Source organism: Pseudomonas maioricensis, assembly GCF_022790535.1.
Classification (GTDB): Bacteria; Pseudomonadota; Gammaproteobacteria; order Pseudomonadales; family Pseudomonadaceae; genus Aquipseudomonas; species Aquipseudomonas maioricensis.
Genome location: NZ_LOHG01000011.1, coordinates 202,454 through 243,911, shown reverse-complemented (window position 1 = coordinate 243,911; position 41,458 = coordinate 202,454). Strand labels below are relative to the sequence as shown.

Annotated in this window: 34 protein-coding genes and 1 pseudogene (1 of these 35 only partly in view); 13 read left to right on the top strand and 22 right to left on the bottom strand. The window is 57.1% G+C overall.

The annotated features are described in order from the left end of the window. Nucleotides 1-383: 383 nt before the first annotated feature. A complete protein-coding gene (locus AUC61_RS18480) occupies nucleotides 384-1,427 on the top strand; it encodes an alpha/beta hydrolase family protein (protein WP_243247633.1) in 1,044 nt (347 codons plus the stop codon). Nucleotides 1,428-1,467: 40 nt separating this feature from the next. On the opposite strand, the gene AUC61_RS18475 is transcribed toward AUC61_RS18480, so the two are convergent. From AUC61_RS18475 to glgA, 10 genes are all read right to left on the bottom strand, one after another. Further along, nucleotides 1,468-2,130 (bottom strand): glycosyltransferase family 2 protein, encoded by a 663-nt coding sequence (locus AUC61_RS18475; protein ID WP_243247622.1) that lies wholly within the window; start codon nucleotides 2,128-2,130, stop codon nucleotides 1,468-1,470. Continuing rightward, the gene (locus AUC61_RS18470) at nucleotides 2,127-2,726 is read right to left on the bottom strand and encodes an SAM-dependent methyltransferase (protein ID WP_243247621.1); all 600 of its coding nucleotides are present in this window, start codon (nucleotides 2,724-2,726) and stop codon (nucleotides 2,127-2,129) included. The genes AUC61_RS18475 and AUC61_RS18470 overlap by 4 nt, the downstream gene beginning before the upstream one ends. Next, on the bottom strand, nucleotides 2,723-3,484 hold the full coding sequence (locus AUC61_RS18465) for a PIG-L deacetylase family protein (protein ID WP_243247620.1): 762 nt from the start codon (nucleotides 3,482-3,484) through the stop codon (nucleotides 2,723-2,725). The genes AUC61_RS18470 and AUC61_RS18465 overlap by 4 nt, the downstream gene beginning before the upstream one ends. Beyond that, nucleotides 3,481-4,500 carry an acyl-CoA dehydrogenase family protein gene (locus AUC61_RS18460; RefSeq protein ID WP_243247619.1) on the bottom strand — a complete coding sequence of 340 codons (1,020 nt, stop codon included), beginning with the start codon at nucleotides 4,498-4,500 and terminating at the stop codon, nucleotides 3,481-3,483. Before AUC61_RS18460 ends, AUC61_RS18465 begins: the two co-directional genes overlap by 4 nt. Continuing rightward, nucleotides 4,497-6,692, bottom strand: coding sequence for a glycogen debranching protein GlgX (gene glgX / locus AUC61_RS18455; RefSeq protein ID WP_243247618.1), 2,196 nt, complete (start codon nucleotides 6,690-6,692; stop codon nucleotides 4,497-4,499). Before glgX ends, AUC61_RS18460 begins: the two co-directional genes overlap by 4 nt. 160 nt (nucleotides 6,693-6,852) lie before the next feature. Continuing rightward, on the bottom strand, nucleotides 6,853-7,305 hold the full coding sequence (locus tag AUC61_RS18450; RefSeq protein WP_243247617.1) for a DUF2934 domain-containing protein: 453 nt from the start codon (nucleotides 7,303-7,305) through the stop codon (nucleotides 6,853-6,855). Between the two features lie 15 nt (nucleotides 7,306-7,320). After that, entirely contained in the window at nucleotides 7,321-10,101 is a 2,781-nt protein-coding gene (locus AUC61_RS18445) for a malto-oligosyltrehalose synthase (RefSeq protein WP_243247616.1), read from the bottom strand. After that, nucleotides 10,098-12,176, bottom strand: coding sequence for a 4-alpha-glucanotransferase (gene malQ / locus AUC61_RS18440; protein ID WP_243247615.1), 2,079 nt, complete (start codon nucleotides 12,174-12,176; stop codon nucleotides 10,098-10,100). Before malQ ends, AUC61_RS18445 begins: the two co-directional genes overlap by 4 nt. After that, nucleotides 12,166-13,980 (bottom strand): malto-oligosyltrehalose trehalohydrolase, encoded by a 1,815-nt coding sequence (gene treZ, locus AUC61_RS18435; protein ID WP_243247614.1) that lies wholly within the window; start codon nucleotides 13,978-13,980, stop codon nucleotides 12,166-12,168. The genes malQ and treZ overlap by 11 nt, the downstream gene beginning before the upstream one ends. Before the next feature lie 14 nt (nucleotides 13,981-13,994). Continuing rightward, nucleotides 13,995-15,584, bottom strand: coding sequence for a glycogen synthase GlgA (gene glgA, locus AUC61_RS18430; protein ID WP_243247613.1), 1,590 nt, complete (start codon nucleotides 15,582-15,584; stop codon nucleotides 13,995-13,997). A gap of 597 nt (nucleotides 15,585-16,181) precedes the next feature. Here glgA and AUC61_RS18425 point away from each other — a divergent pair. Further along, nucleotides 16,182-16,673 (top strand): GNAT family N-acetyltransferase, encoded by a 492-nt coding sequence (locus AUC61_RS18425; RefSeq protein WP_243247612.1) that lies wholly within the window; start codon nucleotides 16,182-16,184, stop codon nucleotides 16,671-16,673. A gap of 251 nt (nucleotides 16,674-16,924) precedes the next feature. Here AUC61_RS18425 and AUC61_RS18420 read toward each other — a convergent pair whose 3' ends face one another. Next, on the bottom strand, nucleotides 16,925-17,098 hold the full coding sequence (locus tag AUC61_RS18420) for a DUF6026 family protein (protein WP_243247611.1): 174 nt from the start codon (nucleotides 17,096-17,098) through the stop codon (nucleotides 16,925-16,927). 332 nt (nucleotides 17,099-17,430) lie between these two features. On the opposite strand from AUC61_RS18420, the gene gnd reads away from it, so the two are divergent. From gnd to AUC61_RS18400, 4 genes are read left to right on the top strand one after another with little or no spacing between them, the layout of a single operon-like run. Continuing rightward, entirely contained in the window at nucleotides 17,431-18,408 is a 978-nt protein-coding gene (gene gnd, locus AUC61_RS18415) for a phosphogluconate dehydrogenase (NAD(+)-dependent, decarboxylating) (RefSeq protein ID WP_243247610.1), read from the top strand. After that, nucleotides 18,408-19,940, top strand: coding sequence for a glucose-6-phosphate dehydrogenase (gene zwf / locus AUC61_RS18410; RefSeq protein WP_243247609.1), 1,533 nt, complete (start codon nucleotides 18,408-18,410; stop codon nucleotides 19,938-19,940). The genes gnd and zwf overlap by 1 nt, the downstream gene beginning before the upstream one ends. Further along, a complete protein-coding gene (locus AUC61_RS18405) occupies nucleotides 19,933-20,751 on the top strand; it encodes an HAD family hydrolase (RefSeq protein ID WP_243247608.1) in 819 nt (272 codons plus the stop codon). The genes zwf and AUC61_RS18405 overlap by 8 nt, the downstream gene beginning before the upstream one ends. Nucleotides 20,752-20,789: 38 nt before the next feature. Beyond that, complete coding sequence (locus tag AUC61_RS18400) at nucleotides 20,790-22,610, top strand: glycoside hydrolase family 15 protein (RefSeq protein ID WP_243247607.1); 1,821 nt, start codon at nucleotides 20,790-20,792, stop codon at nucleotides 22,608-22,610. Here AUC61_RS18400 and alkB read toward each other — a convergent pair. From alkB to AUC61_RS18385, 3 genes are all read right to left on the bottom strand, one after another. Then, nucleotides 22,594-23,271, bottom strand: coding sequence for a DNA oxidative demethylase AlkB (gene alkB, locus AUC61_RS18395; protein ID WP_243247606.1), 678 nt, complete (start codon nucleotides 23,269-23,271; stop codon nucleotides 22,594-22,596). The genes AUC61_RS18400 and alkB overlap by 17 nt on opposite strands. Before the next feature lie 261 nt (nucleotides 23,272-23,532). Continuing rightward, nucleotides 23,533-23,715: a hypothetical protein gene (locus AUC61_RS18390; RefSeq protein ID WP_243247605.1), complete on the bottom strand. Its 183-nt coding sequence runs from the start codon at nucleotides 23,713-23,715 to the stop codon at nucleotides 23,533-23,535. Between the two features lie 25 nt (nucleotides 23,716-23,740). Continuing rightward, complete coding sequence (locus AUC61_RS18385) at nucleotides 23,741-24,046, bottom strand: DUF1883 domain-containing protein (RefSeq protein ID WP_243247604.1); 306 nt, start codon at nucleotides 24,044-24,046, stop codon at nucleotides 23,741-23,743. Between the two features lie 167 nt (nucleotides 24,047-24,213). On the opposite strand from AUC61_RS18385, the gene AUC61_RS18380 reads away from it, so the two are divergent. Beyond that, nucleotides 24,214-24,564, top strand: a complete 351-nt coding sequence (locus AUC61_RS18380) for a hypothetical protein (RefSeq protein WP_243247603.1) — start codon at nucleotides 24,214-24,216, stop codon at nucleotides 24,562-24,564. Between the two features lie 6 nt (nucleotides 24,565-24,570). On the opposite strand, the gene AUC61_RS18375 is transcribed toward AUC61_RS18380, so the two are convergent. Continuing rightward, complete coding sequence (locus tag AUC61_RS18375; protein ID WP_243247602.1) at nucleotides 24,571-24,852, bottom strand: hypothetical protein; 282 nt, start codon at nucleotides 24,850-24,852, stop codon at nucleotides 24,571-24,573. A gap of 108 nt (nucleotides 24,853-24,960) precedes the next feature. After that, a complete protein-coding gene (locus AUC61_RS18370) occupies nucleotides 24,961-25,149 on the bottom strand; it encodes a hypothetical protein (RefSeq protein WP_243247601.1) in 189 nt (62 codons plus the stop codon). A 405-nt stretch (nucleotides 25,150-25,554) separates the two neighbouring features. Here AUC61_RS18370 and galU point away from each other — a divergent pair, with 405 nt between their 5' ends. The 3 genes and pseudogenes from galU to AUC61_RS18355 form a co-directional block, all read left to right on the top strand. Beyond that, nucleotides 25,555-26,388 (top strand): UTP--glucose-1-phosphate uridylyltransferase GalU, encoded by an 834-nt coding sequence (gene galU / locus AUC61_RS18365; RefSeq protein WP_087264076.1) that lies wholly within the window; start codon nucleotides 25,555-25,557, stop codon nucleotides 26,386-26,388. 100 nt (nucleotides 26,389-26,488) lie between these two features. Further along, nucleotides 26,489-27,847, top strand: coding sequence for a glutathione-disulfide reductase (gene gorA / locus AUC61_RS18360; RefSeq protein WP_243247600.1), 1,359 nt, complete (start codon nucleotides 26,489-26,491; stop codon nucleotides 27,845-27,847). A gap of 145 nt (nucleotides 27,848-27,992) precedes the next feature. Next, a pseudogene (locus tag AUC61_RS18355) lies at nucleotides 27,993-29,651 on the top strand (hybrid sensor histidine kinase/response regulator); the annotation flags it as partial. Here the strand turns inward: AUC61_RS18355 and AUC61_RS18350 are convergent. Beyond that, complete coding sequence (locus tag AUC61_RS18350) at nucleotides 29,648-30,631, bottom strand: DNA-binding protein (RefSeq protein ID WP_243247599.1); 984 nt, start codon at nucleotides 30,629-30,631, stop codon at nucleotides 29,648-29,650. The pseudogene AUC61_RS18355 and the gene AUC61_RS18350 overlap by 4 nt on opposite strands. A 377-nt stretch (nucleotides 30,632-31,008) precedes the next feature. Here AUC61_RS18350 and ahpC point away from each other — a divergent pair, with 377 nt between their 5' ends. Together ahpC and ahpF are read left to right on the top strand one after the other, a co-directional pair. Next, nucleotides 31,009-31,572 (top strand): alkyl hydroperoxide reductase subunit C, encoded by a 564-nt coding sequence (gene ahpC, locus AUC61_RS18345; RefSeq protein WP_027902690.1) that lies wholly within the window; start codon nucleotides 31,009-31,011, stop codon nucleotides 31,570-31,572. Between the two features lie 135 nt (nucleotides 31,573-31,707). Continuing rightward, nucleotides 31,708-33,270 carry an alkyl hydroperoxide reductase subunit F gene (ahpF, locus tag AUC61_RS18340; protein WP_243247598.1) on the top strand — a complete coding sequence of 521 codons (1,563 nt, stop codon included), beginning with the start codon at nucleotides 31,708-31,710 and terminating at the stop codon, nucleotides 33,268-33,270. A 66-nt stretch (nucleotides 33,271-33,336) separates the two neighbouring features. Here ahpF and gloA read toward each other — a convergent pair whose 3' ends face one another. Further along, entirely contained in the window at nucleotides 33,337-33,858 is a 522-nt protein-coding gene (gloA, locus tag AUC61_RS18335; RefSeq protein ID WP_243247597.1) for a lactoylglutathione lyase, read from the bottom strand. Nucleotides 33,859-34,010: 152 nt separating this feature from the next. On the opposite strand from gloA, the gene AUC61_RS18330 reads away from it, so the two are divergent. Continuing rightward, on the top strand, nucleotides 34,011-34,562 hold the full coding sequence (locus AUC61_RS18330) for a DUF4946 domain-containing protein (protein WP_243247596.1): 552 nt from the start codon (nucleotides 34,011-34,013) through the stop codon (nucleotides 34,560-34,562). A gap of 450 nt (nucleotides 34,563-35,012) precedes the next feature. On the opposite strand, the gene AUC61_RS18325 is transcribed toward AUC61_RS18330, so the two are convergent. The 4 genes from AUC61_RS18325 to AUC61_RS18310 form a co-directional block, all read right to left on the bottom strand. After that, complete coding sequence (locus AUC61_RS18325) at nucleotides 35,013-35,375, bottom strand: histone-like nucleoid-structuring protein, MvaT/MvaU family (protein ID WP_243247595.1); 363 nt, start codon at nucleotides 35,373-35,375, stop codon at nucleotides 35,013-35,015. A 367-nt stretch (nucleotides 35,376-35,742) separates the two neighbouring features. Then, entirely contained in the window at nucleotides 35,743-36,828 is a 1,086-nt protein-coding gene (locus tag AUC61_RS18320) for a HEAT repeat domain-containing protein (protein ID WP_243247632.1), read from the bottom strand. A gap of 187 nt (nucleotides 36,829-37,015) precedes the next feature. Continuing rightward, nucleotides 37,016-38,413 carry an efflux transporter outer membrane subunit gene (locus AUC61_RS18315; RefSeq protein ID WP_243247594.1) on the bottom strand — a complete coding sequence of 466 codons (1,398 nt, stop codon included), beginning with the start codon at nucleotides 38,411-38,413 and terminating at the stop codon, nucleotides 37,016-37,018. After that, nucleotides 38,413-41,458, bottom strand: partial view of an efflux RND transporter permease subunit gene (locus tag AUC61_RS18310; RefSeq protein WP_243247593.1) — the 3' portion only. The gene runs 146 nt beyond the window's last position; the window shows 3,046 of its 3,192 coding nt (coding positions 147-3,192); the start codon falls outside the window, past its right edge; it ends in the stop codon at nucleotides 38,413-38,415. The genes AUC61_RS18315 and AUC61_RS18310 overlap by 1 nt, the downstream gene beginning before the upstream one ends.

The following is a 41,458-nucleotide window of genomic DNA, read 5'->3' as shown; positions in this document are numbered from 1 at the left end:
CCCACGGTTCAGAATCTGCGGGCGGATACACCGAGCGACAGCGAGGTGCCAAGTGGTGGGGCAAGAGCGTTTTGGTTACTTTTGCGCTCCATCAAAAGTGACGCGCTGTAAAAGCGCAACCAATACGAGCCGTTACTGAAAAACCGATATGTACACAAAGTGATGAATTACGGTCTTAAGACTAAAACTCAACGCATCTGAGGTATGCCAACCATAAATTTTCCGCCAATTTTTGGCCCAACTTGTGCACTAATTTCAAAGTCGCGACTCTGATACCTGTAAGCAGTTGTTACCAGGATGAGCGACAGAGCATGACGCTCGCTCCAGACCGGGTTACACCGCTGGATGGTTTCCTTTCGGACCTGCATAGGTTGGATCGCCCGATGGTACGTCTTTGTGCACTATTGCTGGTGTGCCTGACCCAAAGCCTGATTTCAGTGCAGGCTCAGGCTGACGACACCTGGAGTGTCGGCTACCACCGCCTCAGCTTCCCTGATCCGCTCGACTCCCAGCCAATGCAGGCAATCGCGTTCTACCCCTCTACAGCCGTTGAGCAATCCAGCAACATTCAGGGCTACACCGTAGACGCAGGGCTTGAAGCTCCCATAGCGCTGGGCCGTTTTCCTCTCGTGCTGCTGTCCCACGGCAACACCGGAACCCCACTGGCGCTGCATGACCTGGCCACCTCGCTGGCGAGACAAGGCTTCGTCGTCGTGGCAGTCATCCACCCTGGCGACAACACCATCGACCACAGCAGGCTGGGCAGCGTCAGCAATTTGTACGGGCGCCCCCTGCAAATCTCCGAAGCGATCACCAGTGCGCTGCTCGACCCGGCGCTGGCGCCTTACATCAGTGCTGACCAGGTCGGGGTCATTGGCTACTCGGCAGGAGGCGAAACCGCCCTGATCCTTGCCGGTGCGCAGCCAGATCTACAGCGACTGAAAAACTACTGCACTGAGCGCCCGGACGATCGGGACGCCTGCAAAACCGGGGGCGAGTTGCTGCTGGATCGCGACGATCTGCATCCTCAGGCTGATCCGCGAGTGGGCGCGCTGATGTTGATGGCGCCACTGACGTTGATGTTTGGCCGCCATACGCTGGCAGACGTACATGTCCCGGTGTTGTTGTATAGCGGTGACGGGGATGAGCTTCTCGCGGTGGATCAGAATGCCGAAGCGTTGGCGCGTAAATTACCGCAGACGCCGGAGTACAAGCTGTTGGCCGGGGCGGGGCATTTCGTGTTCATGGCTCCGTGCAGCGATGAGCTACGCGCGACAGCGCCTGTGATGTGCAATGACCGCGAGGGCGTCGACCGGGAGGATATCCATCGCAACCTCAGTGCAGAGGCCGTGCGTTTCTTCGAGGAAGCGTTGGGCATGCCTGAATTGCGCAACAGCGGTTTGCAGACTGCCCATCAAGAACCTTGATTGGATTGGCCTGGCGGTGATTCGCCTGCGCCCGTGAGCCTTAACCCGGCTCTGCCACCAGCGTCCGCAGATAGTCCGCAAAACCGCCTGCGGCACGTGCTTCAAGTCGCGTGCTGGTGGTGACTCTAGGGCGGCAACTCCAGGCGATGCGGGCACCGCTCAGTTCCAGTTGACGAATCAAATGCACGTCCTCGTGACAGGCCAGCGGTGGGAAGCCGCCCGCCAGTCGATATGCGGCTGCACTGATGCCCAGATTAGCGCCATGCACGTGCCGATGGCCGTCACGATGTTGATAGCCCTGCTGATAGCGAATCTGCGCCTCAAGCGGAATGTTGTCCTGCCATATGCCCGGCGTCACGGTACCGCACACGGCGTCGGCGTCCAGGGCCAGTTGCTCCACCAGCCAGTCTTCGGCGACGGTGCTGTCGCCATCGGTACAGGCAATCCAGCGGGCACCTTGTTCAAGTAACACTGCGGCTCCGGCGGCGCGTGCCTGGCCGACGTTGCGGACGCTGACCTCAACGGTCTGGACGTTGTACTGCTGCGCAATCACAGAAGATTCATCCGTGCAGCTGTCGAGCACCACCAGGACGACCACTTGCTCGGCGGCCAGTGCAGGATGCTCTCCCGCCTTTAATACGGTTTGCAGGCATTGCCCAAGCAGTTGATCTTCATTGTGAACCGGGATGAGTACGCCAATCATCGTAGCTTTTCCTTTTCTGCGACTGATGTCCCATCACGACTCCATACCTCCAGAAGAAAGTCTGTTTCGTGATGGCTGACAAGCCGGGTCATGTCCAGACGGTCTGCAAGAATTGCGTGAACCTTTTGCGCATCAAGCGGGCAACCTTCGATAGCTGGCCGCCAATGACAGGCCAGCACTTGACCGTCTTCTGTCAGGGAAGCCAGGGCATGATCGATCCAGCGATTCAGATCGGTTTCATCCAGGTAATAACCCAGTTCGCTGAACACGATCAGATCGAAACGTGCCGTCGGCCATTGCTGAGGCAGGCGAGCGTGCATGACCTGCACATGGTTGAACGCTGCGAGCCGCTGACGTGCGAGTTCAACCGCTGAGAGGTTGGTGTCGCAGACCAGCAACCGGTCGCAACGGGTGGCGAGATCGGCGCTGAGTTCACCATTGGCGCACCCGGGCTCGAACACCGACACATAACGCTCGCGGGGGAGGGCGGCGAGGGTTAGCGCCCTTTTACGACGTTCATACCAGCGGAGCTTGAACGCCCACGGGTCATCGCTTTGCTGGAAAAGCTGTTCGAAATAGCGGTCATCGACACTCACAGGAATACCACCTCGAAAGGCTGCATCAAACGCTCCAGGACATCAGCCGCCAGAACCGGCTCCAGGCCGATGTGCGGATCACCTTCGAGCTGACTGGCGAAGGCGTGGGCGGCGTGGCGTTTGCGGGCGATGGTCTGTGGGTCCAGCGGGATCTTGTGTGCCCGTTCCCAAGGCAATCGATCATCTTCAGGGGATGCCCAATGCCAGGCCCAGACAGGCACCTCGTGCAGGCGTGCGCCGACAGAATGGGCGGCCCTTGCGCTGGCGCGACCTACCGCTTCATGGTCAGCATGGCCATCATTTGCCCAGGTCGTGAACACCACATCAGTGGGCTGCAGGTAGCGGGCGATGAAGGCCGTCAGTTGATCTTCCTGCTGAGCGACGGTGGTATCCGCAAAGCCGCCCCGGATCCACTTCAGGCTGTGCATGGGCAGATCCAGACGGCGTAACGCTTCAGCGCTTTCTTGCGGGCGAACCACGCTCAACCTCTCGGCCGGCCAGGTTGCCGAGCCGGGATGGCTGGCGCTGCCGTCAGTCACTGAAATCAGCTTCAGCGGTCGCCCCAGTTGTGCCAGTTGATGCATCAGGCCACCACAACCGAGTACTTCGTCATCCGGATGGGGCGCGATAATCACCGCCCGGGAATTGACCGGGACCAGTTCACCTGCGCTGATTAATGGCAGCCCGGCCAGTTTCTTTGAGCCATTCCAGGCCTGTAGAGACGTGCCTCTGCCAACAATAGGGTTGTCTTTGCTCATAGTTGCCACATCCTTGATGGCGCAGGTAATGCTTGCGTAGTGGTCAGATCTGCAAGCGCTGCCAGGTCGCGCTCGGCATGGCTCTGACGCAGGAAAACCGGAAGGTCGGCGATCAGTCGGGCAAAGTGCGCATCCTTGCAGTAAGGACCTGCACCCAGTGCGTGGCCGACATGCAAAATGACTTGCTCTGCACTGTGTTCTATTACCGCCCGGCTACGACGTGCCAAAAGCTGCGCGTCCGAGGTCGGTGACTGATTAATGGTCTGGGCCGCATGCTGCAGAGTCGTCCATGCGCTGTAGAGTGCGACGTCCACAGCGCCCAGATGGGCCATGGCATGAGGCTCGGGGGATTTGCAGGCCTGCGTTAACAGGCGCTGCGCCAAGGCTCGGGAAGCGCCATACCAGCACGCGGCAATACCGATGCCGCCCTGCCAGAAACCGGGTCTGGCCAGATAATCCCCGGGCTTGCCGACGGCCACTCCTTCAGCGCGGCTGAATTCCACCCCGACACTGCCTGTGGCGCCCATTCCCACGGCGCGCCAACCTTCCTGAGTAATATTGACCCCGGACTGCTTGAGGTCGACGGCGACCAACTGCTGTTGGCCATCTTCATCCCAAGCCGTCATCAATGCATGGCTGAGTACCGCTGCGCCCGAGCACCAGGCTTTACGGCCGTTGACGTGCAGCACGTCGCCCTTGCGCTGCAGATTGACGCGAGCCTGGGGCGGCTCAGCCGCCCACATGCCCCAACTGGTTCCTGCTTGCGGAGCGCCAGCGCCGACTTCCTGCATGATGGCCAACGCGTCGGTATGGCCCTCATACAGTTTGCACAGCCCCAGATCATGCCCGGCAACACACGCCAACGCCTGCCAACGCTCAAGTATCTGGCCGCTGGTAGGTGAGGGCAGTTGGTCCAGCCCTTCGTCGATCAACGCCTGCAAGCACTCACCCAACGCGCGCGTATCGGCATAGCCGTGCTTGCGCCAGCCAAGGAACTCACTCAGCGCCTGGCTCATGGCTGTTCATCGTGCTGCAATTCAAACAGCAGCAGTGAGCGGGCGGTGATGGTGTAGTGCTCACCAAAACCAAATTGCTCATTGGCTTTCATGTCGGGCTGATTGGTATCAATCAGGCAGGTCCAGTGTGCGCCTTCCGGAACTTGCGGCAGGGTGAAGTTGACCCCGTCGTGGTGCGAGTTGACGGCCAGCAGCAACGTTGCATCGGCCCCCGGACGACGAATACCGGTCTCTTGAGCCCGGCCGTCCATCAGCATGCCCAGGCAACGTCCGTGAGCGTCTTCCCACTGCTCGATGCCCATCTCGTTGCCATCCGGAGACAACCAGGTGACGTCCTTGACGCCGATCTCTTCGTTGTAATCGCCCACCAGGAAGCGGCTGCGACGCAGAATCGGGTAGGTCTGACGAAGTTTGATCAGGCGTTTGACGAACTTGAGCAACGACTTGCCATCTTCGTCCAGGTCCCAGTTGACCCAGCCAATCTCACTGTCCTGGCAATAGGCATTGTTATTGCCGTGTTGGGTGCGTGCGAACTCGTCACCCGCCACAACCATCGGCGTGCCTTGTGCCAGCAACAGGGTGGCGAAGAAGTTACGCATCTGACGCAGGCGCAATTCGTTGATTTGCGGATCGTCAGTCGGGCCTTCGACGCCGTGGTTCCAGGACAGATTGTTGTTGCTGCCGTCCTGATTGTTCTCGTCGTTGGCTTCGTTGTGCTTGTCGTTGTAGGAGACAAGGTCGTGCAGAGTAAAACCGTCATGTGCAGTGATGAAATTGACCGACGCCTGGGGTCTGCGACCACGCTGGTTGAACATGTTGCCCGACGCGGTCATGCGCCCGGCAAAATCCGCCAACTGGCCTTCATCGCCTTTCCAGAACGCACGAACGGTGTCACGGAATTTGTCGTTCCATTCCATCCAGCCCGGTGGGAAACCACCCACTTGATAGCCGCCTGGACCACAGTCCCAAGGCTCGGCGATCAGTTTCACCTGACGCAGCACCGGATCCTGACGGCAGGCCACAAGGAAGCTGTGACGCTCGTCGAAGCCATCGTGGTAACGGCCTAGAATGGTCGCCAGGTCGAAGCGGAAGCCGTCGACGTGCATTTCCGAGGCCCAGTAACGCAGGGAGTCGGTGACCATTTGCAGTACGCAAGGGTGGCTCAGGTCGAGGGTGTTACCCGTCCCGGAATCGTTGATGTAGAAACGTTTGTCATCGGGCATCAAGCGGTAGTACGAGGCGTTGTCGATACCCCGCATGGAAAGGGTCGGACCAAGCTCGTTGCCTTCTGCGGTGTGGTTGTAAACCACGTCGAGAATCACTTCCAGGCCGGCATGGTGCATGTGCGCGACCATTTCCTTGAACTCGGCAATTTTACCGTGCGCGAGGTAACGCGGATCTGGGGCAAAAAACGCGATGCTATTGTAGCCCCAATAGTTGGTCATGCCTTTTTGCAGCAAATGCTGATCGTTGACGAACGCATGAATCGGCAACAGCTCGACGGAGGTCACACCCAGCTTGCGAATGTGGTCGATCACGTCGGCTACCATCAACCCGGAAAAGGTGCCTTTGAATTCATCAGGCACCGAAGGATGACGCATGGTGAAACCGCGAGTGTGGGTTTCATACAGGATGGTCTTGTCCCATGGCACGCTGACTCGCTGATCGCGGCCCCAGGTATAGGCCGGGTCGATGACTTTGCTCTTGGGGACGAATGGGGCACTGTCGCGTTCGTCAAAGCTCAGGTCGCCATCCGGGTGACCGATGGTGTAACCGAACAGCGCTTCGGACCATTTCAGTTCGCCCACCAATTGCTTGGCGTACGGGTCGATCAGCAGTTTGTTGTGGTTGAAGCGATGGCCGTTCTGCGGGTCGTAAGGACCGTAGACACGGTAGCCGTAAATCAGCCCTGGGTGAGCGTCAGGCAAGTAACCGTGATAGATCTCATCGGTGTATTCCGGCAATTCGATACGTTCAAGTTCAACTTCGCCGCTGGCGTCAAACAGGCACAGCTCAACTTTGGTGGCGTTAGCCGAGAAGATCGCGAAGTTGACACCGAGGCCGTCCCAACTGGCGCCCAGCGGGAAGGGAAGACCTTCGCGAATACGGGAAACGCTGGCTTCGACCTGTTTAGCCTGTGCGGATGCACTTTTCTGACTTTCTTTTTTTGCGTTTTTGGACTGCGTGTTCATTGTGCGTTCCTGACGGCTGGTGTTTTTTCGGGGCGGCCGAGACCGCAGTCGAAGCAAAGGCGCTTCAACAAGTCGAAGTAATAAGTCTGGATTACCGCAGGTCACAGTCGATGCGACGGTGATCCCTGCGGTACGGGGTTCAAGCAGCGTCCTGGAGGAATCAGGGCGCGGGTGGTTTACCTGGTTTTTTGGGTGATGACTTTGCTGCAGGTTTAGCTGGCGCTGTCTTGGCTGCTGGCTTGGCGGCAGGTTTCGCAGGTTGTTCGGCCTGGGTAGCTGCTGGTTTGCTTTTGGCAGGAGTCGGCTTCGCCGCAGGTTTGGCAGCAGGCTTCACCGCAGACTTGTCCGCAGCTTTAGGTGCTGGCTTTGGAGCAGATTTAGCCGCTGGCGGTTTAGCCTTGCTGGCGGCAGGTTTCGGATCCTTAGCCCCGTCAACCTTGGGCAACTTCGGCTTTGCAGCCTTGCGTGCCGTGGACTTGTCGGGTGCCAACGCTTCGGCTTCAGCCAGTTTGCGAGCCATTTCCCAATGGCGTGCATCCTGGCCCGAAGGTTTCCCTTCGGACTCCCATATCTGATACGCAAACTCGCGAATTCGCTTTTCGTCGGCACTCATCTCGACACTCCCCAATTACTTAGACTGAATAAACAGATTTACAGAAAATTCCTCGAGTGCTGCGCTGAGCAGCAACTCCTTGTCTGTTGTGACTACGGCGTCTGAAAAAAGTCCCTTCCAACTTCGATTTGCCTCCGCGAACGGTAGAACGACCCGCGTGTCCCCCCAGTTTTCAGCATTGATGAATGGAGTTTGGGCTGTACCCAATAGTTCATTGCACAAACGTGGCACAACAACGATAGCCTGTTCTGCGTCAAGAACACGGGCAAACGCCATCACCTGCTCAGCGTGATCACCGACCACCTGCAGCGGCACATACTCTCCGCGACTGAACAGCGCAGAGTGTCTGGCCCGCAGGTCAAGCACTTGATGGATCAGTGCCTGCTTGATCTGGCCATTCTGCCAGGAGACCAGCAGGTCGCTGACGGTGGATGTCTGTTTCAATGTTCGTTGGCGGGCCGCGTAGTCAACAGGGCGGCGGTTATCTGGATCCACCAGGCTGAAATCCCAGTACTCGGTGCCCTGATACAAATCAGGTACACCGGGCGCTGTCATACGAAGCAAGGTTTGCGCCAGGCTGTTCAGCGCGCCGGTGGTGGCAATGCGATTGGCCGTGGCTCCCAACGACTGACGCAGCGCCAGACCTTGAGGGCTAAGCAAAATACTTTGCAGGAACTCACGGCAGGATCGCTCATACGGTTCGTTGGCCGCACTCCAGCTGCTTTGCAGTTTGGCTTCGCGCAGCGCTTTTTCTTGCCATTTGACGAGGCGCTCAGCGTAGCTCTCGAATGCATCTTCCTGCATGTCCAGCGGCCAGCTGCCGAGCATCGCCTGATACAGCATCAGCTCATCCCCCGGACTGATGGGGTTTTCTTCGCCCTTGAGCGGGATCGCCAACTGGCGCCAACGTTCTACCTGTTCGGCATACCATCCTGCACATTCGCTGAGCACCGCCAGACGTGTACGGGTGTCTTCGCCACGTTTGTGGTCGTGGGTTGCGGTGGTCAGCAGGTTGTCCGGGAAGGCTTCGCTGCGAGCGATACAGGCGTCATGGAACGCCTGAACCGGCGCACTGAAATGCTGCGGATGAAACCCGACATCGTTGCGCGACAGCAGCACCGCACTGCGATAGAACGAGGTGTCTTCCACCGATTTGGCAGCTACCGGGGAGGTCAGTTGCTGGAAGCGCACGCAAGCGTTTTTGTTGAGCTTGCGTTGTTTGCCTCGTGGCAATGTGCGCCACGGTTCGCCGCCCAACCAGCGCTGCAGGTAATCCAGCACTGGCCAGTCACCTTCACTCAGCATGCCACGCGCACCTTCCATTGCCTGCTGGAAGAAGCGCTCGTCTTCGGCAGAGCGTCCACAGACACTGATGTAGGTTCGATAGATCGGGAAATTCACCACCAGTGCAAGCAGGGCCCGGCGAATCGCACCCAGAGTAAGGTCCCGGCTCATCAGGTCGCTACGGGCTACTTGCAGCAAAGACTGGGCGACGTTTTCAAAGTCGCCTGCCAGCGTGCCGTGCAGTACCAGATCGCGCGCTTCGAGCACTTCCTGATCGAAGTCGGCGGTACGTTCGCTGATGCGGCTCCAGAGTTCCGCCAGGGGTTCCTGGCCTTTCGGATCGTGCTGCAACAACGACACCTGGTTCATGAACTCATAACCGGTGGTGCCATCGACGCCCCAGTCTTCGCGCAGTGATTCATCAGGTCCGAGAATCTTTTCGACGAAGATCGGCAGATGCTCCAGCTCAGCGCCCGCCGGACGGGCGGCGAGCAGGCCGTTAACCCGTCGACGTAATTTACGGCAGTACCCGCGAGGGTCTGCCAGGCCGTCGATGTGGTCGATACGCAGGCCGTCCACCAGGCCTTCGCTGATCAGCTCGAAGATTTTGCCGTGAGTCGCCTCGAACACGTTAGGCCGCTCGACCCGCAAGCCGCCCAGTTCGTTGATGTCGAAGAAACGCCGCCAGTTGATGTCATCGCCCGCAGTCCGCCAACTCGCGAGGCGATAATGCTGGGCCTCCAGCAGGCGGTGCAGGCGGTCAAAGCCCTCAGGCTGACGTGAATCGTAGCGCTGCAATGCTTGGTCAATGACCTTGGCAATCGACTTGTCTTTGACCAGCTCTACGAGCTCGGCACGAGCCTGCCTGGCGCGTTCCCACGCCTGGGGGAACTGATCAAGCGCTGAGAAACGCTTGCTCAGTTCATCCAGCAATGGATTCTCGTCGGACTCAAGCAGCGGGCCGTAGGTGCCGGGGTTGATCGGGAAGTGGTGTTGATAGTGCTCGATGTAGAACACGCCATGCTCGGGGTCGAAACACAACGGGATTTCCCCGGCTTGCAACACCGTCCCGTAATCGGTGCTGAGAAAAGGCAGCAGCAGCTGGCCTTTCAGCAGCGGATCCGGTGAGTGCCACTGGATATCGAAGAAATCCGCATAAGGGCTGCGGCGTCCCCATTCCAGCAGATCAAGCCACCACGGGTTGTCGGCGCCGCCGACGGCCATGTGGTTGGACACGATGTCCAGAATCAGGCCCATGCCCTTTTCGCGCAGGGCTCCGACCAGCCGGCGCAGCGCGGGTTCGCCACCCAGTTCCGGGTTGATCACGCGTGGGTCCACAACGTCGTAGCCATGCATGGAACCAGCCCGAGCCTTGAGCAACGGCGACGCATAGATATGGCTGATGCCGAGACTGGCGAAGTAGGGCACCAGCGCTACTGCGTCATCCAGGGTGAAATCTTTGTGAAATTGCAGGCGCTGTGTGGCCCGCAGGGTATCCAGACGGGGGCTCATTGGTCACGCTCCGCAGCCTGCAGGCGAGCCTGAGAAAGCAGTTCAACGCGTCGAGCCACGGCTTCATGATCCATAAGTGTCGCGCTTTTTCCGGGAATACGTCTGCGCCAGTTCGGGTGTTGCGGAGTATCACCGGGCAGGTTGAATTGTTCGGTCAGGCCCATGGCGTCTTCCATCGGCAAAAGCACCAGAGGTGCCCGGGTGTGGCCGATGTAGCGGATGCTGGCGTCGATCATTTGTTCTGCATCCGGACGTCCGTCGCTGAAATTAGTAGAGTTCTGGCTCAGCACCTGACGCAGCCCGTCGCGTTCGCGCATCCGCTCTTCTCGCCAGTGTTGCGCCTGCTGCTCGTCGACCATGCCGAGGCGCAGGTTCCAGGCAATATCGTTTTCAGCCAGCCATCCCGCCAGTGTCGGCAGATCATGGGTGCTGGTGGTGGCGAGCGCCTGATCGGACCAATCGAGAATCGGCTTGAAGTGCGCGTTGTGTTGTTCGAACAGCAGCACTCGCATGCCCAGGATTGCCCGGGCCGCCAGTTTTTCATGCAGACCTGGAGGGACCGTACCCAAGTCTTCGCCGAGAACGATTGCTTTGTGACGCCACGATTCGAGGCTTAGCAGGCGGAGCATGTCGTCGAGCGGATAATTCAGGTACGCGCCTTCACTGGCGGGGGAACCCAACGGCACCACCCAGAGGCGCTGCAAGCCCATGATGTGGTCAATGCGCAGGCCTCCCGCATGAGCGAAGTTAGCCCGCAGCATTTCGATAAAAGCGCGAAAGCCATTGCGTTTGAGGCCTTCGGGCGAGAACGCAGAAATCCCCCAGCTCTGGCCTGCACGATTGAGAATGTCTGGCGGTGCGCCGACGCTGAGCGCCGAGAGTAATTCATCCTGGCGGCTCCAGGCCTGGCTACCCGCACCATCAGCGCCAACGGCCAGGTCGGCGATCAGGCCAACGCTCATACCACTGCTGCGAGCGGCGGTCTGCGCTCGTTCCAGCCCGCGGGCCATCAGCCATTGGGTAAAGGCATAGAAGCCGATTTGCTCGCTGTGGTTGGCTGCGAAGCGGGCAATCGCCTCACTGCGCGGATTCTTGAATTCTTCTGACCATTCATGCCAGTTGTCGCTCATGCCCAGACGTGGACATTCATCACGAATGGCTTCGAAGCGACAATGGTTTTCAAGGGCTTCGCCGCCGTTGTGGCGGAAGCTGTTGAAGTCTTCATGCAATGGGTGATCACTGCCGCTAAAAGCGTCATACAGCTTGCGCAGTACTTTCCACTTGGCGCTGGCCGCAGCAGGCCAATCAATCAACGGCAACTCTTCAAGGCGTTTTAGCTCATCGCCCAGGCCTGATTCATCGATAGCCATGCGCAAGGCGCGCTCGCCCAGAATCGTGCCTGGCGAGGAGTACAGGCTGTTGAGAAACAATCGGCTCGACGGTGAATAGGGGCTGTAACGGTGTGGGTCATTGGCAAACATCGCGTGCACCGGGCTGATCGCCAGCGCGTCGGCACCGCGCTCACCGGCCGCACGGGCCAGACTTTCGAGTGCCTGCGTATCCCCAAAGCCACCGTCACCTTCGCGACGCAAACCATACAACTGCACCGTCAGGCCCCATGCGCGAGCGACCCGGCTGTCTTTCGCCTGGGCCAGGCTGAAGCAGCTTGCAGGTGCTACGGCAATCGTCAGGTGCTGACCAGCGATGTTCAGTTGTTGATAGCCGACCGGAGCCAGACCGGGCAGGGCGGCATTGGCGGTCAGGTTGGCGTCGATGGTTGCACCGTCTTCCAGATGCAGCACGAACGGCGTGCCGGGTTCGAACCAGGCGCTCAAGTCGAGGTTGCTGCCATGGTCTACGGTCAGCAGTGGCGGCGGTGTCGGCTGGTGATGAGCGTTTTTCAGGCGCTGCAGGCTGGCGTCGATCTGCAGGTTGTCATCAGCCGCAAAGCCCAGGCAGCCCAGTACTTTACTCAGGACTTCGGGGCTGACGCGTTGCGCGCGACCGTTTGCATCAATCCAGTCGACCGATAAGCCTGCTTCGGTCGCCAGGTTCTCCAATTGCTCATTGCTCATCCTGTTCCTCCAGAACATCGGTTGCTATCAGGCTGACAATGGCCGTGTATGGATTGAGGATGCCTCGTCGGGAAAGTTCTGCCGCATGTGGCAGGGTTTCAAAAAGAACATTGCCGCCTTTCCATTCGGGAGCGGTAACCGCATGTTCTGTCAGGTTGAGGTCGATACGCAGGACTGCGCCGTCGCCCATTTGCCAGCGAGCGGAAACCGCACCTTCGCTTAGCACCTCTGCGCCCAAGGCATGACTGCCGGGCAAACGCGGCACGATTTGCTGGTGACGGATTGCCAGCAGTTGGCGATAGAGTTCAAGCCAGCTTTGGTGATCGCTGCCCTTATCGGTTTCCAGGTATACCGCGTCAAACGCCGGTCTGGACGCTTCGAATGTCGCCGGGTCATTCGGGTCCGGGATGTGGTCGCGTTTTTCTTCGTCAGCAAACGCCGCGAAGTCGGCAAACTCGCCACGCCGCCCCTCGCGCACGGCATCAGCCAATTCGCCGTGGTGATCGGTGAAGAACAGAAACGGTTCGCTGGCAGCCCACTCATCGCCCATGAACATCAGGGGGATCATGGGGGAGAGGAGCCATAACGCGGTGGCCGCACGTAACGCAGGGCCGTGACAGATTTGCGGCAGGCGTTCGCCAAAGGCACGGTTGCCGATCTGGTCATGGTTCTGCAGGAATAATACGAAAGCACTGGGTGGCAGATGACTGCTGGACTCACCACGGGTGTGGCCGTGCCGGGTGGGTTCGCCCTGATAGACAAAGCCCTGACTCAGCAAGCGGGCCAGCTTGTCAGTGGCCTGATGGGCGAAGTCCGAATAGTACGCGTCCGTCTCGCCAGTCAACAGCACGTGCAACGTGTTGTGCCCGTCGTCGTTCCATTGCGCGTCATAGCCTTGTTCGAGCAGGCTGGCCTGATTGAACTCGTTTTCGAGGTTCAGCCAAACGTGCCTTGGAGCATCGATCTGCTCACGTATCTTGTGGGCAAACTCCTGGAGAAACGTCGCGTCATTGATGGCGTGCACGGCGTCCATGCGCAGGCCGTCGAATCGATACTCCAGCAGCCACATCAACGCATTGTCGATAAAGAAGTCGCGTACTTCACGACGCCGGAAGTCGATGGCATCGCCCCATGGCGTCTTCACGTCATTACGGAAGAAGCCTTTGGCGTAGCGGCCCAGATAATTGCCGTCGGGGCCGAAATGGTTGTAAACGACGTCAAGAATCACCATCAGGCCGTGACCGTGCGCGGTATCGATCAGGTGTTTGAGTTGCTCCGGCGTACCGTAAGAGGATTGCGGCGCATAAGGCAAAACACCGTCGTATCCCCAGTTGCGTGTGCCGGGGAACTGCGCAATCGGCATGAGCTCGATGGCGGTCACACCCAGTTCGGCGAGACGTTCCAGATGGGCTTCTACCCCCGCATAGCCGCCCAGCGCACCCACATGAAGCTCATAAATGACCGCTTCATGCCAGGGACGTCCCTGCCAGCCGGTGTTTTGCCATTCGTAGGCGAGAGGGTCGACCACCACGCTGTGCGAATGGACGTCCGAGGATTGAGCGCGGGAGGCGGGATCGGGGACTTCAAGCTCCCCGTCGATGTTGTAGCGGTATCGAGTGCCCGCTGGGCAGCGGGCCTCGAGAATGAACCATCCTTCGTTCTGGGGGAGCATGGCCAGAGACTGGCCACCCTCAAGTTCAACACTGACGTAGTAGGCGTCGGGCGCCCAGAGGGCAAACCGCGTATAGCCAGAATCCAGCAAGACGGCGCCGTGGCGCCAGCTCTCGTCCGTACGCAAAGGCATCCGTTATTCCTTGGTCAATAGTGAAGAGCAGTACCCACATTCTTTTTCAGCAGGTCCTGATAGAGCTCTGCATAAGGCTCTACCGCTTGGTGCCAGTTGAAAGGTGCTGCCATTGCCCGGCAACGCATGGCGTTGATCAGTGCAGGGTTGGAGAACACCTTGAAGGCACGGTTCAATGCTTCGGTGTAGCTTTCGACGGTTGACTCGTCGAACAGGAAACCAGTGACGCCATCTTCAATGGTGTCAGCCAGACCGCCGGTGTTGCGGGCGACCGGTAGCGAACCGAAACGCTGCGCATACATCTGGCTCAGCCCGCATGGCTCGTAACGTGAAGGCATCAGCAAGAAGTCACTGCCAGCGAACATGCGACGGGCGTCGGTCTCGTTGAAGCCGATACGCACGCCAATCTGACCAGGGAAGCGTTCCGCCAGGGCGCGCATGGCATCCTCTTCTTCAGGCTCGCCACGACCAATAATTGCGATCTGGCCACCGTTGTTGACGATGTGCTCGGCGACGCCGATGGTGAGGTCCAGGCCCTTCTGATAAACCAGTCGCGAAACGACGGCGAACAGCGGGCCGGTAGACGGCTCCAGCTCGAACAACTCACGGACGTGATCAGCATTGATCTCCTTGCGCTGCCATTCGTTGGGCGCAAAGTGGCAAATCAAATGCTCGTCAGTTGCCGCATCCCAGCTGGCGTCGATGCCATTCGGGATACCACTGAGCTGGCCGCGATTGGCTTTGTGCTGAAGGAAGCCTTCCAGGCCGCAACCGAATTCAGGCGTGGTAATTTCTTTGGCGTAAGTGGCGCTGACCGTGGTGATATGGCTGGAGTAGGCCATGCCGGCTTTGATGAACGAGAGCTTGCCGTAAAACTCCATACCGTCTGCGCTGAGCGCTTCATCCGGAATGCCCAGCTCGCGGCTGGACGCTGTGCTCACGGTGCCTTGATAAGCCAGGTTATGGATGGTGAAGATGGTTGGCGTCGTCTGCCCGCGCCACTTCATGTAGGCAGGAGCCAGACCCGCTGGCCAGTCGTGGGCATGAACCAGCTCAGGACACCATTGGGTTTTTACCGCACCCGCAGCGAATTCTGCAGCAGCCAGACCCAGGCGGGCGAAGCGAATATGGTTGTCGGACCAGTCACGTCCCTGATTGTCCGCATAAGGCGTCCCTTCGCGCTCATACAGTTCAGGGCAAATCAGCACATAAATCACCAGGCCGTCTTTCATGTCCATACGGCCGATCTTGCAGGGTGGCAGGGCAGCATGACCGCCCAACTGACTGATCACATGGATCGGGTTGCCACTATTCAGCACTTGCGGGTAGCCGGGAATCAGCACTCGGACGTCGTGCAGGTGACGCATGGCTCGCGGCAGTGCAGCAGAAACATCACCAAGACCACCGGTTTTCACCAGGTCAGCCAGCTCGGAAGTGACAAACAAGACTTTGCGTCTGTTGCTTGCCACTATTGTTGGCTGTGAAACGGCAGGTAGCTGCAGCTGTGGAACGCTCGTCGTAGCGAAGACCGGCAGATGAGTCAGCTCGCTGGCCGGCTGATTAAAACTCTCTCCCTTCTGGGTTTTGACAGCGGCGCTAATCATCGATTTCTCCCATTCAATACAGTGTTGGTACTGCATTAGATTTGTTATTGGCCATGTCCTATGGCCGAGCACACATGCGCTACGCAAGATCAGTACCCATTTACTGTTTGCGTGATTCACGGACAGCTTGGTAGCGCCAAAATGCGGGCATAGCCAACAGCATAGGCGCTCTTAAGAGATGACCTGTGCGCTCAAGAGAAAGTTTCGACTTTTTTTGTGGGAAATGTCTGGAATGGGCTTCGGAGGCGTGTGTGTGACGCTTGATAATCCAGAAAAACTAGTGGCCAGATGACTCAATGCTCTTTGTTAGAGCGAAGAACCTGCCGTGGAGCACGAGAATTACCGATCGTCGGATTGTTTGACGATGATGCTGCACGTGCCTCCAGCCACTGCGTTGAAGGAGCCTACGAGGGGCAAGAATGGAGTCCTACGACAGCGAACGCTATTTCATGGTGCATGGGTCGCCTGATCGTAGGGCGCCCGTAGAATTTTCCTCAGAGTTGATCGAAACATTTTCGCGCATGGCGGGATAGAATCGACGACCCGGCTCGGTTCGAGTCAACCATGCCTGTGATCAAGCAGTTGCAAGAGGACGTAATGGATAGCCCTGAAGTTTTGGTACTGCAAGCCAGTTACACCAACCCGGTACACGCGCAAGCGATTGGCTTCATGCTCAATCAGTACGCCGAGGATGTCATGGGAGGTGGTGAGTCGTTGTCGGCCGATACCCAGCAGCAACTGGCGATCGAATTGGCCAAGCGTCCACATGCGTTCAGCGTTCTGGCTTTTATTTCCGGTGAGCCGGTCGGGCTGGTCAACTGCTTTGAGGGTTTTTCCACTTTCCAGTGTCGCCCGCTGGTCAATATTCACGATGTCGCGGTACTGGGTCAGTATAGAGGCCTGGGCATCAGTCAGAAGATGCTGGCCAAGGTAGAAGAAATCGCTCGCCAGCGTGGGTGCTGCAAACTGACGCTTGAGGTGCTGGAGGGTAACCTGATTGCCCAGGGAGCCTATCGCAAGCTTGGTTTTGCGGGTTACGAGCTGGATCCGCAGATGGGCAAGGCAATGTTCTGGCAGAAGACGCTTTAATTGCTTATAACCGGCCTGATCACTTGTCCGTTAAACCGCTGGCGGGTTTGAACGTTAGACAGGGTGTCGGGTCGGAGCTTCTGAAGGCGTGCAGCAAATGAGCTATCGCGCAGCAGACGCTGCATCTATAGGTAGATGTCGCCGAAGCAAAGAAAGGGATTCAGGGAGGGTATTGCCAGGGGCAAGCCAGCCAATCGGGCTTGCCGCTATTCGTCAGGCTACGTTACGCAGAGGCAACGAGCGGGCAGGGCTCAGGCTTGCAGGGCAGTGCCGGAGTGCATCAATTGCGCTTGTTGCAGCATGAGGCTCAAATGAGCGACCTTGCTCAGCAATTGTTCGCGCTCTTCTTTAAGCTGGCGCAGTTCGTCACGACGGACAGTGACATAGAGAGTTTGTGGTGCAGTTGCCGGTAGTACAGTGCCCATTGCTCACCTCGCAAATGGCGGATTCAACATGAAAGGTCCTGGCAAATGACTATCGATGCGCCGACTCGCCTCTGCTTACCTCTCTATCGGCAGCAATTCTGATTTCTTTTGCGGGAAAATGGAACTTTTTTATTTTCAATTGTCGCGAACGTTTCTTGATCTCAATAATCGTCACATTCGCGCTGGTGTCTATTGGCCATACTACAGCCCCCGCAGGCTCTGGTCTAGCGGCAAAACAGGGCCTTAAAAATCATGCTCATGGCTGGCTCACAACGAAGTGAGCTGTACAATGAGGTAACATTTTTTGTTTTTGCGAATTACGGAGCACCAGCATGCAACTTGGAATCATCGGACTGGGCCGCATGGGCGGCAATATTGCAAGACGCCTGATGCTTAATGGCCACACTACCGTGGTTTACGATCGTGATGAAGCTTCGCGCAGTGCTCTGGCCAAGGAAGGTTCGACAGCCGTAGCGGATCTGCCAGCGCTGGTAGCGGCCATGGAAAAGCCCCGCGCCGTGTGGGTCATGCTTCCTGCCGGTGAGCCGACTGAAGAGACCATCAATGTTCTGAGTGAATTGCTGGACGCTGATGATGTGATCATCGATGGTGGCAATACTTTCTATAAGGACGATGTCCGTCGCGCACAGGCGCTGACAGCCAAGGGCCTTAATTACGTCGACGTGGGTACCTCCGGCGGCGTATGGGGGCTTGAGCGTGGCTACTGCATGATGATTGGCGGTGAAGCTGCTGTGGTCCAGCGCCTGGATCCGTTGTTCGCCACGCTGGCTCCAGGCATGGGTTCGGTAGAACGCACCAAAGGTCGCACCTCTGCCGATGACCGTGCCGAGCGTGGCTATATTCACGCCGGCCCGGCGGGTTCTGGCCACTTCGTGAAGATGATCCATAACGGTATTGAGTACGGCATGATGCAAGCCTTCGCCGAAGGCTTCGACATCCTCAAGCAGAAGAACTCCGAGAACCTTCCTGCCGAGCAGCGTTTCGACTTGAACATGGCTGATATCGCTGAAGTCTGGCGTCGGGGCAGCGTGGTGTCTTCGTGGCTGCTGGATCTGACGGCTGATGCTCTGGCCACTGACCCGCAACTGGATGCGTACTCCGGCGCCGTGGCTGACAGTGGCGAAGGTCGCTGGACAATCGAAGCCGCGATGGAGCAGGCGGTACCCGTTCCGGTTCTTTCCAGTGCTCTGTTTGCCCGTTTCCGCTCCCGCCAGAAGAGCTCTTATGCAGACAAGATGCTGTCGGCAATGCGCTTTGGCTTCGGTGGTCACAAGGAAGGTCCCAAGTAATGGGATTATCGCGCAGCAGTACCCGGCAAAAGCCTGAAGTTGCGCCACCCACCACGCTGTTCCTGTTCGGTGCCCATGGGGACCTTGTGAAGCGCCTGCTTATGCCGGCGCTCTACAACCTGAGCAGGGACGGTCTGGTTGATGAAAACCTGTATATCGTCGGCGTTGACCATAACGCGATCAGCGACGTCGACTTTGCAAAGAAACTTGAGGATTTCATCCGTCAGGAGGCTGCCAGCAAGGTCGCGGACGACGGCAAGGATCCTCTCGATCCTGAACTCTGGCGCAAGCTGGCAGGACGGATCAGCTATGTACAGGGCGACTTTCTCGATGACTCGACTTATGGCGATATTGCCGAGAAGATCAAAAGCACCGGTACCGGCAACGCCGTCTTCTATCTCGCCACTGCTCCGCGTTTTTTCAGCGAAGTGGCTACACGGCTGGGCTCCTCCGGGTTATTGAGCGAGGAGCCTGGTTCATTTCGTCGGGTTGTGATCGAAAAGCCGTTTGGCTCGGATCTGCCCAGCGCTGTTGCACTCAATGAGTGCCTGCTCAAAGTCATGACCGAGAAGCAGATCTACCGGATTGACCACTATCTGGGCAAAGAGACGGTCCAGAACATTCTGGTCAGTCGTTTTTCCAACGCTCTGTTCGAGTCGTTCTGGAATAACCATTACATCGACCACGTGCAAATCACCGCAGCGGAAACTGTCGGGGTCGAGACGCGTGGCAGTTTCTATGAGCATACCGGCGCACTGCGCGACATGGTTCCCAATCACCTGTTCCAGCTGCTGGCCATGGTTGCCATGGAACCGCCAGCCGCCTTCGGTGCAGACGCGGTTCGCGGTGAGAAAGCCAAGGTCGTCGGCGCGATTCGTCCCTGGAGTGAAGAGGAGGCCCTGGCCAACTCTGTCCGTGGCCAATACGCGCAGGGCCGCAAGGGCGATGAGGAGGTGCCGGGCTACCGCCAGGAAAACAAGGTCGATCCTGACAGCACCACTGAAACCTTTGTTGCACTCAAGGTCATGATCGACAACTGGCGTTGGGTCGGGGTGCCGTTTTACCTGCGCACCGGCAAGCGCATGAGTAAACGCAGCACCGAAATTGCTATCTGCTTCAAGCCAGCGCCGTATGCACAGTTTCGTGATACCGAGATCGATCGCATCAAACCCAACTATCTGCGCATTCAGATCCAGCCCAACGAGGGCATGTGGTTTGACCTGTACGCCAAGCGTCCTGGGCCCAACCTGCACATGGAAGACATCGAGCTGGGCTTCGAGTACAAGGATTTCTTCGAGATGCAGCCGTCTACCGGCTATGAAACCTTGATCTACGACTGCCTGACCGGGGATCAGACCCTGTTCCAGCGTGCTGACAACATTGAAAACGGATGGCGTGCCGTACAGCCATTTCTGGATGCCTGGAAGAACAACCCTCAGGTCGAGCTGTATGCCGCTGGAGGGGACGGACCCACTTCGGCGGATACGTTGCTGGGCAAAGACGGTCGAGAGTGGCGGGATATCAATGCCTGAAGAGCATCAATCAAACATTCGATTTGTACTGTCGGATATCGACGGGACATTGCTGCGGCCTGATCACAGTTTGAGTCAAGCGACTATTGACGCTGTTGCGAGGCTGCGTGATGCCGGAATCCATTTTACGGTGGCAAGCAGTCGTCCACCACGCGCCATGCGGCAACAGATCGAAGCGCTGGGCGTCCAGTTACCTACTGCCGGGTTCAACGGCGCCAATATCGTTGCCCCGGATGGGCGTGTCCTGTTTGCCTACCGTATCGACCCGGTGGCCGCCCGAACCTGTATCGAATTGTTTTCCCGATACGAGGTGGCGGTATGGGTATTTGCGGATGATCAATGGTTTTTGATCGATCCGGAAGGTGCTTACGTCGAGCATGAACGTACGACGCTGGGCTACGAGCCGGTCCAGGTCGAAAGCTTCGAGCCGTGGCTGGATCGCGTCGACAAGATTGTCGCCGCCAGTACCGATTTTGACTTGCTGAAGCAGCTTGAAAGTCGACTCAATCCCTTGATCGCAGGGCAGGCGCATGCTGCGCGTTCACAGTTGTATTACCTCGATGTAACAGCTCTGGACGCCAACAAGGGCAACGCTCTGGTCATTCTCGCAGGTCAGTCGGGTGTCGACATGGCCCACACCGCGGCGATTGGCGATGGAGGTAACGATGTTGCCATGTTTCATAAAGCCGGGCTTTCAATCGCCATGGGTCAGGCTGAAGAGAGCGTCCGCAACGAGGCCGACGTCGTCACCGGCACTAACCTGCAAGATGGAGTTGCCAGCGCTATCGAGCGCTACCTGTTGCCACGCTGATTGGCTCTTGATGCTCAACTGATTACGGATGCTTGTTCATGGCCGCGTTGATCGAAGACTACGCACTGCTGGGCAACTGCAAAACGGCCGCGCTGGTGGCCAGAGATGGTTCGCTGGACTGGTTGTGCTTCCCTCGATTTGATTCGCCTGCGTGTTTCGCTGCCTTGCTCGGCGACACGGATAACGGGCGTTGGAAAATTGCCCCAAGCGAAGCGTTAATCAGCTCCGAGCGCCGTTATCGGGAAGGCACGCTGATTCTCGAAACCGTGTTTGAAACCTCGACTGGGCGCGCAATGCTGGTCGATTTCATGCCGCCGGGCGAGGGCAGCCATGTCGTACGGATTGTCGTCGGCCTGAGCGGACATGTGTTTTTTGACATGGACCTCGCCATTCGCTTTGACTACGGCAGCAGCGTGCCGTGGGTTGAGAACAAGGCAGGTCAAACGCTGAGTGCTGTGGCGGGGCCTGAAATGCTGGTGCTGCGTGCACCAGAACCCCTGAAGGCGCTGGATCATCACACCGGTTGCCATTTCCGTATCGACGCTGGGGAGCGCGAGGCGTTTGTGCTGAGCCATCAGGCGTCTTACGAACCTGTTCACGAGGGGATCGACGCCGAGTCTGCTCTGGCGGCAACCGAGTACTTCTGGCTTGAGTTCTCGGATCGCTGTCCCGAGGTGGGGCCATGGACCGCACAGGTCAAGCGTTCGTTGATCACGTTGAAAGCGATGACCTACCAGCCCACGGGCGGCATTGTTGCGGCAGTCACCACCTCGCTGCCGGAACAGTTGGGCGGTGAGCGCAATTGGGATTACCGCTATTGCTGGTTGCGGGATGCGACCATGACGCTATTGGCGTTCATGAATCTAGGTTATTTCGAGGAGGCAGCGGCCTGGCGTGAATGGTTGATGCGCTCGGTTGCAGGCAATCCCGAGCAGATCCAGATCATGTACGGGCTTGGCGGTGAAAGGCGTCTGCCAGAATTCGAGTTGCCCTGGCTCAATGGCTATGAGGCTTCGCGTCCTGTACGCATAGGCAACGGAGCCGCGACGCAAATGCAACTGGACGTCTATGGCGAAGTTGCCGACGCCATGATTCAGGCGATCAAGGGGGGGTTGCCGCGACCGCCGCGCAGCATTGCGATTTCCAGAGTGATCATGCCGTTTCTCGAAAAAGTCTGGCACTTGCCGGATAAGGGCATCTGGGAAATTCGCTCCGAGCCTCGCCACTTTACCCATTCCAAGGTCATGACCTGGGTGGCCTTTGACCGAAACGCCACGTTGCTCGCCGAGTTGGCGCAAAGTGATGAAGATCGGGCACTGGCGGATCATTACCGCGAGGTGGCTGACGATATCCATGCCGATGTGTGCCTTAACGGTTATGACCCGGCCATCGGCAGCTTTACGCAAACTTATGGCTCGCCCGCGCTGGATGCCAGCCTGCTGCAGATAGCCTTGACGGGGTTTCTGCCGGCCGACGACCCGCGTGTGGTAGGTACCGTTGCGGCCATCGAGAGAAGTCTGATTCAGGACGGCTTGCTGTTGCGATATGACACCGAGCACAGCGTTGATGGCGTCGCGGGGCACGAAGGGACGTTTCTGGTGTGTTCGTTCTGGTTGGCCGATGTCTATGTGCTCATGGGGCGGGAGCCGGAGGCTGCTGCATTATTTGATCGACTGTGCGGGCTGTGCAACGACCTGGGGCTGCTCGCCGAGCAATACGACCCTCGTGAAAAGCGCATGCTGGGCAACTTCCCTCAGGCGTTCAGCCATATTGGCATTATCAATACCGCCCTCAACCTGCACCGGGTGGTCTGCCCGGTGAAGTCTCGCGCTACCGGTGAGGTTAAAGTGCCCGCCTGAACGTGAAGTTGATGCGCTGTTCTCCAAGCAAGGGGTGATGACCGGGTTTGATGGGCAGTACGCCATGAAAACGCAGCCGGTCCTCACCACCCCAGACCACCACGTCGCCGTGCATGAGCGGTATCCGCTGGGGTTTGTCGTGGCGCTGATCTCCGCCAAACAGAAAGATTGCAGGCAACCCCAGAGAAACCGATACCACTGGCCATTCGTAGTGCTTTTCGTCTTTGTCCTGGTGCAAAGACATTTTGGCGCCGGGGATGTACTGGTTGATCAGGCAGGCATCCGGAACAAACCCATTGAAACCACACTTATGCGCTGCGCGCTGGGCCAACATCATGAAACCCGTTGGAATGTCCGGCCATGGCAAACCGCTTTGGGGATCGGTTGGGGTGTAGCGATAGCCGCTGCGGTCAGTCATCCAGCCAAAGCTGCCGCAACTGCTCAGCGCCGCCGACATGGTGAAACCGCCCGGCGTCACCATATGCCTGAAAGGCGCTCTGATCAGAATGTCTTCCAGTGCTGCCAGCAAGGTATCGACTTCAGGTAGTGCCAGGCCGCGCAATACCCATGAGCAGGGGCCGATCTGTTCGGTGCCGGAGCTGGGTGCTGGCTCCTCGGCGAACAGGTCGAACGTGGTCGGTGTTGTGCTTTCCCGTTTCATGGCGTTGGGGGCTCCTACGGACCCAATGTCTGCTGCGATACTGCGCGGCGGCTCTTATCGAACTGTAGAAGAACCCCTGAATTGAAATGCACTTTCGGTAGGAGCTAACTTGTTGGTGAGGCGGACTTTCTGACCAGGCAGGCCTGATGTCTCGCCAACAACTCGGCTCCTACAGGCCGCCCGTTTGCCGCGAGACCAAGGGGTGACCTGGACGCCCGCGCAGCTTCCACAGAGCGTGTGCTATCTTTTTCAATGACGGAACTAAAGGGCTTTGCTGACTTTTACGTCGCTGATCACATCGCTGCTATCGCCGTGCATTTTTTGCAGGGCATTCCTTGCTTCTTCTACAGATGCCGACTGTAATTGAGCGAACTCGAAGCGGCGTTCGCCGTTGAGTTTGTAGCTGACAGCAAATTTGGTAGTTCTTGGGGCAGGCGTGTTCACGTTGGCTCCTTCAGTATGGGTACGATCAGCTCAGTCGAGACGTTGAACGACGGACAATTTTGATTGAGTGCGTAAAACTGGTCTTGCGCCCACCGTTGGAATCCATCTTGCGCCCCGCAGTATCGATGGTGATGTTCCAGAATCCGGTACTCGGGACGGCGATCTTGGCCGGAAATTTGTCAAACGCACCGCCGTGATAGGTATGGCGTCCGCCGTTTTTAAAGGTGCGGAAGTTCGAGTCATTCATCAGGCGAATATTGCAGAGCTGAGAACACTCGATGACGACCAGGTCGTCTTCATTGAGGTGCTCGCGCTGGTGTACGAATTTCATGGGTGTCTCCGGCGTAAGGCTTTTTTCGAAAAATCAAAACGATAGCATGACGCGGGTCGGCATTTATCAGCGATTCAGGTTTTATTGCAGTCTGCGCGCTAAAAACGACTTTATACGGGATTTAATTCCCGCCAAGCTTGTCGTAGCACTTTTACCGGGAGGATTGTATGAAATTGGCTGTCGTAATTTTGGCTCTGGCGATGACTGGCTGTGCCACCGTCGCAGATATCGAACATACCCCAGCGACCATGAACGTGATGTCTGGCAAAACTCCCAAGGAATATACCGAGTGTTTCGTTGGCAAGATTGCCGACAGCCGCAAACCTCCGTTGATAGAGCCACACCACGACGGCTTGCGGGTGATTGTCGCGCAGAAGTTCAGTAAGGATCCTGCCGCAGTTCTGGATGTCGAAAGCCGTTCAGGCGGCAGTTCGATCAAGGTTTACGAGCGGCTGTCCAATGTGCCGATCCGCCCCAAGGATGTGCAGCATGCAGCGACATTCTGCATCTCGGGTTAAACCCTTTTATTTGCACACCACCAGCACGCTGCGATTTTTGTAGTTGCCTACGTCAACCCCGAGGGTCTTGTCACTTTCGGGAGGGCGCGGGGTGCCATCGGTGCCCACGATTTCATAGCCAGTACCTGCGCAGGATGCATCTGCCTTTTCGTAGCAGCTTGCCCATGACATCGCCTCGCCCGAACAGTCAATGTTCAGGCCCTGTCGGCCGTTTTTGAGGTAGGTGTTAGAGGCGGTTGCGCAGCCGGTAAGGGCCAGTACAGCAATAATGGACAAAACTCTGATCATGTTTTTCGTACTTCTTGAATGAGACGGGGGATAAGGTGCGTCAAGCGTCGTTGGTGCTATGACTGAACATCGGGGCCATCGTTCCGATATCATTCAACGCTTTTGCGATCAGGCTTTGTTTGAGGGGCGTCGACGTGCGGCTTTTGGCTGATCCTGCAACACGGCGGCGACTTCAACTGCGGCTTCTTCGCTGGCAAATGGGCCCGCTATCGCTTCTCCGTCTGCAGAGCAGGCCCACCATTGGCCGTCCTGAAGCTTTTTAATCAGGTAACCGTTTACGTTTTTTTCTTGCGACATTGCAGCAGTCTCTTTGGTGTGTGTGCAGCCGCACATCATAAAGCCCGGCTTGTATAACTGTCTCCTGCGTCGTGTCAGGAGGGCGTTTGCGTGGTATCAGTCAAGGAATAGTCCTACGCGTTACATGGTGATGGGCTACGCTTGGAAGGGCCTTTCAATGCAGTCCCGGCTGGGTGAATCAACCCGCGTGGCCGGGACCCTTTAGCTCGAATGAAGCAGGTTCGGCGGGTATGGCATTGAGCGTTAAAGTTTTCTCTGATGTTCTTAAATCTGAAATCGAGTGGAACTATCTGCTCGAGGATTCCTCTACCATGGCATCGAAAGGCCAGAGGCGGGGCATTGTAAGGTGATCGCCGCCTGATTAGACTGCGCCGCTAACGCCAATAGCCCTCATGAAGGACTTTTATGATCAAGAAATGCTTGTTCCCCGCAGCCGGTTACGGCACTCGCTTTTTGCCAGCGACCAAAGCCATGCCTAAAGAGATGCTGCCAGTGGTCAACAAGCCACTGATCCAATACGGCGTGGAAGAAGCTCTTGCTGCGGGCCTTAACGAAATTTCCATTGTCACCGGTCGCGGCAAGCGCGCACTGGAAGACCATTTCGACATCAGCTATGAGCTGGAAACGCAGATCAAAGGCACCGACAAGGAAAAATACCTGGTTGGTATCCGCAAGCTGATTGATGAGTGCAGCTTCTCCTACACTCGCCAGACCGAAATGAAAGGCCTGGGCCACGCAATCCTCAGCGGTCGTCCATTGATCGGTAACGAAGCCTTTGCTGTCGTACTTGCCGATGACCTGTGCGTGAACCTTGAAGGCGAAGGCGTATTGGCCCAGATGGTCAAGCTGCACAAGCACTATGGCTGCTCGATCGTCGCCATTCAGGAAGTACCTGCGAACGAAACGCAGAAATACGGCGTTATCGCTGGCGAAGAAATCAAGCCGGGTCTGTTCCGTGTAACCGACATGGTTGAAAAGCCAAAGCCGGAAGATGCGCCTTCCAACCTGGCGATCATTGGTCGTTACATCCTGACGCCGGACATCTTCGCGAAAATCGAAGCCACTGAGCCAGGCAAGGGTGGTGAAATCCAGATCACCGACGCTTTGATGAAGCAGGCAGCAGAAGGCAACGTGCTGGCCTACAAATTCAAAGGCACTCGTTTTGACTGCGGTGGCGCTGAAGGTTACATCGAAGCAACCAACTTCTGCTTCGAGCATTTCTACAAGAAAGGCAGCTAAGCCTCTGAGAATTCTTCAGACTTGCTTGTAGGACAAAGCCACCTTCGGGTGGCTTTGTCGTTTCTGGCTGATATGCTGTAGCTCTGCTCAGGAGATTTACATGGCTTACGACTTTGACCTCTTTGTAATCGGTGCCGGTTCTGGCGGTGTTCGCGCCGGGCGTTTCGCCGCTGGTTTTGGTGCGCGCGTGGCGGTGGCCGAGAGCCGTTACCTGGGCGGCACCTGTGTCAACGTGGGCTGTGTACCCAAAAAGCTATTGGTTTATGGCGCCCATTACGCTGAGGATTTCGAGCAGGCCAAAAGCTTCGGCTGGTCAACCGGTGAACCCGGCTTCGACTGGGCAACATTGATTGCCAACAAGGATCGGCAGATCCAGCATCTCAACGGTATCTATCGCAACTTGCTGGTTAACAGCGGCGTTACGTTGCTCGAAGGCCATGCGGCGCTCAAAGGGCCTCACGAAGTTGAGGTTAATGGCCAGACTTACAGCGCCGAACATATTCTGATCGCTACCGGAGGCTGGCCGCAGGTGCCGGATATCCCGGGGCGCGAACACGCCATCACGTCCAATGAGGCGTTTTATCTCAAACAGCTTCCAAAGCGCATCGTGGTCGTGGGCGGCGGGTACATCGCCGTCGAGTTTGCCTCGATTTTCCATGGCCTCGGGGCGGATACCACGCTGATGTACCGTGGCGAAATGTTCCTGCGCGGTTTTGATGGCAGCGTTCGCACTCACTTGCACGAGGAGCTGACCAAGCGCGGTATGGATGTGCGGTTCAATTCCGATATCGAACGCATCGAGAAACAATCCGATGGCAGCCTGCAACTCATTCTCAAGAACGGGGAGGAGGTGAGCGCCGATTGCGTGTTTTATGCCACCGGGCGTCGACCTATGCTCGACAATCTCGGTCTGGAGCACGTCAACGTCAAACTGGACAAGAACGGCTTCGTCGAGGTCGACGATAACTACCAGAGCAGCGAACCATCGATTCTGGCTATCGGTGATGTGATCGGCAGAGTTCAATTAACGCCTGTAGCGTTGGCCGAAGGTATGGCCGTCGCCCGACGCCTGTTCAGGCCGGAAGATTATCGCGCTGTGGACTACATGCACATTCCGACCGCCGTTTTCAGCCTGCCGAACATCGGTACCGTCGGGTTGGCCGAGGAAGAGGCGGAAAAAGCGGGTTATGCCGTGCGGGTTTTTGAAAGTCGCTTCCGTCCAATGAAGTTGACCCTGACCGATAACCAGGAACGTACCCTCATGAAGCTGGTCGTCGACGCCGACACAGACGTCGTTCTCGGCTGCCACATGGTCGGTCCGGAGGCGGGTGAAATCATTCAGGGGTTGGCCATTGCATTGAAGGCTGGCGCGACCAAGCGTCAGTTTGACGATACGGTGGGTGTGCACCCGACACTCGCTGAAGAGTTTGTCACCATGCGTTCCCCGGTTGATCGTTAGGCGCCGTTTGTGTAAATAGAGCTATGCCCGGGATTCAGGATGAAGGCCGGGTTGATCATATATTCCAGGAAGGACACCTGCGATGAGCAGTCAATACTATTGGGCGGCAATGCCATTGACCTTTGATGAGCAAGATATAGGCCCCATGCGCAACATTGACGCGTTGCTGGAGAGCGAGCGTCAATTCCGCAGCCTGGCCGACAACATGAGTCAGTTGGCATGGACTGCGGACTCCGCGGGCAATATTTATTGGTACAACGAGCGCTGGTATGACTATACCGGGGCTTCCCTGGAAGCCATGCGGGCGCTGGGCTGGCGCTCGGTTCATCACCCGGAGCATGTTGGTCGGGTCACCGCGCGGATGGTGCACTGCTTCGCGACGGGCTCGATCTGGGAAGACACGTTTCCGCTACGCGGCAAGGATGGTGGCTACAACTGGTTTCTGGCTCGCGCCTTGCCGATCCGCGATGAGCATGGGCATATCACCCACTGGCTTGGCACTCACACTGACATTACCGCCCAGGTCAATGCAGAAGAAGCGCTCCGCGAGCTCAATGAGAGCCTCGAGTTGCGAGTGGCCGAGCGTACTCGTGAGCTGGCCAGTATCAACGAGCTGCTGCAAATCGAAATGGCCGAGCGTGAGCAGGCCCAAGAAACCCTGCGTCATGCGCAAAAAATGGACGCCATCGGCCAGCTAACCGGCGGTATCGCCCACGACTTCAACAACATGCTCACCGGCGTACTTGGCGCTCTGGACTTGATGCAGCGACGCATTGCTGCTGGCCGGACGGGAGAGATTGATCGCTACATCAGTGCGGCCATGACCTCAGCCAATCGCGCTGCGGCGCTGACTCACAGGCTACTGGCTTTCGCCCGTCGACAATCGCTCAACAACTGTGCTGTCGATGTGAATCAGATGGTGACATCCATGCAGGAGTTGCTGGCCCGCACGACCGGCGAAAGCATTGAGTTGCGTATCGAGCTGAGCGAGGGGCTGCAGCTCACCAGTACCGACGAACATCAATTGGAAAACGCGTTGCTGAACCTTGTCATCAATGCTCGGGACGCGATGCCCGACGGTGGTCAGCTAACGGTTGCCAGTGAGCATGTCAGGGTTGAGGGGCGCTCGGGAGAGGTTTCGCCTGGTGAATATGTTCGTCTGAGTGTGCGTGATACCGGATCAGGTATGCCTGACGATGTTCTGGATCGAGCCTTCGATCCATTCTTCACCACTAAGCCTATCGGCCAGGGTACGGGCCTTGGTTTGTCGATGGTCTACGGTTTCGTCAAGCAAACGGGTGGTCATGTTGTGATCGACAGTGTCGAGGGGCAGGGCACGACGGTTCATCTTTACCTGTCTTGTGATCAAGACCTTGGTGAGCGCATCACGGCAGTCGTGACTGGGCTGGAGGCACCGCGAGCGGTCAGCGGCGAGTGTGTTTTGGTGGTTGAAGACGAAGAGCCTGTGCGCATGCTGGTGGTTGATGTGCTGCATGAGCTTGGCTATTCCACTCTGGAGGCGGGCGACAGCAAGGCTGCGATGCCTTACTTGCAGGGGCAGCAGCGTATTGATTTGTTAGTCAGCGATGTGGGACTGCCGGGCTTGAATGGTCGTCAGCTCGCCGAAATCGCCAGGCAGTATCGGCCTGATTTACGCGTGCTGTTCATGACCGGTTATGCGCCAGAGGCTCAGGTTCGAGGCGACTTCCTTGGGTGCGGCATGGACATGATGACCAAGCCTTTTACCGTGGATGAGTTGGGTTTGCGCGTCAGGACCATGCTTGAGCGCCACGATCAGGGCTAATCGGGGCGATGCTTTGAGGGGGCGGTCGTTGTGGAATGATCGTTTCGCAAGCCTTCCAGTGCCAACTCGGTCTTGATCAATATCAACTCCAATACCCGATTCTGCTGTAGCTGATCAGTAAGCTGCTGCCGGGCCTCGGCGCTGTCCTGTTGTGCGAGGCGAGCGCGCTCTTCAAGCACGGTGCAGCGGGTTTGCGTGCTCTGTAACTGTTCCAGCGTGCTGGCAGCTTGAGCCGAGGCTTTGGTTAGCTGGTCATTGTGAGTATCCAGCTCCCGCAGAGCACTGCGGTTCTCTGCCAATAGTCGCTCATTATCCCGCGTAAGCCGGGTGATATCTTGCTGATGTTGCGTCGCCAGGCTTTGCGTCTGACGCAACTCTGTCTGCAGCTCTAGAGCGTGTTCCTCATATCGTCGTTGCTCTTGCTCACGTTGTTGTTTTGCGGATTCGAGGGCTTTCAGGGTTTTTTCTTCCAGTGAGCGAATCTGTTCGTCTTTGTCTGCGAGTCGATTCATCAAATCCTGATTGGCTTGAGTCAGACGAGCATTCTGGGTGTGCTCCGTCTGCAGTCGTTCGCGGGTGGCAAGCAGCGTCGTTGCCTGCTCCTTCAATTGTTCGGTCTTGCGATTCCAGCGTGCGGTCATCTCTGCGAGCTGACTGTTTGCCTGATGCAGTGCTTCATCCTTCTGATAACACGTTACATCGAAGCGCGACTGAGCCTCATCAATGGTCTCTTGGGCCTTGCCTTGCAGGCGATGCGCGAGGCGGGTGACCAGTTCGGTCAACTCATCAGTGATGTCCGAAGGTGTTGTGCCTGCCCGATCGCTTTCGTCCAGCTCTCTCAGATAGCGATGGATGGTGGTTTTCGAGCCGGTGTTGCCCATTTCAATGCGTACTGAGTCGATGCTGGGGTGCTCACCGCGGGCCAGTAGCGCAAGTCTTGCTGTCTGTACCAAAGCCTTGTTGATGCCGCCGCGAGCCATTTCATGATCCTTTATTTCATACTGTGGTATGTACCCTGTAATTACATACTATTTGAGTTGTGATAGCGAATCGATTTTTTTGGTCTGGTTATTTGCCGGTGCAGGTTAAGAGCCTTGTTTTCGTCGTCTCGCATGCTGGCCGCGAATCGAAAGTTCGCCCAAGGGTGAGATTAGGGGAGGGAGAGGTGGGGAAATTGCCGAGTTTGAGCCTTTGCGAGGCGTTTGACCTTCAAAAGCGAAATTACCTTTCCTTCTATTAATAAGCCTCCCTTATAGTCAAAACCAATCGTGCACATGAGGTTTGCCAATGAGCCTACATAGGCCATTATGCGTAAGCTCTGTCTCATCGAATTAACAACCCACTAGGAGATTCACCGATGCCTATCATCAACAGCCAGGTAAAACCGTTCAAAGCCACTGCATTCCAGAACGGCTCTTTCGTAGACGTGTCTGAAGCTGACTTCAAAGGCAAATGGTCTGTCGTCTTCTTCTACCCAGCAGACTTCACCTTCGTATGCCCGACCGAACTGGAAGACCTTGCTGATAACTACGCCGACTTCAAAAAACTGGGCGTTGAAATCTACGGTGTGTCGACTGACACCCATTTCGCACACGCTGCCTGGCACAACACTTCGCCAGCCATCGGCAAAATCCAGTACCCACTGATCGGCGACCCGACTCACATCCTGTCCCGCAACTTCGACGTGCTGATCGAAGAAGCTGGTCTGGCTGACCGCGGTACTTTCGTGATCAACCCAGAAGGTCAGATCAAAATCGTTGAGCTGAACGACGGTGGTGTAGGCCGCGACGCTTCCGAGCTGCTGCGTAAAGTCAAAGCTGCTCAGTACGTTGCTGCACACCCAGGCGAAGTTTGCCCAGCTAAATGGAAAGAAGGCGAAGCCACTCTGGCTCCATCTTTGGACCTGGTTGGCAAGATCTAAGCCGTATGAACCGGCTTGGGGCGCTGAGCGCTTAAGCACGTAAACCGCATCGCCCCAAAAAACGCCCGGGCGACTATCGCCTGGGCGTTGTTTTTTCTACTTCCTGTTTTTCTAATTGCTAAAGGAATCGCCCGCATGTTGGACGCCAATCTTAAAGCCCAGCTGAAATCGTACCTGGAGCGTCTTACCCGCCCGGTCGAGATCGTCGCGTCCCTCGATGACGGCGCGAAATCCCAGGAAATGCTGGCGTTGCTCAATGACGTGATCAGCGTTTCGAAAGACATTACCCTTAATGACAGCGGCACCGACGTGCGTACCCCGTCGTTCTCGCTCAACAGCCCGGGACAAGACATCAGCCTGCGTTTCGCCGGTATCCCGATGGGCCACGAATTCACTTCGCTGGTATTGGCATTGCTGCAGGTTGGCGGCTACCCATCCAAGGCCAGCGCGGACACCATCGAACAGATTCGCGCACTTGAAGGCGAATTCACGTTCGAAACCTATTTTTCCCAGTCTTGCCAGAACTGCCCGGACGTCGTGCAGGCGCTGAACCTGATGGCAGTGCTCAACCCGAACATCAAACACATCGCTATTGATGGTGCGCTGTTCCAGGACGAAGTCACCGATCGCCATATCATGTCGGTGCCGAGCATCTACCTGAACGGTGAACTGTTTGGTCAGGGCCGTATGGGTCTGGAAGAAATTCTGGCCAAAATCGACACCGGTGCTGGTGATCGTCAGGCACAGAAACTCAATGCCAAAGAAGCGTTTGATGTATTGGTAGTTGGCGGTGGCCCGGCAGGCTCCGCAGCGGCAGTGTACGCAGCGCGCAAAGGTATTCGTACCGGTGTGGCGGCTGAGCGCTTCGGCGGTCAGGTGCTGGACACCATGGCTATCGAGAACTTCATTTCAGTGCAGCACACCGAAGGTCCGAAACTGGCTGTAGCGCTTGAAGAGCACGTCAAGCAGTACGAAGTGGACATCATGAACCTGCAGCGTGCAGACCAACTGATTCCCGGCAAGGACGGTGCGCTGCACGAAGTGAAATTTGCCGGCGGTGCTAGTCTCAAGGCCAAGACCGTTATTCTCGCCACTGGCGCACGCTGGAGGGAAATGAACGTTCCGGGCGAGCAGCAATATCGCAACAAAGGTGTTGCTTACTGCCCGCATTGCGATGGCCCGTTGTTCAAAGGCAAGCGTGTTGCGGTGATTGGCGGCGGTAACTCCGGCGTCGAAGCTGCCATTGATTTGGCCGGTATCGTGGCTCACGTCACATTGCTGGAGTTTGATGTGCAATTGCGGGCTGACGCCGTGTTGCAGCGCAAGCTGACCAGTTTGCCTAACGTAACGGTCATCACCAACGCGCAGACCACTGAGGTCACCGGCGATGAGCAGAAGGTCAACGGGTTGCGTTACAAAAACCGTGTGAACGGTGAGGAAGTCACGGTAGAACTGGAAGGTATCTTCGTGCAAATCGGTCTGCTGCCCAACACCGATTGGCTCAAAGGCAGTATCGAGCTGTCGCCACGCGGCGAGATCGTTGTCGACTCCCGTGGGGAAACTTCGCTTCCAGGTATCTTTGCTGCAGGCGACGTCACCACCACGCCTTACAAGCAGATCATCATTGCCCTGGGGGAGGGTGCCAAAGCCTCTCTCAGCGCATTCGATCACTTGATCCGAACCTCTGCGCCAGCGTAAGCACATAATGTTCAGGCAATAAAAAAAGGGCCTCATGATTATTCATGAGGCCCTTTTTGTTTGTGCTTACAGTGGTGTCGGCTGGATGATTTCTACCCAGTAGCCGTCCGGATCCTTGATGAATGCCAGGCTGTTCATGCGCCCGTCAGCGAGGCGCTTCTGGAAGTCCACGCCCAGTTTTTCAAAGCGTTCGCAGGCAACATGCACGTCCGGCACGGAAATGCATATGTGCCCAAACCCTCGAGGGTCAGTGTTGCCATTGTGGTAGGCAAACGCTGGATCTTTTTCGGTGCCGTGGTTGTGCGTCAACTCGAGAATGCCGGGAATGGACTTCATCCACACGTTACGAGCCGCGTCATCTGCAGGGATCTGACTTTTGTCGACCAGTGCCAGGAAGTACAGGCTGAATTCGGCCTCGGGGAAGTCACGCTTTTCAACCAGACTGAAACCCAATACGCGGGTGTAGAAGTCCAGTGACGCGGTAATGTCCTTGACCCTCAGCATGGTGTGGTTGAACACGAATTGCCGGGTCGCAACCTCAGGCTCTGCGGTTACGCCAGGGAAGGTATTAAGGTCTTGCAAACTCATGGATATCTCCGGTTGAGGTCTTCTGTATGGGCAAATGATACGGGCCGCCCGCGTCGAAGCCAAACCTGCGACTCAATTGCCGCGTGACAGCCCTTGTTCCCGAAGCTGCGGGCGGTCAGACTTTGTCGCCTATGTACTTGGGTGGTGCCCTCATGATTGACCCGCGATACAGATATTCATTCATTGGTTTTTTTCTGACGCTGGTCGTCGGAGGGGCTCATGCGGGTGATGCGGTTATCATCTGGCCGAGCGGCTGGCAAGTTGAAGAGCTGGGCGCTAGTGAGCCCGCTGCCGGGCAGCCTTCGCCTCAATCCAGGCAACGAGCAGCCAAAAATGACGAGGCGGGTAACCCGGTCATGGTCATGGAGCTTACCGAGTCGCGTCTGCAATCAGGCCATCAGGTGAATGTCGAGGGCGTGCTGCTGGAGATGCGTAAGGCTGTACAGGTGAATTTCGCGCGCAGTGGCTTCCAGAGCGTCTGTACCCGCATTCACGCGACGGAGCTCAGCAAGCTACCCGCAATGGAGACAAGCTGTACGATCACTCAGAACGGGGTGCACGTCATGACTCAGACGCTGGTGGCCGCGGCGACCGCTGATACAGCATGGTCGCTGTCATACGCAGGTTCTGCTGCCGGTTACGCGGCTACCAGTGATGAAGCCATGCAGATTCGCAATACATTGCGGCTAGGCGGGGCGCAGTGAATCCGTGGCATGCACGAATTTCAGGCAAAAAGAGGCCCGCCGAAGCGGGCATGGGGCGCTAATCCTTTAGCAGCCTCTATAGTGGAAGACGGCCTGTGAAAAAAACGTGAAGCCCGTGAGAAAAATCTGGAACGTCCGTACTTATAAATATCGGAATATTCTGACAAGTACCAATGATAATGCTGGTTGTTATTAGCATGGATTGCTGATGGCGGTTGCGGCATATGCATGTCGAGGACGGCGACGAGCCGTGCATATACATAGGTATCGTAATCGCAGGCTGAACAGTTATAGGCATCGTGATCCGCGTAACTCAATTCGAACTATATCCACAGCGCAGGCGACACGCGAACAGCGATTAATCTCAAAGAGTTATATCTGACGTCAGAGAGTTGTCGTTTTTATAAAAAAGCCCTGCAGAGGCAGGGCTTTTTAACGGGCAGAGTTTGATCAGGCGCGAAGCCATGAATCCACGGTTTCAACACCGTATTGCTCTTTCCAGGACTTCAGGCCGCGGTGGTTACCACCTTTGGTCTCGATCAGTTCACCGGTGTGCGGGTTTTGATAAACCTTGACGACGCGTGCGCGACGGCGCTTTGGCCCGGCTGCTACGGGCAGGGACGACGAGCCTTTTGGATCAAGGATCGTAATGATGTCGCGCAGACCCTTGTCATAGCTGCTCATCAAAGCCTGAAGCTTCTGTTCGAACTCGATCTCCTTTTTCAGGCCCGCATCATTCTTCAAGGACTCCAGCTGAGCCAGCTGTTCCTGAAGGGCTTTTTCTGCTGCGCGAAACTCGGCAAGTCTGGACAAATAACATACTCCGACGGTGATTGGCTGTTACCAGCGTCACAAAACGATAAGACAAGCGCTTGGGAAGAGTGCGTGTATTGAAGGTGCCTTAACGGAACCCAAGGTCGCGTTTTTCCCCGAGGGATTAACGCTTTCCTGTCGCTTCGCTGTGATGAAAAAAGGTGGTTTTAAAGCAGTAGCGTGCAAATCATGCACTTTTTTTTTGAGTTAGAAAATAGTTTTGATGCAATTAACTAGCGACGTGAATGACTAGAGTTGGTGGCCGCGCCACTCACGTTGTCTTATCAGATGAACTCGGCTGTAAGTTATTTCTGATATTAGCGGCTACCCCAAACAGCGTATTTTTTCGCTCGGCAGTCCTTTACAGCTAAAGCCCCTGTTGCAGGGCTGGGTCATCCGGGTTTTGCTGCTCAAGCTCGGCCTGCAGTACCTGTACGTTTTGCAGTTGCCCGGTTTCCTTCCAGTATCGAATCAACATTATTCTGGCCTGGCGGTTGGCGGGCTGGCGCTGGAGGATTTCGGCCAATTGTTTCTGCGCGGCTTCAAGTTGCTCAAGGTCGTGCAGTGCTACCGCCAGATCATAGCGGTAAGTCGTGTTGTCGGGCTCTAGTTCAACCGCCTTGGCCAGTGCAAGCAGAGCATATTCGCTCTGTTCGTGGTCAAGGAGCCACATGCCCAAGGCATGTTGTAGCCTGGAGGACTGCGGATGTTGGGCCAGCAGGCGGGCCAGCAGCTGGCGTGCACGCTCGGTTTGCCCTAGCTGGTCGAGTAGCTCCAGGTAGGCGATGGACGCTTCGAGGTTTTTTGGCTCCAGGTCCATCGCAACTTGCAAGGCAGCCAACGCAGAGGGTTTATCGCCGTTGTGCGCGAGCAGGCGCGCCAGTTGCACCTGGCTGGTGCCCGAAGGGGGCTGGGCCTTTAGGGCGGTCACGCAGAGTTCAACACTGTGCTGCAAGGCTGCGTAATACAGGCCCAGTTCATCCGGAGACAGGTCGAGCAGCGCCCACGTTGCGTCGAAGCGAACCGCAGGCTCCCGATCCTCGAGCATTGGCCCCAGCAGAATACTGCGCTTGCCGTCAGGTAGCATTTTTTGCGTGACGCCAATCGCTGCCTGGCGGACCAGCACCGAATCATTCTGCAGTGCCGCATCCAGCAACTTCAATGCCTGAGGACTTGGGTAGTTTGCGAGTTCAGCCAGCAGGCTGGCGCGACGAATGTCGGAGAGGTCGGTGCGGGCCAGGTGTTGATAGAGGACCCTTGCAGCGCCAGGCTTTCCGTTGTGTGCAAGTTCCAGGGCCTCGCCGTAAGTCTGGCTAAGCACTGGCGGAGCAGGCGGGGTTGACCATTGTCGTGTCAGGTAAACGACGCCTGCCAGCACGATCAGAACCAAAGCGGCTACCAGTCCGATACGGCGACGGGCAGTGTTTTTTGAAAAGTAGCCTCGAAAAGGCATGAGCACACCGATATCCATTTCTTTACGGCTTGCAGCTTCGTGGAGGGATGGCTTGGTGTCAAACGGTGTATGTTGAGTGTCCGGTATCTATAGTTCTTCCATTTAGTGATTTATGGGGACATATCACTAAACGCCAGACACCAAAAAGCCCCGAAATCGGGGCTTCCTGGTTTAAGCATTCAATCCATCAAGCCTGTGGCTGCCAACCTCCGCCCAGTGCTTTATAGATAGCGACAATGCCGTGATACAGCTCAATCTCAGCCTGAGCCTGTGAGTCCTCGGCCGCCAGACGCTCGCGCTCCGCGTCCAGCAGGACCAGGAAGTCTGCGGTGCCTTCGCGATACTGGATCGACGCCAGATTGGCCGCCGCGCGACTGGCTTCACTTTGCCGGATCAGAGAGACCAAACGTTGCTGACGTTTGTCATAGTCGCTGAACGCATTTTCCGACTCTTCCAGTGCCAATAACACTTGCTGCTCGTAGTTGGCCAGCGCGCCTTCAGCATCGGCGTCGGCGCCCCGGATTCGCGCTCGCACGCTGCCCAGGTCAAAAGCTGCCCAGGATATGCTCGGCCCTAACGACCATGCCCGGGCGGCTGAGGAGCCGATCTGCGACCCACGTCCCGCGGTGAAGCCCAGAAAACCACTCAGGCTGACGCGAGGGAACAAATCAGCGGTTGCGACACCAATCCGCGCAGTCGAGGAGGCCAGTTGACGCTCTGCCGAGCGAATGTCCGGACGCTGACGCAGCAACTGCGTCGGATCACCAATGGGCAGTGCTTTGGCAATGGCTGGCAGTTTCGCCGGGCTCAGATCAACACTCAGGCTTTCCGGACGTTCACCGAGCAAAGTCGCAATGCGATTACGCTGACGAACCTGCTCAGCTTGCAGTTGTGGGACCGAAGCTTCGACGGCGGCGAGGCGGGCGTCCGCTCTCACGACATCAAGTTCGTTACCCACACCGGCATCGCGCAGTTGTTCGGTAACGCCACGGGATTCCTGCTGGTTTTTCAGGTTTTCCCGGGCAATGCCTTCACGCAGCTGCGCACCGCGCAACTGGCCATAGGCATCTACTACTTCAGCGATCAGGGTGACCTGAAGCTGATACAGATTGGCCTCGGCAACGTCCTGATCGGCTTCGCTGGCTTCCAGTTCACGCTGGATCCGCCCAAACAGGTCCAGTTCCCAGGCCATGTCCAGGCCCAGATCGTAACGTTCACTGCTGACGCGGCGCTCGGTGATGCCAGGTTGCTGGCCTTTGCCGAGATCACTGCTGACCCGGCTGGTCACCACGGGCATGGCGTCATTGCTGACATCATCGCGGATCGCCCGGGCCGCTTTCAGGCGGGCAAAGGCGACGCGCAGTTCGCGGTTGTCGTTGAGCGACTTTGCCACCAGCTTATTCAGCGTCGGGTCGTCGAACTGCTGCCACCAGACGGTTTGCTGATGGCTGCGGTCATAATTACCTTTCTCCGCCGAAGCGACCTTGGCTGCTGCGGTATCGGGTGCCTTGTAATCAGGGCCGACCGCACAGGCCGCCAGTGCGAGAACCAGCAGGCTCGGCATGAACAGCTTTAACGAATTCATCAATGCGCCTCCGGGTTCAGGGTTTGCAGGCTCTGTGCCTTGGCTGCCTTGCGGGCCTCTTTGCGCTCAACAAAATTACGAATCAGCACGTAGAACACCGGTGTCAGCAGCAAGCCGAAGAAAGTCACCCCAAGCATCCCCGAGAACACCGCTACACCCATGGCGTGACGCATTTCTGCACCGGCACCACTGGAGAACACCAGCGGCACAACCCCCATGATGAACGCGAAGGAGGTCATCAGGATCGGACGCAGACGCAGGCGGCACGCTTCCAGTACGGCTTCCAGCGGCGACATGCCCTCGCTTTGCTTGTCCTTGGCGAATTCGACAATAAGGATCGCGTTCTTACAGGCCAGTCCCACCAATACGATCAGTCCGATCTGGGTAAAGATGTTGTTGTCGCTACCGGACAGGATCACACCAGTGATGGCCGACAGCAGTGTCATCGGTACGATCAGAATCACCGCCAGTGGCAGGCTCCAGCTTTCGTACTGAGCAGCCAGCACCAGGAAGGCCAGCAGTACGCACAGCGGGAAAACCAGCAGCGCGGTATTGCCTGACAGGATTTGCTGATACGTGATCTCCGTCCACTCGTAGGTCATGCCATTAGGCAGTTCGTCCTTGAGCAGTTTCTCCACGGCGGCCTGAGCCTGACCCGAGCTGTAACCCGGAGCCGCAGCGCCGTTGATTTCAGCCGTGATGAAGCCGTTGTAATGCATGACGCGATCAGGGCCAGCGGTATCGCTGACTTTGATAAAGGTCGCCAGTGGAATCATCTCGCCAAGGTTGTTGCGAACCTTGAGCTGACCAATCTGGTCGGCATCCTGACGGAACTGTTGTTCAGCCTGAACGTTGACCTGATAAGTACGACCGAAACGGTTGAAGTCGTTGGCGTACAGCGAGCCCAGATACACCTGAAGGGTGTCGAAAATGTCGCTGATGGCCACGCCGTGGGTCTTGGCTTTTTCACGGTCAATGGCAGCATCGACTTGCGGCACGTTCACGGTGTAGCTGGTGAACAGCCCGGCCAGTTCCGGCACGCTGTGGCTCTTGGCGATGATGTTCATCGTCTCTTTATAGAGCTCGTCGTAACCGAGGTTGCCACGGTCTTCGATCTGCAGGCGGAAACCGCCGATGGTACCCAGGCCTTGTACCGGCGGTGGCGGGAAGATCGCCATGTAGGCGTCCTGAATGTCGCCGAATTTGCCGTTCAATGCACCCGCGATGGCACCCGCTGACAGGCTGGCGTCTTTACGGTCTTCAAAAGGCTTGAGGGTCACAAACACGATGCCGGCGTTCGGGCTATTCGTGAAACCGTTGATGGACAGGCCAGGGAACGCCACCGCACTTTCAACACCTTCCTGTTTCAAGGCAATGTCGGACATGCGTTTGATGACGTCTTCGGTACGGTCCAGGCTGGCCGCGTCCGGCAGTTGGGCGAAAGCCACCAGATACTGTTTGTCCTGAGGCGGCACGAAGCCTGTTGGTGTGGTGGCGAAACCGAAGTAGGTCAGCACCATCAGGCCGCCGTAAAGCACCAGGGCAATGCCGCTGCTGCGGATCACGCGACCGACGATTCCCACATAGCTGTTACTGGCGCGTTCGAACACGCGGTTGAACGGCCGGAACAACCAACCACCAAATATTTTGTCGAGGCCGCGCGAGAAACGATCCTTTGGCGCGTCGTGAGCCTTGAGCAGCACGGCTGACAGCGCCGGAGAAAGAGTCAGGGAGTTGAAGGCCGAAATCACCGTGGAAATCGCAATCGTCAGGGCAAACTGCTTATAGAACTGCCCGGTCAATCCGGAGATGAACGCAGCCGGGATGAATACCGCACACAGCACCAGTGCCGTGGCGATGATTGGCCCTGTCACTTCTTTCATGGCCCGTTTGGTGGCTTCGACCGGGGTCAGCCCGAGTCCGATGTTTCGCTCGACGTTTTCCACCACCACGATGGCGTCGTCGACCACGATACCGATGGCCAGAACCAGTCCGAACAGCGATAGCGCATTGAGTGAGAAGCCGAACATGTGCATCACGGCGAACGTACCGATCAGCGATACCGGTACCGCAGCCAACGGAATGATCGAAGCACGCCAGGTCTGCAGGAACAGGATCACCACCAGCACAACCAGAATCAACGCCTCGAACAGGGTATGGATAACCGCCTCGATCGAGCCACGAACAAAGATCGTCGGGTCGTAAACGATGCTGAAATCCATTCCTTCAGGGAAGTTTTGCTTTAGTTCGGTCATTTTTGCCCGAACTTCGTTGGAGATGTCGATGGCGTTGGAGCCAGGGCGCTGGAAGATTGGAATCGCCACAGCGGGCTGGTTATCCAGCAATGAGCGCAAGGCGTATTGGTTGGAGCCCAGTTCGACGCGCGCTACATCGCGCAGTCGAGTGATTTCGCCATCGGCGCCGGAGCGAATCACGATGTTTTCGAATTCTTCTTCGCTGACCAGACGGCCCTGAGTGTTCACTGACATCTGGAAGCTGGTAGCGCTAGGCGAGGGCGGTGCGCCCAACTGGCCCGCAGCGACCTGACGGTTCTGTTCGCGAATAGCGTTTACAACATCGGTCGCGGTCAGATTGCGCGAAGCAGTCTTGTTTGGGTCCAGCCAGACTCGCAACGAGTAATCGCCCATACCGAACAACTGCACGTCACCGACACCGCCAAGGCGAGCCAGCTCGTCCTTGATGTTGAGGATGGCGTAGTTGGACAGGTAAAGCATGTCGTAACGTTTATCCGGCGAGGTCAGGTGGACCACCATCGTCAGATCGGGCGACGCCTTGTCTACGGTGATACCGATGCGCGTCACTTCTTCGGGCAGTTTCGGCTCGGTTCGGGTGACCCGGTTCTGAACCTGTACCTGCGCGTTATCCAGGTCAGTACCCAGCGCGAAAGTGATGGTCAGGGTGATCTTGCCGTCGGCGGTGGATTGCGAAGACATGTACAGCATGTTTTCGACACCGGTAATGGCTTGCTCCAGCGGAGCCGCGACGGTTTCGCCGATGACCTTGGGGTTGGCGCCCGGGAAGTTG

Coding starts and splice junctions, on each gene's coding strand:
- AUC61_RS18480 (WP_243247633.1), top strand. CDS start 384: ATGGTACGTCTTTGTGCACTATTGCTGGTGTGCCTGACCCAAAGCCTG.
- AUC61_RS18475 (WP_243247622.1), bottom strand. CDS start 2,130: ATGATTGGCGTACTCATCCCGGTTCACAATGAAGATCAACTGCTTGGG.
- AUC61_RS18465 (WP_243247620.1), bottom strand. CDS start 3,484: ATGAGCAAAGACAACCCTATTGTTGGCAGAGGCACGTCTCTACAGGCC.
- AUC61_RS18460 (WP_243247619.1), bottom strand. CDS start 4,500: ATGAGCCAGGCGCTGAGTGAGTTCCTTGGCTGGCGCAAGCACGGCTAT.
- glgX (WP_243247618.1), bottom strand. CDS start 6,692: ATGAACACGCAGTCCAAAAACGCAAAAAAAGAAAGTCAGAAAAGTGCA.
- AUC61_RS18450 (WP_243247617.1), bottom strand. CDS start 7,305: ATGAGTGCCGACGAAAAGCGAATTCGCGAGTTTGCGTATCAGATATGG.
- AUC61_RS18445 (WP_243247616.1), bottom strand. CDS start 10,101: ATGAGCCCCCGTCTGGATACCCTGCGGGCCACACAGCGCCTGCAATTT.
- malQ (WP_243247615.1), bottom strand. CDS start 12,176: ATGAGCAATGAGCAATTGGAGAACCTGGCGACCGAAGCAGGCTTATCG.
- treZ (WP_243247614.1), bottom strand. CDS start 13,980: ATGCCTTTGCGTACGGACGAGAGCTGGCGCCACGGCGCCGTCTTGCTG.
- glgA (WP_243247613.1), bottom strand. CDS start 15,584: ATGATTAGCGCCGCTGTCAAAACCCAGAAGGGAGAGAGTTTTAATCAG.
- AUC61_RS18425 (WP_243247612.1), top strand. CDS start 16,182: ATGGATAGCCCTGAAGTTTTGGTACTGCAAGCCAGTTACACCAACCCG.
- AUC61_RS18420 (WP_243247611.1), bottom strand. CDS start 17,098: ATGGGCACTGTACTACCGGCAACTGCACCACAAACTCTCTATGTCACT.
- gnd (WP_243247610.1), top strand. CDS start 17,431: ATGCAACTTGGAATCATCGGACTGGGCCGCATGGGCGGCAATATTGCA.
- zwf (WP_243247609.1), top strand. CDS start 18,408: ATGGGATTATCGCGCAGCAGTACCCGGCAAAAGCCTGAAGTTGCGCCA.
- AUC61_RS18405 (WP_243247608.1), top strand. CDS start 19,933: ATGCCTGAAGAGCATCAATCAAACATTCGATTTGTACTGTCGGATATC.
- AUC61_RS18400 (WP_243247607.1), top strand. CDS start 20,790: ATGGCCGCGTTGATCGAAGACTACGCACTGCTGGGCAACTGCAAAACG.
- alkB (WP_243247606.1), bottom strand. CDS start 23,271: ATGAAACGGGAAAGCACAACACCGACCACGTTCGACCTGTTCGCCGAG.
- AUC61_RS18385 (WP_243247604.1), bottom strand. CDS start 24,046: ATGAAATTCGTACACCAGCGCGAGCACCTCAATGAAGACGACCTGGTC.
- AUC61_RS18380 (WP_243247603.1), top strand. CDS start 24,214: ATGAAATTGGCTGTCGTAATTTTGGCTCTGGCGATGACTGGCTGTGCC.
- AUC61_RS18375 (WP_243247602.1), bottom strand. CDS start 24,852: ATGATCAGAGTTTTGTCCATTATTGCTGTACTGGCCCTTACCGGCTGC.
- AUC61_RS18370 (WP_243247601.1), bottom strand. CDS start 25,149: ATGTCGCAAGAAAAAAACGTAAACGGTTACCTGATTAAAAAGCTTCAG.
- galU (WP_087264076.1), top strand. CDS start 25,555: ATGATCAAGAAATGCTTGTTCCCCGCAGCCGGTTACGGCACTCGCTTT.
- gorA (WP_243247600.1), top strand. CDS start 26,489: ATGGCTTACGACTTTGACCTCTTTGTAATCGGTGCCGGTTCTGGCGGT.
- AUC61_RS18350 (WP_243247599.1), bottom strand. CDS start 30,631: ATGGCTCGCGGCGGCATCAACAAGGCTTTGGTACAGACAGCAAGACTT.
- ahpC (WP_027902690.1), top strand. CDS start 31,009: ATGCCTATCATCAACAGCCAGGTAAAACCGTTCAAAGCCACTGCATTC.
- ahpF (WP_243247598.1), top strand. CDS start 31,708: ATGTTGGACGCCAATCTTAAAGCCCAGCTGAAATCGTACCTGGAGCGT.
- gloA (WP_243247597.1), bottom strand. CDS start 33,858: ATGAGTTTGCAAGACCTTAATACCTTCCCTGGCGTAACCGCAGAGCCT.
- AUC61_RS18330 (WP_243247596.1), top strand. CDS start 34,011: ATGATTGACCCGCGATACAGATATTCATTCATTGGTTTTTTTCTGACG.
- AUC61_RS18320 (WP_243247632.1), bottom strand. CDS start 36,828: ATGCCTTTTCGAGGCTACTTTTCAAAAAACACTGCCCGTCGCCGTATC.
- AUC61_RS18315 (WP_243247594.1), bottom strand. CDS start 38,413: ATGAATTCGTTAAAGCTGTTCATGCCGAGCCTGCTGGTTCTCGCACTG.